At 66.2% G+C, this 56193-nt stretch carries 51 protein-coding genes, 1 tRNA gene and 1 riboswitch (1 of these 53 only partly in view); of the genes, 30 read left to right on the top strand and 22 right to left on the bottom strand.

Annotated elements, in window-relative coordinates:
* Positions 1-537 carry the 5' portion of a CoA ester lyase gene (locus QX070_RS29545; RefSeq protein ID WP_315740673.1) on the bottom strand. It extends 342 nt beyond the left edge of the window, so 537 of the gene's 879 nt are visible here — the first part of the coding sequence; its start codon is at positions 535-537; its stop codon lies beyond the left edge, outside the window.
* A gap of 101 nt (positions 538-638) precedes the next feature.
* On the opposite strand from QX070_RS29545, the gene QX070_RS29540 reads away from it, so the two are divergent.
* Positions 639-1283 carry a carbonic anhydrase gene (locus tag QX070_RS29540; RefSeq protein WP_315740672.1) on the top strand — a complete coding sequence of 215 codons (645 nt, stop codon included), beginning with the start codon at positions 639-641 and terminating at the stop codon, positions 1281-1283.
* 66 nt (positions 1284-1349) lie between these two features.
* Here the strand turns inward: QX070_RS29540 and QX070_RS29535 are convergent, their stop codons facing one another.
* Together QX070_RS29535 and QX070_RS29530 are read right to left on the bottom strand one after the other, a co-directional pair.
* Positions 1350-1892, bottom strand: coding sequence for a TIGR00645 family protein (locus QX070_RS29535; RefSeq protein ID WP_315740671.1), 543 nt, complete (start codon positions 1890-1892; stop codon positions 1350-1352).
* A 48-nt stretch (positions 1893-1940) separates the two neighbouring features.
* Positions 1941-2975 (bottom strand): aspartate-semialdehyde dehydrogenase, encoded by a 1035-nt coding sequence (locus QX070_RS29530; protein ID WP_315740740.1) that lies wholly within the window; start codon positions 2973-2975, stop codon positions 1941-1943.
* Between the two features lie 114 nt (positions 2976-3089).
* On the opposite strand from QX070_RS29530, the gene QX070_RS29525 reads away from it, so the two are divergent.
* On the top strand, positions 3090-3893 hold the full coding sequence (locus QX070_RS29525) for a hypothetical protein (protein WP_315740670.1): 804 nt from the start codon (positions 3090-3092) through the stop codon (positions 3891-3893).
* A gap of 228 nt (positions 3894-4121) precedes the next feature.
* The gene (locus tag QX070_RS29520; protein WP_315740669.1) at positions 4122-4505 is read left to right on the top strand and encodes a hypothetical protein; all 384 of its coding nucleotides are present in this window, start codon (positions 4122-4124) and stop codon (positions 4503-4505) included.
* Positions 4506-5634: 1129 nt separating this feature from the next.
* On the opposite strand, the gene QX070_RS29515 is transcribed toward QX070_RS29520, so the two are convergent.
* The 4 genes from QX070_RS29515 to leuB all read right to left on the bottom strand — a co-directional run bounded on the left by QX070_RS29515 (position 5635) and on the right by leuB (position 10977).
* Positions 5635-6576, bottom strand: coding sequence for an ABC transporter substrate-binding protein (locus tag QX070_RS29515; RefSeq protein WP_315740668.1), 942 nt, complete (start codon positions 6574-6576; stop codon positions 5635-5637).
* Between the two features lie 135 nt (positions 6577-6711).
* The gene (locus tag QX070_RS29510; protein ID WP_315740667.1) at positions 6712-7752 is read right to left on the bottom strand and encodes an ABC transporter permease; all 1041 of its coding nucleotides are present in this window, start codon (positions 7750-7752) and stop codon (positions 6712-6714) included.
* Between the two features lie 4 nt (positions 7753-7756).
* Positions 7757-9268, bottom strand: a complete 1512-nt coding sequence (locus QX070_RS29505) for a sugar ABC transporter ATP-binding protein (RefSeq protein ID WP_315740666.1) — start codon at positions 9266-9268, stop codon at positions 7757-7759.
* Between the two features lie 596 nt (positions 9269-9864).
* Positions 9865-10977, bottom strand: coding sequence for a 3-isopropylmalate dehydrogenase (leuB, locus tag QX070_RS29500; RefSeq protein ID WP_315740665.1), 1113 nt, complete (start codon positions 10975-10977; stop codon positions 9865-9867).
* A 214-nt stretch (positions 10978-11191) separates the two neighbouring features.
* On the opposite strand from leuB, the gene QX070_RS29495 reads away from it, so the two are divergent.
* Positions 11192-12424 carry a YbfB/YjiJ family MFS transporter gene (locus QX070_RS29495; protein WP_315740664.1) on the top strand — a complete coding sequence of 411 codons (1233 nt, stop codon included), beginning with the start codon at positions 11192-11194 and terminating at the stop codon, positions 12422-12424.
* Between the two features lie 76 nt (positions 12425-12500).
* Here the strand turns inward: QX070_RS29495 and QX070_RS29490 are convergent, their stop codons facing one another.
* The 3 genes from QX070_RS29490 to QX070_RS29480 form a co-directional block, all read right to left on the bottom strand.
* The gene (locus QX070_RS29490; protein ID WP_315740663.1) at positions 12501-13283 is read right to left on the bottom strand and encodes a molybdopterin-dependent oxidoreductase; all 783 of its coding nucleotides are present in this window, start codon (positions 13281-13283) and stop codon (positions 12501-12503) included.
* Positions 13284-13297: 14 nt separating this feature from the next.
* Positions 13298-13951, bottom strand: coding sequence for a cytochrome b/b6 domain-containing protein (locus QX070_RS29485; protein WP_315740662.1), 654 nt, complete (start codon positions 13949-13951; stop codon positions 13298-13300).
* Between the two features lie 220 nt (positions 13952-14171).
* Positions 14172-14726, bottom strand: a complete 555-nt coding sequence (locus tag QX070_RS29480) for a fasciclin domain-containing protein (RefSeq protein WP_315740661.1) — start codon at positions 14724-14726, stop codon at positions 14172-14174.
* A 481-nt stretch (positions 14727-15207) separates the two neighbouring features.
* Between QX070_RS29480 and QX070_RS29475 the strand changes: the two genes are divergently transcribed.
* On the top strand, positions 15208-15576 hold the full coding sequence (locus QX070_RS29475) for a hypothetical protein (RefSeq protein WP_315740660.1): 369 nt from the start codon (positions 15208-15210) through the stop codon (positions 15574-15576).
* A gap of 12 nt (positions 15577-15588) precedes the next feature.
* On the opposite strand, the gene QX070_RS29470 is transcribed toward QX070_RS29475, so the two are convergent.
* A complete protein-coding gene (locus tag QX070_RS29470) occupies positions 15589-16776 on the bottom strand; it encodes a DNA topoisomerase IB (RefSeq protein WP_315740659.1) in 1188 nt (395 codons plus the stop codon).
* A 377-nt stretch (positions 16777-17153) separates the two neighbouring features.
* Between QX070_RS29470 and acs the strand changes: the two genes are divergently transcribed.
* The gene (gene acs, locus QX070_RS29465; protein WP_315740658.1) at positions 17154-19106 is read left to right on the top strand and encodes an acetate--CoA ligase; all 1953 of its coding nucleotides are present in this window, start codon (positions 17154-17156) and stop codon (positions 19104-19106) included.
* A 216-nt stretch (positions 19107-19322) separates the two neighbouring features.
* Positions 19323-19829: a L,D-transpeptidase gene (locus QX070_RS29460; RefSeq protein ID WP_409999186.1), complete on the top strand. Its 507-nt coding sequence runs from the start codon at positions 19323-19325 to the stop codon at positions 19827-19829.
* A gap of 84 nt (positions 19830-19913) precedes the next feature.
* On the opposite strand, the gene QX070_RS29455 is transcribed toward QX070_RS29460, so the two are convergent.
* A complete protein-coding gene (locus QX070_RS29455) occupies positions 19914-20168 on the bottom strand; it encodes a DUF1674 domain-containing protein (protein ID WP_315740657.1) in 255 nt (84 codons plus the stop codon).
* A 195-nt stretch (positions 20169-20363) separates the two neighbouring features.
* On the opposite strand from QX070_RS29455, the gene QX070_RS29450 reads away from it, so the two are divergent.
* From QX070_RS29450 to purH, 3 genes are all read left to right on the top strand, one after another.
* A complete protein-coding gene (locus QX070_RS29450; RefSeq protein WP_315740656.1) occupies positions 20364-21716 on the top strand; it encodes an RsmB/NOP family class I SAM-dependent RNA methyltransferase in 1353 nt (450 codons plus the stop codon).
* Between the two features lie 244 nt (positions 21717-21960).
* Positions 21961-23676, top strand: a complete 1716-nt coding sequence (locus tag QX070_RS29445) for a heparinase II/III family protein (RefSeq protein ID WP_315740738.1) — start codon at positions 21961-21963, stop codon at positions 23674-23676.
* A gap of 170 nt (positions 23677-23846) precedes the next feature.
* A riboswitch (ZMP/ZTP riboswitch) is annotated at positions 23847-23927 on the top strand.
* 23 nt (positions 23928-23950) lie between these two features.
* The gene (gene purH, locus QX070_RS29440) at positions 23951-25543 is read left to right on the top strand and encodes a bifunctional phosphoribosylaminoimidazolecarboxamide formyltransferase/IMP cyclohydrolase (RefSeq protein WP_315740655.1); all 1593 of its coding nucleotides are present in this window, start codon (positions 23951-23953) and stop codon (positions 25541-25543) included.
* 130 nt (positions 25544-25673) lie between these two features.
* Here the strand turns inward: purH and QX070_RS29435 are convergent, their stop codons facing one another.
* Positions 25674-27074: an MFS transporter gene (locus QX070_RS29435; RefSeq protein ID WP_315740654.1), complete on the bottom strand. Its 1401-nt coding sequence runs from the start codon at positions 27072-27074 to the stop codon at positions 25674-25676.
* Between the two features lie 169 nt (positions 27075-27243).
* Here QX070_RS29435 and ggt point away from each other — a divergent pair, with 169 nt between their 5' ends.
* Positions 27244-28950 carry a gamma-glutamyltransferase gene (gene ggt / locus QX070_RS29430; protein ID WP_315740737.1) on the top strand — a complete coding sequence of 569 codons (1707 nt, stop codon included), beginning with the start codon at positions 27244-27246 and terminating at the stop codon, positions 28948-28950.
* Between the two features lie 167 nt (positions 28951-29117).
* On the top strand, positions 29118-30524 hold the full coding sequence (locus QX070_RS29425) for a serine hydrolase (RefSeq protein ID WP_315740653.1): 1407 nt from the start codon (positions 29118-29120) through the stop codon (positions 30522-30524).
* 3 nt (positions 30525-30527) lie between these two features.
* Here the strand turns inward: QX070_RS29425 and QX070_RS29420 are convergent, their stop codons facing one another.
* Complete coding sequence (locus tag QX070_RS29420) at positions 30528-31193, bottom strand: glutathione S-transferase (protein ID WP_315740652.1); 666 nt, start codon at positions 31191-31193, stop codon at positions 30528-30530.
* A gap of 164 nt (positions 31194-31357) precedes the next feature.
* On the opposite strand from QX070_RS29420, the gene QX070_RS29415 reads away from it, so the two are divergent.
* From QX070_RS29415 to panE, 5 genes are all read left to right on the top strand, one after another.
* Positions 31358-31930 (top strand): DUF2239 family protein, encoded by a 573-nt coding sequence (locus QX070_RS29415; protein ID WP_315740651.1) that lies wholly within the window; start codon positions 31358-31360, stop codon positions 31928-31930.
* A 166-nt stretch (positions 31931-32096) separates the two neighbouring features.
* Complete coding sequence (locus QX070_RS29410; protein WP_315740736.1) at positions 32097-33395, top strand: MATE family efflux transporter; 1299 nt, start codon at positions 32097-32099, stop codon at positions 33393-33395.
* Between the two features lie 104 nt (positions 33396-33499).
* Positions 33500-34108, top strand: a complete 609-nt coding sequence (locus QX070_RS29405; protein ID WP_315740650.1) for a 2-hydroxychromene-2-carboxylate isomerase — start codon at positions 33500-33502, stop codon at positions 34106-34108.
* Between the two features lie 108 nt (positions 34109-34216).
* On the top strand, positions 34217-34954 hold the full coding sequence (locus tag QX070_RS29400; RefSeq protein WP_315740649.1) for an SDR family oxidoreductase: 738 nt from the start codon (positions 34217-34219) through the stop codon (positions 34952-34954).
* Positions 34955-35070: 116 nt separating this feature from the next.
* Positions 35071-35994, top strand: coding sequence for a 2-dehydropantoate 2-reductase (gene panE / locus QX070_RS29395; protein WP_315740648.1), 924 nt, complete (start codon positions 35071-35073; stop codon positions 35992-35994).
* Positions 35995-36200: 206 nt separating this feature from the next.
* On the opposite strand, the gene QX070_RS29390 is transcribed toward panE, so the two are convergent.
* Positions 36201-36776, bottom strand: coding sequence for a c-type cytochrome (locus QX070_RS29390; RefSeq protein WP_315740647.1), 576 nt, complete (start codon positions 36774-36776; stop codon positions 36201-36203).
* A gap of 179 nt (positions 36777-36955) precedes the next feature.
* Positions 36956-38233 (bottom strand): PQQ-dependent sugar dehydrogenase, encoded by a 1278-nt coding sequence (locus QX070_RS29385; protein WP_315740646.1) that lies wholly within the window; start codon positions 38231-38233, stop codon positions 36956-36958.
* 384 nt (positions 38234-38617) lie between these two features.
* On the opposite strand from QX070_RS29385, the gene QX070_RS29380 reads away from it, so the two are divergent.
* The 3 genes from QX070_RS29380 to QX070_RS29370 all read left to right on the top strand — a co-directional run bounded on the left by QX070_RS29380 (position 38618) and on the right by QX070_RS29370 (position 42916).
* A complete protein-coding gene (locus tag QX070_RS29380; protein ID WP_315740645.1) occupies positions 38618-39964 on the top strand; it encodes an amidase in 1347 nt (448 codons plus the stop codon).
* 96 nt (positions 39965-40060) lie between these two features.
* Positions 40061-41365 carry a nicotinate phosphoribosyltransferase gene (pncB, locus tag QX070_RS29375; protein WP_315740644.1) on the top strand — a complete coding sequence of 435 codons (1305 nt, stop codon included), beginning with the start codon at positions 40061-40063 and terminating at the stop codon, positions 41363-41365.
* A gap of 117 nt (positions 41366-41482) precedes the next feature.
* Complete coding sequence (locus QX070_RS29370) at positions 41483-42916, top strand: caspase domain-containing protein (protein WP_315740643.1); 1434 nt, start codon at positions 41483-41485, stop codon at positions 42914-42916.
* Between the two features lie 37 nt (positions 42917-42953).
* Here the strand turns inward: QX070_RS29370 and QX070_RS29365 are convergent.
* Positions 42954-43028: transfer RNA gene (locus QX070_RS29365), tRNA-Gly, on the bottom strand.
* A 288-nt stretch (positions 43029-43316) separates the two neighbouring features.
* Here QX070_RS29365 and trxA point away from each other — a divergent pair.
* A complete protein-coding gene (gene trxA / locus QX070_RS29360) occupies positions 43317-44237 on the top strand; it encodes a thioredoxin (RefSeq protein ID WP_315740642.1) in 921 nt (306 codons plus the stop codon).
* Positions 44238-44285: 48 nt separating this feature from the next.
* Positions 44286-44960 carry an LON peptidase substrate-binding domain-containing protein gene (locus QX070_RS29355; protein ID WP_315715855.1) on the top strand — a complete coding sequence of 225 codons (675 nt, stop codon included), beginning with the start codon at positions 44286-44288 and terminating at the stop codon, positions 44958-44960.
* Here the strand turns inward: QX070_RS29355 and QX070_RS29350 are convergent, their stop codons facing one another.
* The 3 genes from QX070_RS29350 to QX070_RS29340 all read right to left on the bottom strand — a co-directional run bounded on the left by QX070_RS29350 (position 44961) and on the right by QX070_RS29340 (position 46796).
* On the bottom strand, positions 44961-45791 hold the full coding sequence (locus QX070_RS29350) for an FTR1 family protein (protein ID WP_315740641.1): 831 nt from the start codon (positions 45789-45791) through the stop codon (positions 44961-44963).
* A gap of 11 nt (positions 45792-45802) precedes the next feature.
* A complete protein-coding gene (locus tag QX070_RS29345; protein WP_315740640.1) occupies positions 45803-46099 on the bottom strand; it encodes a cupredoxin domain-containing protein in 297 nt (98 codons plus the stop codon).
* A 346-nt stretch (positions 46100-46445) separates the two neighbouring features.
* Positions 46446-46796: a hypothetical protein gene (locus QX070_RS29340; RefSeq protein WP_315740639.1), complete on the bottom strand. Its 351-nt coding sequence runs from the start codon at positions 46794-46796 to the stop codon at positions 46446-46448.
* 91 nt (positions 46797-46887) lie between these two features.
* On the opposite strand from QX070_RS29340, the gene QX070_RS29335 reads away from it, so the two are divergent.
* The 3 genes from QX070_RS29335 to QX070_RS29325 are packed head-to-tail and all read left to right on the top strand — an operon-like array spanning position 46888 to position 48617.
* Positions 46888-47430, top strand: coding sequence for a TetR/AcrR family transcriptional regulator (locus QX070_RS29335; RefSeq protein ID WP_315740638.1), 543 nt, complete (start codon positions 46888-46890; stop codon positions 47428-47430).
* Between the two features lie 56 nt (positions 47431-47486).
* Positions 47487-47684 carry a Trm112 family protein gene (locus QX070_RS29330; protein ID WP_006613415.1) on the top strand — a complete coding sequence of 66 codons (198 nt, stop codon included), beginning with the start codon at positions 47487-47489 and terminating at the stop codon, positions 47682-47684.
* A 3-nt stretch (positions 47685-47687) separates the two neighbouring features.
* Positions 47688-48617, top strand: coding sequence for an alpha/beta hydrolase (locus tag QX070_RS29325; protein ID WP_315740637.1), 930 nt, complete (start codon positions 47688-47690; stop codon positions 48615-48617).
* A gap of 3 nt (positions 48618-48620) precedes the next feature.
* Here QX070_RS29325 and QX070_RS29320 read toward each other — a convergent pair whose 3' ends face one another.
* On the bottom strand, positions 48621-49841 hold the full coding sequence (locus QX070_RS29320) for a ubiquinone biosynthesis hydroxylase (RefSeq protein WP_315740636.1): 1221 nt from the start codon (positions 49839-49841) through the stop codon (positions 48621-48623).
* 155 nt (positions 49842-49996) lie between these two features.
* Between QX070_RS29320 and tesB the strand changes: the two genes are divergently transcribed.
* Entirely contained in the window at positions 49997-50872 is an 876-nt protein-coding gene (tesB, locus tag QX070_RS29315; protein WP_315740635.1) for an acyl-CoA thioesterase II, read from the top strand.
* A gap of 5 nt (positions 50873-50877) precedes the next feature.
* Here the strand turns inward: tesB and QX070_RS29310 are convergent, their stop codons facing one another.
* Positions 50878-51753: a DUF4339 domain-containing protein gene (locus tag QX070_RS29310; RefSeq protein WP_315740634.1), complete on the bottom strand. Its 876-nt coding sequence runs from the start codon at positions 51751-51753 to the stop codon at positions 50878-50880.
* Between the two features lie 208 nt (positions 51754-51961).
* On the opposite strand from QX070_RS29310, the gene QX070_RS29305 reads away from it, so the two are divergent.
* From QX070_RS29305 to QX070_RS29290, 4 genes are all read left to right on the top strand, one after another.
* Positions 51962-52300, top strand: a complete 339-nt coding sequence (locus tag QX070_RS29305; RefSeq protein WP_172112996.1) for a P-II family nitrogen regulator — start codon at positions 51962-51964, stop codon at positions 52298-52300.
* Between the two features lie 90 nt (positions 52301-52390).
* The gene (locus QX070_RS29300) at positions 52391-53701 is read left to right on the top strand and encodes an ammonium transporter (protein ID WP_315740633.1); all 1311 of its coding nucleotides are present in this window, start codon (positions 52391-52393) and stop codon (positions 53699-53701) included.
* 332 nt (positions 53702-54033) lie between these two features.
* A complete protein-coding gene (locus tag QX070_RS29295) occupies positions 54034-54372 on the top strand; it encodes a P-II family nitrogen regulator (protein WP_006611147.1) in 339 nt (112 codons plus the stop codon).
* Positions 54373-54411: 39 nt separating this feature from the next.
* The gene (locus QX070_RS29290; RefSeq protein ID WP_315740632.1) at positions 54412-55914 is read left to right on the top strand and encodes an ammonium transporter; all 1503 of its coding nucleotides are present in this window, start codon (positions 54412-54414) and stop codon (positions 55912-55914) included.
* The last annotated feature ends 279 nt before the right edge of the window (positions 55915-56193 follow it).

The following is a 56193-nucleotide window of genomic DNA, read 5'->3' as shown; positions in this document are numbered from 1 at the left end:
GCAGTGGCTGATCATCGGCAGCATCGTGGAGCGGCCCGGCAGCATGCGGATGCGGGTCTCGCGCGAGATGTCATTGGGCCCGAACACGAAGCCGGCGAGCCGCGAGCCCGGCTCGTGCACCGTGGCCGCGAGCAGATCGGCATCGAGCACGGCGCGCGCCGTCTCGATCATGGCCCAGACCTTCAGCGCCGGATCTGCCCCGACCTCGGCCAGACGATCCGTGACCAGACGAAGGTCCTCGACGGTCGACACCTTGGGAACGAGGATGCCGTCGGTCGCCGCTTGTCCCGCCATGGCGACGTCGTCGCTCCACCACGCCGTATCCAGGCTGTTGATACGGATCAGCAGTTCCCGCTTGCCGTAGCCATCGGCCGCCACCGCCTTGGCGATCTGGTCGCGGGCGGCGGCCTTGGCATCCGGCGCCACCGAATCCTCGAGATCGAGGATCAGCCCGTCGGCCGGCAGGTTCCGCCCCTTCTCCAGCGCACGCGCATTGGAGCCGGGCATGAACAGGAGACTGCGGCGCGGGCGGATCATTTCGGCGTTTCCCTTGGTTTATCGACGCGGTCCGCGATACCATTTCGAGAGCCAGGCCGAAAGGCTTGTTCCCGGAAGGCGCATGTGTTTAGGCAAGGTCCATGATCTCGTTTCCGCAACGCCTGCTCGAAGGCTATCGCGCCTTCGCCACCCAACGCCTGCCGACCGAACAGAGCCGTTACCTCGAGCTCTCGGAGCGCGGCCAGTCGCCCGAAGTCATGGTGATCGGCTGCTGCGACTCGCGCGTCTCGCCCGAGGTGATCTTCGACGTCGGCCCCGGCGAATTGTTCGTGCTCCGCAACATCGCCAATCTGGTGCCGATCTATCAGCCGGACGCCAACGCGCACGGCGTGTCGGCGGCGCTGGAATATGCCGTCACCGTGCTGAAGGTGAAGCACATCGTCATCCTGGGCCACGCCCAGTGCGGCGGCATCCGCGCCTTCGTCGACAAGGCGGCGCCGCTGTCCCCGGGCGACTTCATCGGCCGCTGGATGTCGATGTTCATCAAGCCCGGCGAGGTCGTCGAGCAGCGCACGCATGAGAGTTTCCAGGACTTCGTCACCCGGATCGAGAAGGCCGCGGTGTTCCGTAGCCTCGAGAACCTGATGACGTTCCCCTTCGTCCGCAGCCGGGTCGAGGCCGGCGACCTGCAGCTCCATGGGGCCTATTTCGGCGTCGCCGAGGGCTCGCTGTTCGTGCTCGACAAGGCGGCCAAGGAATTCAAGAGCGCGCGCGCTGGCGAATAGCGAATGGGAAGTAGCGAGGAGTTCACCGGCCCTATTCGCCATTCGCTCCTCGCTATTCGTCCGTGTTCAATGATCACCCGACCAGCGGTCCGACAGCGCGAGCATCACCGTCGACACCACGAAGGTCATGTGCACGCCGACCAGCCAGGCGAGCTTGGTCGAGTCGTAGCCGGCGTCGAGATTCATGAACGCCTTCAACAGCTGGATCGCCGAGATCGCGACGATCGAGGCGAGCAGCTTCTGCTTCAGCCCGGCGAAGTCGACCTTGGTCATCCATTCCGGCCAGTCCGGATGGCCGCCGGGATCGATGCGCGAGACGAAGTTCTCGTAGCCCGAGAACACCACGATCAGCACGAGATTGCCGGTCAGGCAGACGTCGATCAGGCTGAGCACGCCGAGGATGATGTCGCTTTCCTTGGCGGTGGGCAGATGAATGACGCTCTCCCACAGCAGCAACACGAACTTGAACAAGAGCACCGCGAGGCTGATGACGAGGCCGACATAGAACGGCGCCATCAGCCAGCGGCTCTTGAACAGGAAGCCTTCGAGGCCGCGCTCGACCGGACCCGGGACGTGCTTGGCGGCTTCCGGCGTGGTCTTCTCGCTCATCGTGTCCCGCGCCCCCGCCCCGAAGACGTTGCGTGTTGACCGAGTCCGTTACGCCGCCTTCTTCTTCGCGGTGATCAGCTTGCGGTTGATCAGCACCTCGGCGATCTGGATCGCGTTCAGCGCCGCGCCCTTGCGCAGATTGTCGGACACGCACCAGAAGGCGAGACCGTTCTCGACCGTGCCGTCCTCGCGGATGCGGCTGATATAGGTCGCGTCCTCGCCGGCCGCCTCGTAGGGCGTCACGTAGCCGCCCGGCTCGTGCTTGTCGATGACGAGGCAGCCCGGCGCGTTGCGCAGGATGTTGCGGGCCTCATCCGCCGTGATCGGATTCTCGAACTCGACATTGACGGCTTCGGAGTGGCCGACGAACACCGGCACGCGCACGCAGGTCGCGGTCAGCTTGATCTTCGGATCCAAGATCTTCTTGGTCTCCATCATCATCTTCCACTCTTCCTTGGTGAAGCCGTCTTCCATGAAGACGTCGATCTGCGGAATGACGTTGAAGGCGATACGCTTGGGGAACTTCTTATTGACCAGCTCGTCATTGGTGTAGACGGCCTTGGTCTGCGAGAACAATTCGTCCATCGCATCCTTGCCGGCGCCGGACACCGACTGATAGGTCGACACCACGACGCGCGTGATCTTCGCCTTGTCGTGCAGCGGCTTCAGCGCGACGACGAGCTGCGCCGTCGAGCAGTTCGGGTTGGCGATGATGTTCTTCTTGTTGAAGCCGGCGGCGGCGTCGGCATTCACCTCCGGCACGATCAGCGGCACGTCGGGATCCATGCGCCAGGCCGACGAGTTGTCGATCACGACCGCGCCGGCGGCGCCGATCTTGGGCGACCACTCCTTCGACACCGAACCACCGGCCGACATCAGGCAGATGTCGACATCGGCAAAATCGTAGTGCTCGAGCGCTTTGACCTTCAGGGTGCGGTCGCCATAAGATACCTCGACGCCGACGCTGCGGCGTGACGCCAGCGCCACGACCTCGTCCGCCGGAAACTGGCGCTCATCGAGAATATTGAGCATTTCCCGTCCGACATTGCCGGTCGCGCCGACCACTGCGACTTTGTAACCCATCATTCACTCTCCGAAGAAATATGGCCGATCGCGCAACCAGGCGGAAACGGAAGCGGCAGCGCTTCTATGCGAGAAACGTCCCTGACACAACGTTACCACGATGTCTCGCATTCGATGCAGTCCGATTCGGCCAGAACAGCCGCAGCGCCCCGATCCGCGTCCGTCCTGCAGGGGCTCCAGAGCTTCGCGGACGAGGTCTGCGGCACATTTGCGCGCCTGTTCGCCTATGTGGGGGCTCTGGCGCTGATCGCCATGCTCGGCGTGGCCGGCTGGAACCATCTCGACGGCGGCGATGACACGTCGCCCGGCCGCGCCGGCTGGACCTTCGCCGACGCCGCAGTGCCGGCGTTCTCGCTCCGTCTCGCCGACCAGCCCGACAGGACCGCCACCTACACCGTGCTCATCCATCCCGAAGGCGGCCGCAAGGACGTGTTGCGCTGGGGCGAACCCGCCGATCGCCCCGCTGCCGAGCTCGAGGTCTACCGGTTCGGACCGGAGCGCGATGCAAGGCGTGATCCCCGGGCCGATCTCGCGGTCCGGATGGGGCGCAACTCCGCCTCCGAGCTCGAGACCGCCGGCGTGATCGACAGCCGGTTCGGCCCCGTCAGTCTGGTTCGCCGGGCTGGGGCTCCCGAGGGCGCCGGAGCCTGCCTCGGCTTTCTCAAGACCATCGCCGAGCCGAGCTTGCGGATCTCCGGCTGGTCGTGCCAGGGCGTGACGATGCCGGCGCGCCGCGCCATGGTCGGCTGCATGCTCAACCGGCTGACCCTGCTGGCGCCCGACCAGAACCGGGCCCTGAGCCAGCTTTTCATGGGGACCGATCAGCGGCGCGGCGGCTGCGACGAACCCGCCATCGCCAGCGGCAGCGGCGATTGGGTGACTTCGACCGCCAATCCGAGGCTGCGCGGCGCCTTGTGAATGTCTGCCTGCGTCCGGATGTTGCTGGGCGTGACCGCATCCTATTCGACCCGTCAAACCCACGGGCAAGTGACGGATATTGATGCAACTTTCCCGCCACAGCAGGGATTTATCTTGCCCCTCGCCGCGGGAATGACCTTGTGATGCCACAGCCGACCCAGATATTGTGCGGGCCAAATCATGCGCATGGCGAGCGCCCGCCCCTTTTGGCGCGAGGAAGAGGACGTGATGATCGAATTTCCTGCTGCGACCCGGGTCATGGCCTTGGCGGTGATCGCCGCGACGGGCCTTGCCGTCACGTCTCTTGCCGCCACCTCGGCGGATGCCGCCACCACCAAGCGCCGTGCCGTTGCCGTCACCAACAACGGCAATCCGAACTATTCCTACCAGTCCGGCCCGCGCACCCGCATCTACATCACCCGCCGCTCGTTCCTCGACGGCGGCACCGAGGTGCTTCCGGGCGACCGCAAGTTCTCGGACTATGCGTTCCCGCCGGCTGTCGGCTACCCGTCGTTCGCGCGCGAGAATCTGAACCGGCCGATCGACCGCCAGCCGCTGATGGCACCATCCGATCTCGGCGGCTATCCGACCCGGATCCCGATCCCCTACTGAGGGCGGCTGCATCGTCAGATCATCAAGGCCGGGCCCCGCCCGGCTTTTTGCTGTTTTGCCGCGCTGACGTTCCATCGCGTCGTCATCGATCATGAGCTGGTCACTGCTCGATTTCGAACGTGTGAGACGACCGTTCGGAGACATGGCTGACACATCGCTACACGCCGATGGAGGCCAGCCTGCTCCCACCCCTCAGTGTCATCCCGGCGAACGCCGGGATCCATAACCACCGGCCGGCATGACCGCCCGGTCTCATTGCTCCAGCGTGCCTCACACCCATGTCGGGGAGTCTGGGTCCCGGCGTTCGCCGGGACGACACCGGAATTTTCGGCACGACTGGTCATCCTCGCACCCGCTTTCGCGTCCGAGTCTTTGCTCGTCTGATCGCCCTCTCCTTGCAGAGGGCGCAGGGAAGGCCGGGCCTCGGCTGAGGCCCGTGGCCCCCGTGCGGGAAAATGCACGGGGCAGGAACCACAGGTACAGCCGGATCGACCCGGCCTTCCCTGCGCGATGGTTTTCACGCTTATGTGCGCTCTCCCCGGTGTCCGGCCTGTTAGCCACCGTCGCCTTCGGGATCATCGCCCGACGACTTGGCGCCAGCATCGGGGCGCCAGGACCACGCAGCTTCACGTCCGCAAGAGCCTCGTTCGTCCGCATGCCCCTAGGACATGCTGCGAGCCCTCGCGGCCACCGCATTCCCGCCTCGCGCCTCGTGACGATCGCGAAACGCCCCTCGCAAGCGAAGCGGGATGGAGGGAGAAGACCATGGATTCTGGAAAAACGAAAGTGAAATTTTTGGCGGAGGCCGACTGATCAAGCGGACGAGCTTGAAATCGCGGGCGAAATAAGTTCTTCGCCGCGAAGGGAATAGAGCCACGGAACGACCGGCAACCTCCGTCAATCGCATCGATCGCACCCGAGAGCTGATCCGATTTGCCCGACGGGCAGTCGCGACAAGCAGGCGTCCGAGTGGGCTACTCCGTCATGCCCGGGCTTGTCCCGGGCATCCACGTCCTTCCCGCCTCGCGACGTGGATGGCCGGGACGAGCCCGGCCATGACGACGCGGAGATGGACCGCCACAAACTCAGATCATCATATGCGATCATCCGGCCCGACCTCGCACCCGTCTCAATCATACAGCACCGCCGCGATCTTCGGATCGGTGATGTTGGACTTATCGTACCAGTAGAAGCCGGTGTCGGTGACCTTCGGCAGCTTCTCGCCCTTCAACGCCTTGACCGCTGACTCCACGGTGCAGCTGCCGATGCCGATCGGATTTTGCGTGATCGCGCCCGCCATCTCGCCCGAGCTGATCGCCGCCTTCTGCTGCTTGCCGGAATCGTAGCCGATCACGACGATCTTCTTCTTCATCTCCTTGACGCCGTTCAGCACGCCGATCGCGGAGCCCTCGTTGGCGCCGAAGACGCCCTTGAGGTTCGGATTGGCCTGCAGGATCGACTTGGTGATCTCGGTCGACTTCAACTGATCGCCGCCGCCATACTGCACGCTGACGATCTTGATGTTCGGATGCTTGTCCTTGATCCGCTTCAGGAAGCCGTCGCGGCGGTCGATGCCGGTGCGGCTGGTCTGGTCGTGCACGACCACGGCGACGTCGCCGGCATCGCCGATCATGTCCGCCATCTTGTCGGCGGCGAGGCCCGCCGCGGCGACGTTGTCGGTGGTGCAGGTGGTCAGCGGAATGTCGCTGTCGACACCGGAGTCGAAGGCGATCACCGGGATCTTGGCGGCTTGCGCCTTCTTCAGCAGCGGAATGGCGGCCTTGGAATCGAGCGCGGCGAAGCCGATCGCCTGCGGCTTCTTGGCGAGCGCCGCCGAGAGCATGTCGATCTGCTTGTCGACCATGGCCTCGGTCTCCGGCCCCTCGAAGGTGATCTTGACGTTAGCGGCCTTCGCGGCCTGCTCGGCGCCGAGCTTCACGGCCTGCCAGAACTGGTGCTGGAAGCCCTTGGAGACAAGGGGGATGTAGACATCGTCGGCGCGCGCGCTCGCGGACACTCCCGCGACCATGATGGCGCCGAGCGCGACGCCGAGGAGATGCTTGCTCAACATTGGTGTTTCCTCTGCTCTCTTCAGTGACCTTATCGTTACATCGATGATCGTGGTCGTGGCCGCTCGCTGTCGGCGGGCAGCGCAATCTTCAGCGCGACGTCGTAGCGGTGCTGGTAGCTGGTCCTCCTTGAAGGGTCAGGCGCGGTTTCGACGGAGCATGTCGGCGTAAACAGCGAGAATGATGATGACCCCGGTGACGACGAACTGCCATTCCTGGGCCACCGACAGGATGCGCAGGCCGTTGGTCAGCACGCTCATGATGAATGCGCCGATGATGGTGCCGAGAATGGTGCCGGTACCGCCGCTCAGCGACGTCCCGCCGATGACGACGGCGGCGATCGCATCGAGCTCATAGCCCTGGCCGAGTGCCGGCTGCGCGGAGTTGATGCGCGACGCGATCAGCAGTCCCGCGACTCCGCAGATGGCGCCGCCGACGCCGTAGATGATCATCTTCCAGCGGTCCACGTTGACGCCGGAGAGCCGCACCGCCTCCTCGTTGCTGCCGATCGCGAAGGTGTAGCGGCCGAGCGCGGTGCGGTTGAGAACGACGGAGGCCAGCACCGCCATCACGAACAGGATCAGGGCTGCATTAGGAATCGGCAGCGCCGGCACGAGCGTGCCGAGCAGCGAGTCCTGCGAGATCATCGAGAAGTTCTCGGTGTTGGTGAAATAGATCGGCTTGCTGCCGGAGACGACCAGGGCCAGCCCCTTCAGCACCAGCATCATGCCGAGCGTCGCGATGAACGGCGGCACCTTCATCTTGGTGATGACCGTGCCCGACAGCGCGCCGCTGATCGCGCCGGTCACGATCGCCGCGACGATGCCGGTCCACATCGGCAGCTCCCAATAGGTGAGGAACACGCCGGCCATCACCGCGCAGAAGGTCATCAGCGTGCCGACCGACAGATCGATGCCGGCCGTGATGATGACGAAGGTCGAGGCGATCGCCAGCACGCCATTGACCGCGGTCGCCTGCAGAATGTTGATCATGTTGTCGGTCTGCATGAACGCCGGCGACGCGAAGCTGAAATAGACCAGCAGCAGCACGAGGCTCGCGAACGCCAGCAGCTTCTGCAGCGCTGCGGGCCCGAGCAGACGGCGCCGCAGCGCCGCCATCGCGCCGCTCGGCGCGAGGCCATCCTTGACCTGATCCTTGACCAATGCGGGGTCGCTCATGCCGTCAGCCTGCCTTCATGGTTTCGCGCTGGGTGGCCAGCTGCATGATCCGCTCCTGCGTGGCCTCGTCCGGCGACAATTCGCCGGTGATGCGGCCCTCGCACATCACGACGATGCGATCGCTCATCCTGATCACCTCGGGAAGCTCCGACGAGATCATCACAATCGCCTTGCCCTGGTCGGCCAGCGAGCGGAGCAGGCGGTAGATCTCGTTCTTGGCGCCGATGTCGATGCCGCGGGTCGGCTCGTCGAAGAACAGGATGTCGCAATCACGATCGAGCCATTTGGCGATCACGATCTTCTGCTGGTTGCCGCCGGAAAGCAGGCGAACCTGCTGCGACACCGAAGGCGTGCGGATGTTCAGCATCCGGATGAAGCGGCCAGCGGTGTCGCGGATCGCGCGCTTCCTGAGCACGAACTTCATTGCAAGGTAGTTCGCGAGGTTCGACATCACGACGTTGGATTCGACGTCCATGCCGGTGGCGAGGCCGAAGCGCTTGCGGTCCTCGGAGAGATAGCCGATGCCGTGGGCGACCGCATGCGCCGGCGAGCGGATCGTCACCTTGCGATTGTCGACGAGAATATCCCCAGACGGAACGGCGTCGGCGCCGAAGATCGCGCGCGCGACCTCGGTGCGGCCGGCGCCCATCAGTCCAGCAAAGCCGAGGATTTCGCCCTTGCGCAAGGTGAAGCTGACGTCGCGGACCAGCGGCCCGCAATTCAGCCTGCGCACCTCGAGCGCGATCTCGCCGGCCGGCGCCGTGCCCGCCACGCGCGCATCGCTCAGGCTGCGCCCGACCATCATGCCGATGATGGTCTCGATCGTGGTGCTCTCGGCCGGCACCGTCGCGACATACTCGCCGTCGCGCAGCACGGTGACGCGATCGGCGATCTGCTTCAGCTCGTCCATCTTGTGGGAGATGTAGACGATGCCGACGCCGCGTGCCTTCAAGGCGCGGATCATCTTGAACAGCTCGGCGATCTCGCGATTGTTCAGCGCGGCGGTCGGCTCGTCCATGATCAGGACGCGCGAGTTGAAGGACAGCGCCTTGGCGATCTCCACCATCTGCTGCCTGGCCACCGTCAGCCCGCCGACTGTCGTGCGCGGGTCGATCGACAGATTGAGCTGGGCAAGCAGCTCGGCCGCCTGCCGGTTGAGCCTGTCCTCGTCGAGCAGCAGCCCGAACGCCTTCATCGGCTCGCGCCCGATGAAGATGTTCTGCGCCACCGTGAGGTGGTTCATCAGCTGCAGCTCCTGATGAATGATCCCGATGCCGGCGGCCTGCGCCTCGCGCGGTCCTGGAAAATCGACGCTGGCGCCGTCGTAGATGATCTCGCCGGAGTCCTTGCGGTAGACGCCGGCGAGGATCTTCATCAAGGTCGACTTGCCGGCGCCGTTCTCGCCCATCACGGCATGGACCTCGCCTGCGCGCAGCTCGAACCTGATATTGTGCAGCGCCCGGACGCCGGGGAAGCTCTTGCACAGGCCGTGAACGGAGATGAGCGGCGCGCTCATGCGTCAGCGCATGTGGTGAGGGAGGTCGCGTACAATCGCCACGGGGCGATGGTCGCGACATTGGCGGCGACACCATGCACGGCGAGCGACATATCGCATCGCAAGCGCGATCACATTCATCCTCCCCGGCCTTCGCACGCATCATGTCGAACGCGTACGAGACCGCGTCCATTCAATGGCGCGGCGTTGTGGTCAGGCTATTCATCCGGGGATGAAAGTCTATAGGTAAAATCGACAGGCCTTGCGATGCGCATGCAGGACGCGACCGCGGAATAGCGACGACGCGCCCGGTGGCGAGATCGAACACGTCGTGCGTTGGATTTGCGCGATCTCGACAACGACGGTGAGCCCCCCTCCCCCCTGCGGGGAGGGGTCGGGGGTGGGGGTCCCCGGGCGATGCTCTCTGATGAGTTCGTTTTGAGACGAGCGATAGAGGTGCTTCGGATGAAACGCCTCGAGGTCGATAATGAACAGGACGGTCTGGGCAAGGTGAGATGGTGCACACGGCCGTGTCGCTGGGTGGGGACCCCCACCCCCAACCCCTCCCCGCAAGGGGGAGGGGAGTGCACCTTCAGCGCGGGGAACCTCGGCTCCACCTACGCCGTGAGCTTCTCCAGCTCCTTGATGATCGCCTCGCCCATCTGCGCGGTCGAGGCGGGGGTCGAACCCTCGGCCTTGATGTCGGCGGTGCGCAGGCCTGACGCCAGCACGGCGGCGATGGCGGCGTCGAGCTTGTCGGCGAGCGCGCCCATGTCGAAGGAGTAGCGCAGCGCCATGCCGAACGACGTCAGCATCGCGATCGGGTTGGCGAGACCCTTGCCGGCAATGTCCGGCGCCGAGCCGTGCACCGGCTCGTACAGCGCGCGGCGCTTGTGGGTCTTGGCGTCGACCTCGCCGAGCGAAGCGGACGGCAGCATGCCGAGCGAGCCGGTCAGCATCGCCGCGATGTCCGACAGCATGTCGCCGAACAGGTTGTCGGTGACGATGACGTCGAACATCTTCGGATATTTCACCAGGTTCATGCCGCCGGAATCGGCGAGCTGATGCTCGAGCGTGACGTCCTTGTATTCGCGGTTGTGAACCGCGGTGACGACCTCGTTCCAGAGCACGCCCGACTTCATGACGTTGCGCTTCTCCATCGACGTCACCTTGTTGCGGCGCTTGCGCGCGAGGTCGAAGGCGACGCGGGCGATGCGCTCGATCTCATAGGTGTCGTAGACCTGGGTATCGATGGCGCGCTTCTGGCCGTTGCCGAGATCGGTGATGGTCTTGGGCTCGCCGAAATACACGCCGCCGGTCAGCTCGCGCACGATCATGATGTCGAGCCCCTCGACGATCTCGCGCTTCAGGCTGGAGGCATCGGCGAGCGCCGGGTAGCACACCGCGGGGCGCAGATTGGCGAACAGGCCGAGATCCTTGCGCAAGCGCAAGAGGCCCGCCTCGGGGCGGACCTCGTAGGGAACGCCATCCCATTTCGGGCCGCCGACGGCGCCGAAGATGATGGCGTCGGCCGCCTTGGCCTTGTCCATGTCGGCCTCGGAGATCGACGCGCCGTGGGCGTCATAGGCCGCGCCGCCGACCAGCCCGTCCTCGGTCTCGAACGAGGCGAGCCCCTTGGCGTTGAGCCAGCCGATCAGCCGCTTCACCTCCGCCATCACTTCGGGGCCGATGCCGTCGCCGGGCAGCAAAAGGAGCTTCTGGGTCGCCATGGTCGTTGTCCTCGCGGGGCTTGTCATGCCCAGGCGTTGCGCGGGCATCCAGCATTCTTGGCCGGATTGCCGGCCAAACCGGCAATGACGGGAACGAAAATCCGCGCGGAGTGCTAAAGCCCTCCTGCACGGTTGGCAAGCCACCATTGCCGCCGCACGTCTTCTGGACCGGCGCGCCGAGCTGCTATGTTCTCCAGGATCGCCGCTAGAGAGCATGGACTGCCGGACGATCACTGCGCCGGAGCATGTCTTGCTGAATCCCACGCCCGATCCGCCTCCGGCCCATCCGGCGCGGCTCAACCTGACGCTCTCGCTCGGCCCCATCGTCGGCCTCGGCATCGGCCGCTTTGCCTATGCGCTGGTGCTGCCGGACATGCGGGACTCGCTGCACTGGTCGTACTCGGCCGCGGGTTTCATGAACACCGTGAACGCCGCCGGCTATCTGATCGGCGCGCTGATTGCGTCGCGTCTGATCGGCCGAATCGGCGCACCGGCGACGGTGCGTGGCGGAACCCTGGCGGCGCTGGCCTCGCTCGCGGTCTGCGCCCTGACAGGCGACTTCGTCTCGCTCAGCCTGGCGCGGCTGATCACCGGCGTCGGCGCGGGCGTCGCCTTCGTCGCGGGCGGCACGCTGGCGGCGCGGATCGCGCAATCGCGGCCGGCCCAGGCGAGCTTCATCCTCAGCCTGTTCTATGCCGGACCGCCGCTCGGCATCGTCGCCTCCGGCCTGGTGGCGCCGTTCGTGCTGCAGGCGTTCGGGCCCGGCTCGTGGTGGATGGTATGGCTGGCGCTGACGGCGCTGGGCTGCGTGCTGATCCTGCCGCTGCTGCTGACATCGATCCCGGCGATGGCGGCCATGACGGGCGGCAGCGCGGGTCCGGTCTCGCTGCGGCCGATGACGATCTATCTGTTCGGCTACTTCCTCTATGGCGCCGGCTACATCGCCTATCTCACCTTCATGATCGCCTATGTCCGCGACCTCGGCGGCGGCGCCGCCGCCCAGTCCGCGTTCTGGTGCCTGATCGGGCTGGCCGGCTTCACCACGCCGTGGGTGTGGCGCCGCGTGCTGGCGCTGGATCGCGGCGGTATGCCGGCCGCGATCATCCTCACCATCAACGCCATCGGCGCCGCGCTGCCGGCTCTCAGCCATTCGCCAGCCATGCTGGCGCTGTCGGCCGCGATCTTCGGCGTCGCCTTCTCCACCGTCACCACGGCAACCACCGCGTTCGTGCGCTTCAACCTGCCGCAGGCGGCGTGGTCGCGCGCGATCGCGGCCCTGACCATCGTGTTCGGCATCGGCCAGACGTTGGGTCCATTCGTGGTCGGCGCGATCACCGATGCGATGGGCAGCCTGACCTATGCGCTGAACGTCTCGGCGGCCTTGTTGCTGTTAGGGGCGGTCATGGCGGCGATGCAGGGGAAGTTGAAAGCCGCCGATCGAGCCTGATCGACAGTGTCGTCCATGCGAACGCAGGGACGACAGCGGAGATTGCGGCCGTCATTCGGGCTCGATTGGCGGGAGATCAACTCCCGCTGAACGAATTGTACCCCTGGTCCTCCCAGTAGCCGCCCTTGTAATCGTTGGTGACTTCCATCGCGACGACGTATTTCGGGTTCTTGAAGCCGAGCTTGGTGGGGACGCGGATCTTCATCGGGTAGCCGTAGGCGCGCGGCAGGATCTGGTCGGCGAACTTGAACGTCATCTGGGTCTGCGGATGCAGCGCGGTACGCATGTCCAAAGGCGAGTTGTAGCCGTCCTTGTCGGCGCAGTTGAACCAGACATATTTCGCACGGGTGTCCGCGCCGATCAGCTTGAGGAAATCGCGCAGCGGCGTGCCGGTCCAGGAGCCGATCGCGCTCCAGCCCTCGACGCAGATGTGGCGCGTCACTTGCGTCACCTGCGGCAGCGCGTGCAGCTCGTCGAGCGTCCATGATTTCTTGTTGTCGACGAGGCCGCGCACCTCGAGCTTCCAGTCGGCGGCATCGATCTCCGGCGCCTCGTCCAGCGTGTAGTAGGCATTGAACGGGAACGGTTTTGTGATCGCGCTCTCCGGGAAGGTCGGCGCCAGCGCGTCCGGATTGAACATCCAGGCCTGCACCGCGTCGTTGAACTTCGAGACCTTCTTGAGCAGCTCCTCGGCGGTGTCGCCGTCGACGACGTCGCAGCCGGCGAGCAAGGTCAGCGCGCCGAGGCTGGCGCCGCCGGTGATGAAGCGGCGCCGCGTGAGATCGGGCATCACCTTCAGCGAGTCCTTGATCAGGAGCCGCTTGTCGACGCCGGGAATGAGGAACGGACGTTTCGCCATGGTTGTCTCTCCTCTCAGCGGCCGATGATCATCGCGCGCAGGCTCTTCGGCACCAGCAGCGCGAGCAGGATATGGATCACCAGGAAGGCGCAGATCAGCGCCATGCAGACGAAATGGATGTAGCGCGCCGCCGGATAGTCGCCGAACAGGCTCACCAGCCAATGCAGCTGAACGGGCTTCCACATCGACAGGCCCGTGAGCACGACGACGATGCCGACGCCGATGATGCCGAGATACAGCAGCTTCTGCACCGCGTTGTAGACGGTGAGGTCGTCATGGGCGAGCTTGAACGTCAGCGCGGCCTTGAGGTCGGCGATGACGGACGCCGGCGAGATCGGCAGCAGCTTGCGGCGGAACCGGCCGGTAGCGAGACCGGTGACGAGATAGGCAAGGCCGTTCAGCATCAGCAGCCACATCGCCGCGAAGTGCCACAGCAGCGCGCCGCCGAGCCAGCCGCCGAGCGTGAAGCTGCGGTCGAAGCGGAAGTCGAACAGCGGCGAGGCGTTGTAGATTTGCCAGCCCGACATGATCATCATGATCATCGCGACGGCGTTGATCCAATGCATGACGCGCACCCAGGCCGGCTGAACGACCTTGGTCGCGACTCCAGTTACAGGTCCCCCGGTCGCCGCGAGGGTCGAGGGGGCGCTGGTGGTGGCGCTCGTCATGGCGGTCGGCTCCGTCGCTTGCATTTCCGTCGCTTGCATTCGTCACGCCAAGTATACGCCGGCTCGGCGGGCTCCGTTACACCCGCGGCGCCGATCAAAACGATACGCAGAAACTATCGCGTTCACAAAAAAGCGAGCCGGGGGTGGCCCCGGCTCGTTCCTGGTCACATCCGCGAGGAGGAGGAGGAAGAAACGGATGTGTCCGGTGTCGCGCCGGGCCTCAGGACGCCGGCATCAGCACGGTGTCGACCACGTGGATGACGCCGTTCGACTGGTTGACGTTCGGGATCGTCACCATCGAGGTGCCGCCCTTGGCGTCGACGATCACGACGTTCTTGCCCTCGCGCTTGACGGTGAGCTGCTCGCCCTCGACCGTCTTCAGCATCTGGCCATCCTTCAGGTCGGACGCCTCGAGCTTGCCGGGCACGACGTGATAGGTGAGGATCTTGGTCAGCGTCGCCTTGTTCTCCGGCTTGACGAGGCTGTCGACGGTGCCGGCCGGCAGCTTGCCGAACGCGGTATTGGTCGGCGCGAACACCGTGAACGGACCCTTGCCTTCCAGCGTCGGCACGAGGCCGGCGGCCTTCACCGCGGCGACCAGCGTCGTATGATCCTTCGAGTTGACCGCGTTCTGCACGATGTTCTTCGACGGATACATCGCCGCACCTCCGACCATCACGGTCTTCTCCTCGGCGCTGGCAGGCGCGACGAAGGCCGAGGTCAGCGACAGCGCGCTGAAGGCGGCGGCAGCGAGAAAGGCAATGCGCTTGGACATGGGTAGCTCCCTAATGAAGACGGCGGCAGAGCCGCACGATGAGTTCGACTGCGACATCGACGCGTTGGAGAGCGCTGTTGCTCTCGCGTCATGTCGGGCCGAGCTACGGACGCTTTTGGAAGCTGGTTTCGGCGAATAACTTAACGTGATCCGTGAAACCTCAGGGCATCGAGATCGTCTCACCGACTCATTGAACGAGAGCCGCGCCGCAATGTCGCAGCCTGCTGCGAACTGATCACTCCACATCGGTCATTGGCCGACATCGATGCGCGATCGCCAGCGCCATTAACTACGATGCGAGCCGAGGCCGGCCGAACCTGCCGAAAACATTGCGAGTAAGACTTTCTTAAGGTTGATTGGTCGGCACGGCGCCGGCTGCGGGAAGGGGATGTCCCGCACTGTCCGGCGCGATCGGCGGGGGTTTCCTACAGTGAACAGAACGATCTGGATTGCGGGGTTCTGCCTCGTGATAATCTGCTGCTTGCTTGCAACGAAGATGGTGCTTGCCGCGGTATCGCCCGGCGTGATCGCGGGCGAAGCGACGTCGTCGCTGATCCGCGAGCCCATTCCCGGCGTTGATACGTTGAACGAGACCGATCGCAGTTTCGAAACACCGCCGCTCGATCTCAACGAAGGCGCGCGCCTGCCGCTGCTCTCGCGGGCCGTGCGCGCGGAGGGACGTGGTGCGTCGGCTGCCCGCCGCGCCAAGCCGGCCAGCAAGTCGACCGTGCTGCGGCCGGCCAAGCGCGAGGCCGCGACGGTGAAGAGCGCGGCGGTGCCGTGCCGGCAGCTCGATCCGATCGCCCGCTTCCTTGCGTCGGCCAAGATCGGGGCGCGCTGCCAGGCTTGATCGTTAGCTGTGTCAGGCCGAGACGGCCGTCACCACTTGCGCCAGCAATTGCTCGCGCCGCGTCTGCGAGCGCTGGCCCTTCATGGTGGCGGCGAAGCGTTCGAGAATGCCGTCCTCGAACGCCGTGACGATGGTGTCGTGCACATAGCTGCGGCGGCAGATCGCCGGCGTGTTGGTGAGCTCGTCGGCGGCGGCGCGGATCGCTTCCAGGATCTGCTTCTTGCGGCCGCGCGCGCTCGCCGCCGGCGTGATCCGCGACAAGGTCTCCAGCGCGACGGCGGAGGCCATCAGCGTGCGGAAATCCTTCAGCGAGATCTTGATGCCGGCGATCTCGCGCAGGAAGGCATTGACCTGCGTGGTCGAGACCGCACGCACCACGCCCTGCGCGTCGCGATACTGGAACATGCGCCGGCCGGGCACGCCGCGCAGGATGCCGACGGCCCGCACCAACTTGGCGGCGTCGCATTCCTTGCGCACGGCCTTGCCGCCCTTGGCCTTGAAGGTCAGCACCAGGCTGTCGTCCTCGAGCGCGACGTTCGACTTCAAGAGCGTGGTGGCGCCGCGGGTGCCGTTCAGCCGCGCATAGGATTCGTTGCCGGGGCGGATCGCCGTGCGCGCGATCAGCTCGATCACGGCAGCGAGCGCGAACTCGCGCGTCGGCTCGTCGCCGGCGAGATGTTTCGACACCGCGCGACGGATGCGCGGCAGCGCGCCGACGAGCTTGGCGAGGCGATGCGCCTTGCGATGCTCGCGCACCTTCTCCCAGTCGGCGTGATAGCGGTATTGCAGCCGGCCGGCGGCGTCGACGCCGACGGCCTGCAGGTGCAGGCTCGGGTCGGGGGCGTAGCGTACCTCGCGATAGGCCGGCGGCACCGCCATGGCGTGCAGGCGGCGGATCGTGCCGGCGTGGCGGATCGGGGTGCCATTGGCGCGGATGAAGGTATAGCTCTTGCCGCGCTTGATGCGGCGGATGGTCAGCTCGGCCTGGTCACCGAGCTTCAGCCCGATGCGCTTGGCGAGCTCCTCGACCGAGGTCTTGGCATTGCCCTGGGCGTCGGCGGTCCTGGCGTGGGCCAGATCCTTCAAGGTCAGCTTGCGGCGCGGCGGCTTGGACGGCCACTGGCCCAGCGCTTTCGCGAGCGCGACCTCGGCGTCGGCCGGGCCGACCCGCGGGCTCTCGAAATTCTGCTGGTCCATCATTGCTTTAGACGCCCTGCCGTCGTGTTGATCCGCTCAATGCCCCGGAGTCCGGTTTGGTTCCGGCCCAGTTATCCACAGCTTCAAGGCGATTTAGGGCGTGATGGGCCGGATAGCGAGTCCCTAATTTTGGGCAAAGCGGTTTCAAAATACCGGGCAGCGACCCGATTCTGGGTAACCTTGATGCTGCTGATTGTCGCGACCTCTGCCGCGCGGCCGGCTGCCGCAACCTCCGCGCACAATTCTTTGATCCTGCGCAGACCGGGTCCCCGCCGAAGGTTCTACTTGTCTTGCCTTGTCGCCGCCGGTTACGCGGACGCATAGTGGGAACAACGACGGCCTGCGCTGGACCACGGCGGGCCGCATGTGGAGGGTGTGAAATGTCCGAGAAGATCTACGACGTTCCGGCCGAATGGGCGAAACGCGCCTTTGTCGACGACGCGAAGTACCAGGAGATGTACGCGCGCTCGATCAAGGATCCCAACGGCTTCTGGGCCGAGCAGGCCAGGCGCGTCGACTGGGTCAAGGCGCCGACGAAGATCGAGAACGTCTCCTTCGCCCCCGGCAACATCTCGATCAAATGGTTCGAGGACGGCGTCCTCAACGCCGCCTACAACTGCGTCGACCGTCACCTCGCCACCCGCGGCGACCAGACCGCGATCATCTGGGAGGGCGACGACCCCTCGCAATCCAAGCGCATCACCTATCGCGAGCTGCACGACGAGGTGTGCCGGATGGCCAACATCCTGCGCAACCGCAACGTCAAGAAGGGCGACCGCGTCACCATCTATCTGCCGATGATCCCGGAAGCCGCCTATGCAATGCTGGCCTGCGCCCGCATCGGCGCCATCCACTCGGTGGTGTTCGCCGGGTTCTCGCCGGACTCGCTTGCCCAGCGCATCAAGGACTGCGATTCCAAGATCATCATCACCGCCGACGAGGGCCTGCGCGGCGGCCGCAAGGTGCCGCTCAAGGCCAATGTCGATGCCGCGCTGAACAAGGTTGACAACGTCGACTGGGTCGTCGTGGTCAAGCGCACCGGCGGCAAGATCGAGATGAACCCGAGCCGCGACCTCTGGTACCACGAGGCCGCGGAGATGGTGACCACCGAGTGCCCGTGCGAGCCGATGCATGCGGAGGATCCGCTGTTCATCCTCTACACCTCGGGCTCGACCGGCCAGCCCAAGGGCGTGCTGCACACCACCGGCGGCTATCTCGTCTACGCCGCGATGACGCATCAATACGTGTTCGACTATCACGACGGCGACGTCTACTGGTGCACCGCCGACGTCGGCTGGGTCACCGGCCACAGCTACATCCTCTATGGGCCGCTGGCCAATGGCGCTGTCACGCTGATGTTCGAAGGCGTGCCGAACTATCCGGACAATTCGCGGTTCTGGAACGTCATCGACAAGCACAAGGTCAACATCTTCTACACCGCGCCGACCGCGATCCGCGCCCTGATGCAGGGCGGCGACGCGCCGGTCAAGAAGACCTCGCGCGCGTCTCTGCGCCTGCTCGGCTCGGTCGGCGAGCCGATCAATCCGGAAGCCTGGGAGTGGTATCACCGCGTCGTCGGCGACGACCGCTGCCCGATCGTCGACACCTGGTGGCAGACCGAGACCGGCGGCATCCTGATCACGCCGCTGCCGGGCGCGACCAAATTGAAGCCGGGCTCGGCGACGCGGCCGTTCTTCGGCGTCGTGCCGGAGATCGTCGATGCCGACGGCAAGCCGCTGGAGGGCGCGACCGAAGGCAATCTCTGCCTCACCCGCTCGTGGCCGGGCCAGATGCGCACCGTCTATGGCGACCATGCCCGGTTCGAGATGACCTACTTCTCGACCTACAAGGGCAAGTACTTCACCGGCGACGGCTGCCGCCGCGACGCCGACGGCTACTATTGGATCACCGGCCGCGTCGACGACGTCATCAATGTCTCCGGCCACCGCATGGGCACCGCCGAGGTGGAGAGCGCGCTGGTCGCCCACGCCAAGGTCTCGGAAGCAGCCGTGGTCGGCTATCCCCACGACATCAAGGGCCAGGGCATCTACGCCTATGTCACCCTGATGGCCGGCGAGCAGCCGAGCGAGGAGTTGCGCAAGGAGCTCGTCGCCTGGGTGCGCAAGGAGATCGGCCCGATCGCCTCGCCCGACCAGATCCAGTTCGCCCCTGGCCTGCCCAAGACCCGCTCCGGCAAGATCATGCGCCGCATCCTGCGCAAGATTGCCGAGGACGAGCCGGGCGCACTGGGCGACACCTCGACCCTCGCCGATCCCGGCGTGGTCGACGACCTCGTGCAGCACCGTCAGAACCGCAAGGAGAAGCAGGCGTAGGCACGCCGTGCCCGGCGGGCGCGAGACGCGCTCGCCGCAGTCGTCAAGGCTCATCGCACTCCCGCGGCTGATTCCGCGGGAGTGTTGTTTTCAGGTCATTTACTTGCAGACGAAGTTTTTCTTTCCTCAAGCCATCCGCGTGCTCCCGGCCGGGGAGCGGGCACCTTGACGGCAGGTGAGGGGATGGCGATGCGGACTGGGGCGGGCAGGCTGACAATGAAGGCCGCGATGTTGGCCGCGTCGGTGGTCGGAGCCATGGTCACGACGGCCGACTCTGCGTCGGCCCGTCCCGAGCTGGTCGCCATCGCCGGCGACTATTCGCCGGGCATGATCGTGGTGAGGACCGGCGAGCGGAAGCTCTATCTCGTGCTCGATGGCAGCCACGCCATGCGCTACACGGTCGGCGTCGGCAAGGCCGGCCGGCAATGGGCCGGCACCACCAAGATCGACGGCAAGTACAGATATCCGGCCTGGGCGCCGCCGGCCGACGTCAAGCGCGACAAGCCCAACATCCCCGACGTGATCCCCGGCGGCTCGCCGCAGAACCCGATGGGTGTCGCCGCCATGACGCTCGCCGGCGGCGAATATGCGATCCATGGCACCAACGTGCCAAACTCGGTCGGCGGCTACGTGTCCTACGGCTGCATCCGCATGCTCAACACCGACATCACCGATCTCTATGAGCGCGTATCGATCGGCACAACTGTGGTGGTCACGCGCTGAGTCACCGCTGCGATCCGGGAGCGCGGAGAACGCGGGACCGACAAGCCCGGCGCCGAACCGCGAACGTCGCGCGCGGACATCCCGTCAGAAGTCCGAGATGATTCCCTTTTTCTCCCAGTCGCCGTAACGGGTCGGCTCCGGCCCTTTCGGCCCCTGCAACTCCGTCGGCATCGGCTTCGTCTGTTCTGCTGCCAGTCGGCGGCGTTCCTCAGCCTCGGCCAGCGCGCGCTGCGCGGCCGGCGTCAGCGGCTTGCGCGGATTGTCGTTGCTGGCGACCACCGACAATGCGGGCCTGGTCTCAGGCCCGCTCTTGGACTCACTCTTGGGCTCGTTACTCATCGTACCATTCCACCGTTGAACCGGATCGTTCCCGATATCATCAGATCGTGTGAGCGCACGCGATAAAACAGGTCTAAAAAATGCGGAGCCGATTCTTACATTTGGCATATTCCGGTGACAGAGGACCCGCAAGCTGATGGCATGCACCCGATCGTCGCGGAACTGCCTTTCTTCTTTCGCGAGTAATTCCCAGGCATGCCTCCGCCGCGTTTTGCGACCCCTTCCGAAGTCCCAGGCCTGGCGGCACGCCGCATCGCCGCCGACGTGGTTGACGGCGTGCTGCACAAGCATCGCACCCTCGACGATCAGCTCGACGGAACCGGCGCGCATCCCGGACTGAAGCATCTCGCCGACCGCGACCGCGCGCTGATGCGCCGGCTGGTCGCCACCACCCTGCGGCGGCTCGGAACGCTCGGCCACGTGCTGTCGCGGCTGTTGGATCGCGGCGTGCCGACCGACGCGCCGCGGGCGCAGAGCGCGCTCTTGATCGGCGCCGCCCAGATCCTGTGGATGGACGTCCCCGACCACGCCGCCGTCGACCTCTCCGTCCGCCTGGTCCAGGCCGACCGCCGCGCCGCGAAATATGCCGGGCTCGTCAACGCGGTGCTGCGGCGCTGCGCGCGCGAGGGCGCGGGCCTGCTCGACGACGCCACCGGCCAGCCACTCGACATCGCGCCCTGGCTGCTCAAGCGCTGGATCGATCATTACGGCGAAGCGACCGCGAAGGACATCGCCGCGGCGCTCGGCCAGGAGCCGTCGCTCGACCTGACAGTGAAGTCGGACCCGGCGCAATGGGCGTCGCGGCTGCATGGTGAGGTGCTGCCGACCGGCACCGTGCGCACCGTGCTGCATGGTTCGGTGACAGTCCTGCCGGGCTTCGCCGAGGGACAATGGTGGGTGCAGGACGCCGCCGCCGCCCTGCCTGCACGGCTGCTCGGCGACGTCGGCGGCAAGACCATCGCCGACCTCTGCGCCGCACCCGGCGGCAAGACGGCCCAGCTCGCCCACGCCGGCGCCCGCGTCACCGCGGTCGACCGGTCGCCGGCCCGGATGAACCGGCTGAAGGACAACATGACCCGGCTGCAGCTCACGGCCGAGACGGTCGTGGCCGATGCCGCCGAATGGCAGCCCGCCGAAAGCGGCGGCTTCGACGGCCTGCTGCTTGATGCCCCCTGCACCTCGACCGGCACCATTCGGCGCCATCCTGATGTGGGCTGGTTGCGCAGCGAGGCTGACATCACCGCCCTGTCCGCACTCCAGGCGCGGCTGCTGACCCGAGCGAGCGGCCTGCTCAAGCCGGGCGGAACCCTGGTCTACTGCACCTGTTCGCTGGAGCCCGAGGAGGGCGAGCAGGTGGTCGAGCGCGTGCTGGCCGAAACCACCGAGCTGCGCCGCGTCCCCGTCACCCCTGGCGAGGTGGCAGGACTGGCCGAGCTGGTCACCCCGGCCGGCGACCTACGCACTCTGCCCTGCCATTTGCCACACCAGGACCCCCGGCTTGGCGGTCTCGACGGATTTTATGCGGCGAGACTGGAGCGGCGGCCGTGAGCGTGTCATCGTGCGCGCCGTGCGCCGGCCCTGCGTCGGTCGCGGGTTGAGGGCGTCGGCGTTGCGTTAGTCCGTTAAATCCTGATTTTGCACCAGATTCTGGTCCCGCGATGGTGCTGCACCGGGGCCAAAAATGGTGTATCGGCGGCAGTTGCGATCTATGAAGGATGCGCAACCGAATCCCCCTCTGAATCCAAGGCTTGGCGTGTCCGCCGCTCAACGCAGACGCATATCGACGCTGGTGATGGGCCGCTTTGCGCGCAGCCTGATGTCCAACGTCAGCGGTGTATCGGTATCCGTGTCCGGCTTGTGGCCCGGACGGGCGGACCGACTCATCATTGCGCCGCATGACCTGCGCACTTCGGACGCGACGCGGGCCGCCGAGATCTATGCCGGCCGCTTCGTCTTCGCCGGCAAGATCGTGACCTGCCATGGCCGCTCGATCTTCGACCTGGAGCCGCCATCGGAGGATTGGGAGGTCGCCCTGCTCGGCTTCGGCTGGCTGCGACATCTGCGCGCAGCCGACACCGCGCTGACCCGCGCCAACGCCCGTGCTCTGGTCGACGACTGGATCACCAACCAGATTGGCCGCCATCCGCTGAGCCGGCGCGCCGACGTGCTGGCCCGGCGGGTGATCTCGTTGCTATCGCAGGCGCCGCTGGTGCTGGCCGATTCCGACGGCAAGTTCTACCGCCGCTATCTTCGGGGGCTGACCCGCGAGATCCGCTATCTGCGCTATTCGACCATCGACATCCCCGATGGAGCGCCGCGGCTGCAGGTGCTGATCGCACTGTGTTACGCGGCGCTGTGCCTCGCCAACCAGGCCAAGCACATCCGCAGCGCGACCCGAAAACTCTCCGACGAATTGCAGCGGCAGATCCTGCCCGATGGCGGCCACGTGTCGCGCAATCCGGGCGCGCTGATCGAGCTGCTGATCGACCTGCTGCCGCTGCGGCAGACGTTTGCGGCCCGCAACATCGCCCCGCCGCCGGCGCTGCTCAACGCCATCGACCGCATGATGCCGATGCTGCGCTTCTTCCGGCACGGCGACGGCAACATGGCGCTGTTCAATGGCATGGGCGGCACCCCGTCCGACCTGCTGGCGACCCTGCTCGCCTATGACGACACCCACGGCACGCCGATGGCGAGCATGCCGCATTCCGGTTTCCAGCGGCTCGACGCCGGACCGATGACGGTGATCGTCGACACCGGTGCGCCGCCGCCGCCGCATCTGAGCCATGAGGCCCATGCCGGCTGTCTCGCCTTCGAGATGTCCTCCGGACCGTGCCGCATCGTGATCAATTGCGGCATGCCGTCCACCGGCCGCGACAATTGGCGCGCCTTCGCGCGCAGCACGGTGGCGCATTCGACGCTGACCTATCACAACACCTCGTCCTGCACCTTCGTCGAGATGTCGGCGATGAAGCGCCTGCTGCATGGCGCGCCGATCGTGTCGGGTCCGACGCGGGTCGAGAACTTCCGCGAGGTCGTGCCGGACGGCACCGTGCTGTCGACCTCGCACAATGGCTACGCGGCGAAGTTCGGCCTCGTCCACCGCCGCGTGCTGGTGGCGGCCGAGGACGGCTCCCGGCTCGACGGCGAGGATACCGTGACGCCGGCGCAAGGCGCCCGACTTCGCGGCGGCGGCTCGGACTACGCGCTGCGCTTCCATCTGCATCCGGCCGTCAAGGCCAGCCGGCTCAGCGACGGCCGCGGCGCCATGCTGGTGCTGCCCAATCGCGAGGTCTGGACGTTCGAGACGTTCGACGATCGCGTCGATCTCGAGGACAGCGTGTTTCTCGCCGGCAATGACGGTCCGCGCCGCACCACGCAACTGGTGGTCCGGCAGGACGCGCAGCAGGCCCCGTCGATCCGCTGGAGCTTCGTGCGCTCGTCGGCGTCGCCGACCGAGACCAACGGACGCCGCAATGCTCGGAGAGAGCCGGAATTGCCGCTGTAACGCTTCTCACATCATCTCACATCACCGTCCCGAGCCGTCCGCCTTCGGCGGGCCCTCGGGACGCGGCCGATGTTCGGGCGAGACCGTGCACCCTCATGGTGAGCTGTGCGGCCAAGATGATCGTTCGATCGCCCAGCCGTTGTCGCGGGCGGCAAAAGCTGATATGAGGCCCGCTCTCGCGCGACTGGCGACTTTGGATGGAGCACCATCGGGGAGCGCGGGATTGACCGCCGTGCGCCTGGGCAAATTGAACTCCTGCACAAGGACTCTGCCCATGACCAATCAGCTTCGTCGCGTTCACCGTGCCCTGTTATCCGTTTCCGACAAGACCGGTCTGGTCGAGTTCGCGCGCGCGCTTGCCGCGCGCGGTGTCGAGCTCGTATCGACCGGCGGCACCGCCAGGGCGATTTCCGAGGCCGGCCTGAAGGTCAAGGACGTCTCCGACCTCACCGGCTTTCCGGAGATGATGGACGGCCGCGTCAAGACCCTGCACCCCAAGGTGCATGGCGGCCTGCTCGCGATCCGCGGCAATGATGAGCATGCGGCGGCGATGAAGAGCCACGACATCGCGCCGATCGATCTGCTCGTCGTCAATCTCTACCCGTTCGAGGCCACGGTCGAACGCGGCGCCCCGTTCAACGACTGCATCGAAAACATCGACATCGGCGGCCCGGCGATGATCCGCGCTGCATCGAAGAACCACGAGGACGTCGCCGTCGTGGTCGACGTCAACGACTATCACGCCGTGCTCGACGACCTGACGCGGCATGACGGCTCGACCACGCTACTGCTGCGCCGCCGACTTGCTGCCAAGGCCTATGCGCGCACTGCCGCCTATGACGCCGCGATCTCCAACTGGTTCGCCGCCACCATCCAGAACGACGCGCCCGATTACCGCGCCTTCGGCGGCAAGCTGATCCAGTCGCTGCGCTATGGCGAGAACCCGCATCAGCATGCGGCATTCTACGCGCTTCCCGGCCGCCGTCCGGGCGTCGCCACCGCACGCCAGCTCCAAGGCAAGGAGCTGTCCTACAACAACATCAACGACACCGACGCAGCCTATGAGTGCATCGCCGAGTTCGACCCGGCGCGCACCGCCGCGTGTGTCATCGTCAAGCACGCCAATCCCTGCGGCGTCGCCGAAGGTCCCGACCTCGTCACTGCCTACCAGAAGGCCCTGGCGTGCGATTCAACCTCGGCGTTCGGCGGCATCATCGCGATGAACCGCAAGCTCGACGCTGCCACCGCGCGTGCCATCACCGGCATCTTCACCGAGGTGATCATCGCGCCCGACGCGACCGAGGAGGCGATCTCCATCATCGCCGGCCGCAAGAACCTGCGGCTGCTGCTCGCCGGCGCCCTGCCCGATCCGCGCGAGGCCGGCCTGACCGCGAAGACGGTGTCCGGCGGACTTCTGGTGCAGAGCCGCGACAATGCCGTCGTCGACGACATGGATCTGAAGGTCGTCACCAAGCGCGCGCCGACCGAGGCCGAGCTGCGCGACCTGCGCTTCGCCTTCCGTGTCGCCAAGCACGTGAAGTCGAACACGATCGTCTACGCCAAGGATTCGGCGACCGTCGGCATCGGCGCGGGGCAGATGAGCCGGGTCGATTCGGCGCGCATCGCCGCCCGCAAGGCGCTGGATGCGGCGAGCGCGCTCAAGCTCGCCGAGCCGCTGACCAAGGGATCGGTGGTCGCCTCCGACGCGTTCTTCCCGTTCGCCGACGGCATGCTCGCTTGCATCGAAGCCGGCGCCACCGCGGTCATTCAGCCCGGCGGCTCGGTGAAGGACGACGAGGTCATCAAGGCGGCTGACGAGCACGGCATCGCCATGGTGCTGACCGGCGTCCGGCACTTCCGGCACTGATTGCGCCCACAATCTCCGCCGTCATTCCGGGATGCGCCGCAAGGCGCAGGCCCGGAATCCATAACCACGATCGTGAGTATGGATTCCGGGCTCGCCCTGCGGGCGCCCCGGAATGACGGCGGAGCAAGTTTCAGGCGCCCTGCCCCGCACGACCACCTCGCGCCAGCAACAGCAATCCCGTCGCAAAGAACGGCACCAGCACGGCCATGCCCGCCTTCTGGCTTGCGGTGGCCGCGGTGATGGTGCCGATCAGCAGCGGGCCGATGAACGACGTGACCTTGCCGGTGAGCGCGAACAGACCGAAATATTGCGCCACGCGCTCCTTCGGCACCATCCGGATCAGCAGCGAGCGCGAGGCCGCCTGCAGCGGCGCGCCGCAGGCGCCGATGATGCAGCCGAGCAGCAGGTAGGCGCGCTCCGGCAGCGAGGCGAACAGCGGGCCGCCGGGCACCGCCGGCGTGACCGCAATCAACAGAACCGAATCACGGCTCACCATGAGAATCGCGATGATCGCGAGCAGCAGCAAGGTCATGCTGCCGGCGATCACGCGCTTCGGCCCAAGAAAATCATCGAGCTTGCCGCCGAGCCAGCCGCCGAACGTGCCGGCAGCGGCGAGGATGATGCCGAAGGTGCCGATCTGGATCGTGTTCCAGCCGAAAGTGCCGGCGGCATAGATGCCGCCGAACGCGAACAGCGACACCAGCCCATCGGTGTAGATCATGTTGGCGAGGAGAAAGAACGCAACGTCACGTTGCTGCGGCAGGCTGCGCAATGTCTCCTTCAACTGACCGATGCCTTCGCGCACGGCCGCGCCCAACCGGTGCCGCGCCGGAAAGTCCGGTGTGAACAGGAACATCGGCAGCACGAACACGATGAACCAGAGCCCGGTGAGCGGACCGGAGATGCGGTCGCCTTCATGGCTCACCGGATCGAGCCCGAACAGCGGCTTGAATCCAAACAGCGTGCGGCCGCTATCGGGATTGGCGGCGAGAAAGCCGAGCACGATGACGAGCGAGAGGATGCCGCCGACATAGCCGGTGGCCCATCCGGTGCCGGACAGCCGGCCGATGCGTTCCGGCGGCACCAAGGTCGGCATCATCGCGTTGTTGAACACCGTGGCGAACTCGACTCCAATGGTGGCGATCACATAGGCCGCGAGCAGCGGCGGGATCAGATCGGGCGCGCCGGGACGCCCGATCCACATCAGCGAGGCGCCGATCACCAGCATCGCGCCGAACGCCGCGATCCATGGCTTGCGGCGGCCGGTGGCATCGGCGATCGCGCCGAACACCGGTGACAGCAGCGCGATGGCGATGCCGGCCGCGGCGGTCGCAAAGCCCCACAGCGCCTGGCCGCTCGCCGCGTCCGGCGCGACATGCGCCGCGAAATAGGGCGCGAAGACGAAGGTCGTGATCAGCGTGAAATAGGGCTGCGCCGCCCAATCGAAGAAGATCCAGCTGACGACGGCCGCGCGCCCGGGATAGATTCGGCCGTCGGCAGTGCCAGAGGTCTCGATCGTGGTGACGGCCATTCGAAGATCCTTTGCGATCACGGCGTCGCATCCTGCGACGATCACGGTGTCGCGTTTTACGCCGGCGACGCGGCCCTATAACATCTGACGATCCCAGGCGGATGTCAGCAACGGCGGAATTGCGATGACCACGTTCACGATTGATCGACGACGGCTCCTTGCGGGTTTCATGCTGTTGCTGGCCGGCTGCCTGCCGGCGCGGGCGCTGGATTCGCAAGCCATCGACATCCCGCAGCCACCCGGTGTCGCCGCGCCGGCGCAGCCGCCCGCGCATGGCATGGTGGTGGCACAGGAGAGGATCGCAGCCGAAGTCGGCCAGCGCATCCTCGCGCTCGGCGGCAACGCAGTCGATGCCGCCGTTGCCACCGGCTTTGCGATGGCGGTCACCTATCCCGTTGCCGGCAACATCGGCGGTGGCGGCTTCATGGTCATTCACATCGCCAGGACCAACGAGGACGTGGCGATCGACTATCGCGAGACCGGCCCCGCTGCCATCACGCGCGACATCTTCCTCGGCGCCGATGGCAAGCCCGACAATGCCAAGTCGCGCGACTCCGCGCTGTCGATCGGCGTGCCCGGATCGGTCGCAGGTCTCGCGCTGGCGCTGGAGAAATACGGCTCGGGCAAATTCACGCTGGCGCAGTTGCTGCATCCGGCGATCGTGCTGGCGCGCGACGGCATCCCGGTCACCGACGACGTTGCCGTCACCCTGCCGATGATGGCGCCGCGGCTGGCCAAATGGAAATCGTCGGCCGCGATCTTCATTCGTCCCGACGGCACGGTGCTGAGGGAAGGAGACCGGCTGATCCAGCGCGATCTGGCGGCGACGCTCACCGCCATTGCCGAGCAGGGCCCGCGCGGATTTTATGAAGGGCCGGTCGCCGACCAGCTCGCCAAGGCGATCCAGGATGCCGGCGGCATCATGACAGCGGACGATCTCAAATCCTACCAGCCGGTGCTGCGCACGCCGGTGCGCGGCACCTATCGCGGCTATGACATCGTGTCGATGCCGCTGCCGTCGTCGGGCGGCACCGTGCTGGTCGAGATGCTGAACATCCTCGAAGGCTTTCCGCTCGCTGAGCTGAAGCAGGGCTCGCCCGCGTCGCTGCATCTGCTGATCGAGGCAATGAAGCGTGCCTATGCCGATCGTGCGCGCTATCTCGGCGACCCCGCCTTCGTCGACGCGCCGGTGCGCGCGATGTTGTCGAAGGACTACGCCGCGCGCCAGCGCGCCGGGATCGATCCCGCGCACGCCACCAGCGCCGGCGACGTGCTCAACACCACGCCGCTGCGGGAGGGCAGCAACACCACGCATTTCTCGGTCGTCGACAATGACGGCAATGCCGTCAGCAACACCTACACGCTGAACTTCCCCTATGGCGTCGGCCTCGTCGCCGAGGGCACCGGCGTGCTGCTCAACAACGAGCTCGACGATTTCACCGCCGCGCCCGGCGCCTCCAACGCCTTCGGCCTGGTCGGCTTCGAAGCCAATCTGCCCGGCCCCGGCAAGCGGCCGCTGTCGTCGATGTCACCGACCATCGTGCTGAAGGACGGCAAGCCCGTGCTCGTCACGGGCTCCCCGGGCGGCAGCCGCATCATCTCGACCGTGCTGCAGGTGACCGTCAACGTGCTCGACTATCGGATGGACGTCCGACAGGCCGTCACCGCGCCTCGCCTGCATCACCAATGGATGCCCGACGAGGTCCGAATCGAGAAGGGTTTTGCCGATGACGTGCTCGCCGGTCTGCGCGCCCGAGGTCACAAGATCGAGGAGCCGATGGGACGGACCTCGGCCAACTCCATCCTGGTGACGTCCGATGGATTCGTCGGCGCGCCGGATCCGCGCAGCAAGGGCGCCACCGCAGCCGGGCGCTGAGGCGCCGGTTCCCAGGCGATGTCGGACATCGTGGCCCCGGATGACGATTTGCCGCCGCCCGGCGGGGCCCTTCACCCGCTTCCCTCCGTTGGCGTGGTGACCGAGGCGCGTTAGAAGTATACCAGGGCGCAGCGAGGCTCGCCCGCGAGACGGTGTCGGACGTTCTGGTGCATTTGCGAAGATTCGTGGTCGGTCTGCTGGTGTTTGCGGCCCTGCTGGTGGCGGGGTGGCTCACCTATCGGCCTGACCGGGCGCTGCGCGTTGCGACCAGCGCGGTCGCCGAGATGATCTGCGCCAAGACCTACGTCTCCGGCCTCGATCCGCAAACGGTGTTTGCGGAGACCATGGAACGGCCCGGTCTGCGCCGGTTGCGGGCCGTGATGCGCTACCGGGTGGAGCCCGACATGCGCCTGGTGGAGGCGTCGCTGCTCGGCCTGCACGCCACCCGCGCCTCGTTTCACGACGGCCTCGGTTGCGTGACGCTCCAGGGCCAGAAGCCGCCTTACCTGCCGCACACCGACGTCGCTGCGCTGCGTGCTGCGGGGCCTGCTCCCGCCCTGCCCGACTTCGCGGAAAACACGGCGGTGGAGCCCAGCGATCCCGCGCTGAAGGCGGCGCTCGATCATGCCTTCGAGGAGCCGGCCAACCCGCCGTTCCGCCGCACCAAGGCGGTCGTCGTCGTCAAGGATGGTCACCTGATCGCAGAGCGCTATGCGCCGAGCATCGGCGTCGATACGCCACTTGTGGGCTTCTCGATGACCAAGACGGTCACCAATGCCCTGCTGGGCATCCTCACCCGGCAGGGCAAGCTGAGCCCGTCGATCCCGGCGCCGGTCGCGGAGTGGCGCGAGGCCAGAGATCCGCGCCACGACATCACGATCGAGCAGTTGATGCGCATGACATCAGGCTTGGCGCTGGACGAGACCAATTCCGGCTTCGATCCGTCGAGCCAGATGGACATCCACCGCGACATGGCGGCGTTCGCGGTGCATGCGCCGTTGATCGCGCCGCCCGGCCAGCGCTGGGCCTATTCGAGCGCGAGCGCCCAGATCCTGGCGCGCATCATCCGCGACGCCGCCGGGGGACCGGAGCAGACCATCGAGCTGGCCTGGCGCGAGCTGTTCAACCCGCTCGGCATGCGCAGCGCGACGCTGCAATACGATGGGAGCGGGACCGTTCAGGGCTACGGCAACATGCTGGCGAGCGCGCGCGACTGGGCGAAGCTCGGACTGCTCTATCTCGGCGACGGCGTCGTCGGCGACCGGCGCATTCTCCCGGAAGGCTGGGTCGCGATGTCGGCAACTGCGACGCTGGACACCGACTACGGCGCCGGGCTGTGGACCAACCGCAGCCAGCATTTTCACGCGCAGGGACGTGCCCGCGCGGGAATTCCGCCGGACGCGTTCTTCGCCTTCGGCCTGCTCGGCCAGCGGTTGGTGATCATGCCGAGCCAGCGCATGGTCGTGGTCCGGCTCGGCGATTCCGTGGATCCGAACGGCGACATCAAGGGCGTCGCCCGGCTGGTGCGCGAGGTGATTGCGGCGACCGCGGCGCCGGCGACGGCCACAAAATAGCGCTCAGCGGCCGACCTCGTAGGGCCCGCCCTTCTCCAGCGCGATCTTGTAGGCAGGCCGCGCCTCGATGCGCGCGAGGAAATCCATCGCCCGCGGATGGCCCTGCTCCAGGCCGCCGCGCGATGCCGCCGCCTGCAGCGGGAAGCTCATCTGGATGTCGGCCGCGGTGAACGAATCGCCGGCGAACCACTCGCTTTTCTGCAGCTCGCTTTCCCAGAACGCCATGTGTTGCTTCAGCTGCGGATTGACCAGCGTGCTCAAGGCCTGGTTCGACACCTTGCGCACGATCGGACGGAGCAGCGCCGGCGCTCGCTTCGGCATGATGTTGAACAGCAGCTTCAGCAGCAGCAGCGGCATCGCCGAGCCCTCGGCGTAATGCAGCCAATAGGAATAGCGCAGCCGCTCCGGTGTCTTCGGCGGCGGGATCAGGCGGCCATTGCCGTAGGTCTCGATCAGATATTCGACGATGGCACCGGACTCCGCGACGGTGTTGCCGTTGTCGGTGATGACAGGCGACTTGCCGAGCGGGTGGATGGCGCGCAGCTCCTTCGGCGCCCGCATGTCGGGCTGGCGCTCGTAGCGGATGATCTCATAGGGCACGCCGAGCTCCTCGAGCAACCAGAGCACGCGTTGCGAGCGGGAATTGTTGAGGTGGTGAACGGTCAGCATGGGGTTTCCAGGGACGGATCGGGTGGCGGGCGCCGTTCCGTAGCAGGACAGGACGGGTTCGGCGAGGCGCGGGGATCCTCACCCCGGCATGAAATAATTACCCGGGTAATATTGACTTTAATTTCACCCGGGTCTTATTGGGGTGATCACATGGGACTGCCGATATGGACACCTTCACCGCATTTGCCGGCCAAACCCGGGTCGCCGCCGGGCCGCTGCCCAAGGTGGCACTGGTGCTGAAACACGCCGCGCCGGGCACCGAGCCGATCGTGATTTTCAGCGACCGCACCGGGCAGCCGATCGACCTCGATCTGCGCGGCAGCGACCGCGAGATCCTGGCGCGCCTGCCGGTCGAAGCCGGCGCGGCCGCGAACCAAGGGCCGAGCGAGCCGCGTGGCCGCGGCCGGCCGAAGCTCGGGGTCGTGGCCCGCGAGGTGACCTTGCTGCCGCAGCACTGGGACTGGCTGAACGCGCAGCCGGGCGGCGCCTCGGTCGCACTGCGCAAGCTGGTCCACGACGCCCGCCGCGCCAGCGGCGACACCGATCGCGCCCGCGAGGCACGCGATGCGGCCTATCATTTCATGTCCGGGATCGGCAGCAACCTGCCGCAGTTCGAGGAGGCGTCGCGGGCGCTGTTCGCCGGCGATCTCGGCCGCTTCGCCGCCTTGATCGCGGACTGGCCGGCCGACATCCGCGACCACGCCGTCGCGCTCGCGCACCGCCACCGCGCCGAGTGAGATCGGCTGATTTCAACAGTCAATGAGAGCGGCCGTTCGCGGCGGCTCTCGTTCCAATTCCTCGCAACGCGACCGTACTCCGAATGAAGAGCGGTCGACGGAGAAACATGCCGTGTCGCCGCCAACCGCCTCGCTGCGCAAGCCGTTCCTGACGTTCGTCGTTCCGATGATGCTGAGCAACATCCTGCAGTCGCTGTTCGGCACCATCAACAACGTCTATCTCGGCCAGATGATCGGCGTCGATGCGCTCGCCGCGGTCTCGGTGTTCTTCCCGGCGATGTTCTTCTTCGTCTCCTTCGTCATGGGCCTCGGCTCAGGTGCCGGCGTTCTGATCGGCCAGGCCTGGGGCGCCGGTGAGCCCGCGAAGGTGAAGCAGGTCGCCGGCACGACGCTGACCATTGCGCTGCTGCTCGGCGGCCTGATCGCGGTATTGGGCGGCGTGTTCAGCCGCCAATTGCTGACCGCGCTCGCCACGCCCGCCAACATCCTTGATGCAACCGCGGGCTATGCCCGCATCATGATGATCACGATGCCGCTGACCTTCGCCTACATCCTGCTGTCGTCGCAGATGCGCGGCGTCGGCGACACCGTGACGCCGCTGGCCTCGCTCGCCGCATCGACCACGCTCGGGCTGGTGCTCACCCCGGTCTTCATCCGCGGCTGGCTCGGCGCGCCCGTCCTCGGCGTCGCCAGCGCCGCCTGGGCCTCGGCGATCTCGACGTTGACGACGCTGGCCTGGCTCCATGTCCATCTGCGTCGTCGCAAGCACCCGCTGGCGATCGATGCGGCATTCCTGCGGGGCATGCTGCCTGATCCGAGACTGTTGCGGGCGGTGTTGCGGCTCGGCATCCCCGCCGCGATCGGCATGATCGTGATGTCGCTGGCCGAGATGGTGCTGATCGGCCTCGTCAACGGCTTCGGCTCGGACGCGACGGCGGCCTATGGCGCGGTCAACCAGGTGCTCGGCTATGTGCAGTTTCCGGCGCTGTCGATCGCGATCTCGGTCTCGATCTTCGGCGCCCAGGCGATCGGCCGCGGCCAGGCCGAGCAGATCGGCGACATCGTGCGGACGGGCATCGAGATGAACGTGGTGCTGACCGGCGGCCTGGTCGCGATCGGCTATCTGTTCTCACGGGTGCTGATGGGACTCTTCATCACCGACCCTGCCGTCATCGAGGTGGCGCAGCATTCGCTGCACATCGTGCTGTGGAGCTCCGTGCTGTTCGGCATGTCCATCACGTTCTCGTCGGCGATGCGCGCCTCCGGGACGGTGTGGATGCCGCTGGCGATCTCGGCGTTTGCAATCGCCGCGATCGAGGTGCCCGCCGCCACCTGGCTCAGCCGCAGCATCGGGCTCGACGGCGTCTGGCTCGCCTATCCCATCACGTTCGCCGCGATGATGCTGCTGCAGATGAGCTATTATCTCCTGGTGTGGCGCAAGCGGACGGTGCGCCGGATGATCTGACGCACCACCGGCGTCTTCCGGCCGCTGGAATATGATGACCGTCATAAAACCCTGGACGGAGCTGCTGCGCTGGACCACAATGTGAAAAACCGAGGAGACCGCCCATGAGCCGTCCTGCGCCAGAATTCATGTTCGACTTCGGCAGTCCCAACGCCTATCTGAGCCATGAGGCGATCCCAGCGATCGTGAAGCGGATCGGCGTCCAGTTCTACTATGTCCCGGTGCTGCTCGGCGGCATCTTCAAGGCGACCAACAACAAGTCACCGGCCGAGTCACTCGCCGGCATCAGGAACAAGCGTGAATTCCACGAGGTCGAGACCCAGCGCTTCCTCAAGCGCTACCAGGTGCAGCCCTGGGTCTGGAACCCGTACTTCCCGGTGAATACGTTGAACCTGATGCGCGCGGCGATCGCGGCCCAGCTCGAGGGCGTGTTCGAGGCCTATGTCGACGCGGCGTTCCACCACATGTGGCGCGAGCCAAAGAAGATGGACGATCCCGATGTCGCGGTGGCTGCGATCACGTCGTCGGGGCTCGACGGGGCCAAGCTGTTCGCCCGGGCGCAGGAGCCCGAGGTGAAGGCGAAGCTCGTGGAGAACACCCAGCGCGCGGTCGAGCGCGGCGCGTTCGGCTCGCCGACGTTCTTCGTCGGCAATGAGATGTTCTTCGGCAAGGAACAGCTGCGCGACGTCGAGGAATACATCCTGGGCAAGTGATTGTCGTCATCGCGAGCGCAGCGACGCGATCCCGCCGCAAAGCAAGGCTGGATTGCTTCGTCGCTTCGCTCCTCGCAATGACGCTGAAGTGAGATCGGGAGAGCAAGCATGCAACAGCGCAACGCTACCGTCGCGATCGTCGGGGCCGGCGACTACATCGGCGCCGAGATCGTCAAGAAATTCGCGTCCGAAGGCTTCACGGTGTTCGCCGGCCGGCGCAATGGCGAGAAGCTCGCGCCGCTGGTCGCGGAGGTCGAGGCCGCTGGCGGGCGGATCGTGGCGCGCTCGCTCGATGCCCGCAAGGAGGACGAGACCACCGCCTTCCTCAACGACGCCGACAGGCATGCGCCGCTCGAGGTCGTGATCTTCAATGTCGGCGCCAACGTCAATTTCCCGATCCTCGAGACGACGGACCGCGTGTTCCGCAAGGTCTGGGAGATGGCGTGCTGGGCCGGCTTCGTCACCGGGCGCGAGGCCGCCCGGCTGATGCTGCCCCGCGGCGGCGGCAAGATCTTCTTCACCGGCGCGACCGCCTCGCTGCGCGGCGGCTCCGGCTATGCCGCCTTCGCTTCGGCCAAGTTCGGCCTGCGCGCGGTGGCGCAGGCGATGGCGCGCGAACTGATGCCGCAGAACATCCATGTCGCCCACCTGATCATCGATTCCGGCGTCGATACCGCCTGGGTGCGCGAGCGCCGCGCCCAACTCTGGGGCAAGGAGGCGCTGGACAATCCCGACCTGCTGATGCCGCCGGCCTCGGTCGCGGGTGCCTATTGGCAGCTCTACCAGCAGCCGAAGAGCGCCTGGACCTTCGAGATGGAGATCCGTCCGTTTGGCGAGAAATGGTGAGAAGCGATGGCGAACAGGGAGTAGCGAGTAGGGCATGGTGGCCATCCCCATTCGCTACTCGCCATTCGCTATTCGCTCCTGCATGATGAGACCTCGCTGAGAGAGAGGACCTACCCATGCGTATTCTCGTCGTCGGCGCCGGCGCCATCGGCGGCTATTTCGGCGGCCGGCTGCTGCAGTCCGGCGCCGATGTCACCTTCCTGGTCCGCCCGCGCCGCGCGGCTGAACTCGCCAGTGCCGGCCTCGTGATCCGCAGTCCGACCGGTGACGTCACCCTCCCCAATCCGCCGACCGTACAGGCGGACACTCTGAAGCAGCACTTCGACGTCGTGCTGCTGAGCTGCAAGGCCTACGACCTCGACGATGCGATCACCTCGTTCGCGCCGGCCGTGGGTCCGAACACCGCGATCATCCCGCTGCTCAACGGCATGAAGCATCTCGACGTGCTCGACGCCAGGTTCGGGCGCGCGCGCGTGCTTGGCGGGCTCTGCGCCATCGCCGCGACCCTGAACGAGCAGCGCGAGGTCGTGCAGTTGCAGCCGATGCAATCGCTGAGCTTCGGCGAGCGCGACGGCGGATCGTCGGACCGCGTCCGCGCGATCTTCGAGATTTTCCGGCGCGGGAATTTCAATGCGTCGGCCAGCGACCACGTCATGCAGGACATGTGGGAGAAGTGGGTGTTCCTGTCCTCGCTCGCTGCATCGACCACATTGATGCGTGCGCCGGTCGGCGTGATCCTGACCGCGCCGGGCGGCAAGGATTTCCTGCTCGGCATGCTCGACGAATGCAGCGCCACCGCTGCGGCCGCAGGCTACCCCCCAGCCGGCGCGTTCTTCCAGCGCGTCTCCGGCATGCTCACCGCGGAGGGATCACCGATGACCGCCTCGATGTTCCGCGATCTCAGCGCCGGCCTTCCGGTCGAGGCCGATCACGTCATCGGCGATCTCGTCGCCCGCGCCGATGCCGCCAAGGTCCCGGTGCCGCGCCTGCGCATATCCTACACGCAGCTGAAGGTGTACGAGGCTCAGCGGGGCAAGTAGCTCTTGGTATCGCCTCGGTGTTCGCCGAACCGTTGGTCAGGCACGACGGCGCCACAGACTCCGATGTCGTCCCGGCCTTGCGCCGGGACCCATAGCCACCGTCCGTAGTGAAGCAGGCCACTCTCACCGACGTCCCTCGATAGCTTCCGCGGTATGGGTCCCGGCGCAAGGCCGGGACGACAGTTGTGATCTGGGCGACGTCCCAACTACAGATGCGCCAGATAATGCGCCAGCGCCGTGATCTCCTCGTCGCTTAGCGGATAGGCAACATCGGTCATCGCGGCCTGGCTGCCGCCGACGCGCTGGCCGGACTTGTAGTCGTGGAGCGCCTTGACGAGATATTCCTCGCGCTGGCCGGCGAGCCGCGCCACGCCCTTGGTGCCGGCATAGCTGTCGAGATGGCATGAGGCACAGCGCCGGCCGGCGGCGGCTTGCGCGCCTTTGGCCGACAGATCCGGATCGTTGTCCGGCGGCGCCTTGGCCGGCTGCAGCGAGGCGAAATAGGCGCCGAGGTTGCGGATGTCCTCGTTGGTGAGCTGATCGACGATCGGCTTCATCGCCTCGTTCTTGCGCGTGCCGGCGCGGAAGAACACGAGCTGCCACTGGATGAACTGATCCTGCTGGCCGGCGAGCGAAGGAATGTTCTCGGTCTGCGAGATGCCGTTCTCGCCGTGGCAGCCGGCGCAGAGCTCGGCCTTGGCCTTGCCCGCTTCGATATCGGCGGCGTCGGCCGGAGGCGCCGCAAGCATGAGCATCAGCGCGGCGGCCATCACCAGGTGCATTCTGGAGGTCCCTGGATTCATCGCAGGCGTTCTCGCTCCCATCATTGCTTTGGCGCGCGGACGATGCCCGAAACCCGCGACCGGGTGCGGCACGTCGTCCTTGATCAACGCGCGACATTCAAAATAGTTGGGGCTGCGGCCGCCGTAAGGCAGCGCGCAGCCCCGCTTTCACGACGAGCTCATTTCTTCTCGTAGCTGATGCGATAGATCGCGCCGGCCCAGTCGTCCGCCACCAGGATCGAGCCGTCCTTGGCGAGGATGATGTCGTCGGGGCGGCCGAGATAGCCCTGGTCGCCCTCGAGCCAGCCGGAGGCGAACACCTCCTGCTTGGCGTCCTTGCCGTCGGGGCCGACGATGACGCGCATGATCCGTGCGCCCTGGTACTTGTGCCGGTTCCAGGAGCCGTGCTCGGCGATCAGGATGTTGTTCTTGTACTCCGCCGGGAACTGGTCGCCGGTGTAGAACTTCATGCCGAGCGGCGCCACGTGCGGACCGAGGTTCAGCACTGGCGGTGTGAACTCCGAGCACTTGTGACCCATCGCGAATTTCGGATCCGGCAGGTCACCCTGGTGGCAATAGGGATAGCCGAAATGCTCGCCGATCTTCGAGATCATGTTGAGCTTGTCGCTCGGCAGATCGTCGCTGACCCAGTCGCGCGCATTCTCGGTGAACCAGTATTTGCCGGTGCGCGGGTCGACGTCGCCGCCGACGCTGTTACGGACGCCGAGCGCATAGATCTCGGCATTGCCGGTGCGCGGATCGACTCGGCGGATCTGCGCGACTGACGTCGGCGGGATGCCGATGTTGAAGGGCGGTCCAAACGGGATATAGAACCAGCCTTCCTTGTCGACCGCGATGTATTTCCAGCCATGCGCCGCATAGGACGGCATGTCGTCGTAGACGACCTTGCCCTGGCCGAGATTGTCGAGACTGGCTTCGGCATTCTCGTATTTGATCAGCTTGTCGACCGCGATCACGTAGAGATTGCCGTCCTGGAAGGCGAGGCCGGTCGGCATGTTCAGGCCCTTGAGGACCGTCTTGACCTCGCGTTTGCCGCCCTTGTCGGTGATGGCATAGACGTTGCCAAGCCCGAACGAGCCGACGAACAGCGTGCCCTTGTCGCCCCAGGCCATCTGCCGCGCGGCGAGCACGCCCGAGGCCCAGACCTCCATCTTGAAGCCGTCCGGCAGCTTCACCTGCTTGACGATCTTCGCGAGCTCGGCATCGGACGCGCCGGTCGGCGGGCCCGACGGCGGCGCCAGCCCCTTCTGCGCCTCGGTCTCGTCGCCGAGGAACCAGTCGTCCGGCGGATGCGTCCAGAACTCCTTGGTGCCGGATTCGTATTTCTTCAGGCCCTTCCCCTGATCGGATTGCTGCTGCGCGCCGGCGATGCTGGTGCCGGCGAGGAGACCTATTGTTGCAAGCGCAAGAATGCTTCGGTGAAAAGCCGATGTCATCGCTTCACTCCCATGAGGCAGCTCATGTGGCTGCGTCTACTTATCGGAACGTATCTGAAGACGTCCTTTGGCCGACCACATCAGTGGTCCTGCTCGAAAATGGTAGCACATCCTGAGCGGGTGAGAAGCGGATTGCTGCCAGGTTCGCGCGAGGCTCAAATGATGCCGCTCCACTCATGCCATGCCAGATGCGCGTGTCCGTGCGCGTGCCTGCGCCGCATCGGCGATTGTCCGCCACGCGGCACGGGCCTGCCGCCATGCGCTGTATTCATATGCGCCGATCGGCCGGACGATTGGCGTGTGCTTGAACAGCCGATAGGATCGGAACAACACGCTGCGGCCGTTCACCGCCCGGCAACGAGATCAAGTCGACAGGATCGATGAATGTCCGAGCGTTTCCCTGTGTCCACACCGAAGGCCGGTGCCGGCGTCCTCGACCTGCTGCGGCGGTTCGCAGCCGACCCCGCAGCGGCCATCACCTATGGTGAAGAATGCCTGAAGAAGACGCAGGCGATCGAACCGCAGCTGAAAGCATTCGAATATCTGCCGCGGGATGTCGTTCCAAAGACCGGCCCGCTCGGTGGAATTCCCGTCGCCATCAAGGACATCATCGCCACCTCGGACATGCCGACCACCAACGGCTCGCAAATCTATCGCGATCACGTGCCGGATGCGGACGCCTGGGTGGTCGAACGGCTGCGCAATCTCGGCGCAACCATCTTCGGCAAGACGGTCTCCACTGAATTCGCCTGGCGCCATCCAGGTCCCACCGTCAATCCATGGAACCCCGAGCACACACCGGGCGGCTCATCGTCCGGATCAGCCGCCGCGGTTGCGGCCGGCCTGGTGCCGCTGGCGCTGGGAACACAGACACTCGGCTCGGTGATCCGACCGGCGGCCTTCAACGGCGTCGTCGGCTTCAAGCCGAGCTTCGGCGCGATTCCACGCGGCGGCGTGCATCCGCTTAGCCCGTCGCTCGACCATGTCGGCTTCTTCGCCCGCCGCGTCGACGACGTGGCCTTCGCCCTCTCGTTGCTGGCAGGCACCAGCGCAGATGATCGCCACGGCCGGCCGCTGCCGGGCTTCACCGTCGGCATCGACCAGGGCCTCACGCCGCACCGCACGCCACGGCTCGCGGTGGTGCGCTTCGCCAAATGGGAGCGCGCCGAGGCGGAGCAGAAGACCGTATTCGAGTCCGTCATCGACAAGCTGCGCAGCGCCGGCGCGACGATCACCGAGATCGAACTGAGAGAGCTCGACGCGGTGAACGGGCATGCGATCACCACGATCATGCTCAGCGAGGCGACCACGATCTTCTCCGATCTGATCGCGCGCCATCCCGACCGGGTCAGCGAGGTCATGAAGGGCCACGTCGAGAGCGGGCGAAGCAAGACGGCCATGGAATATCTCGCCGCGAAGGCGGCCCAGGCCCTCAGGCAGAAGGCGCTCGCCGCTGAGCTCGACGGCTTCGACGCAGTGCTCACCTTGCCGGCGTTCGGCGAAGCGCCGCGCGGCTTGGATTGGACGGGGGACGCCGAATATTGCGCGCCCTGGACCTTCGTCGGAGCGCCGGCAGTCTCCTTGCCGGCCGGGTTCGGCAACAACGGCCTGCCGCTGGGCGTACAGATCGCCGGCCCCTATCGCAACGACCTCCATGTGCTCCGCGTCGCGAAATGGGCCGAAGCGGTGCTGGCGTTCGACCCCGGCGTGCCGCTCCTGGCGCGCAAATAGCCGCCACGAACCCCGAGCAAGGATACCGCTGCGCCACGATGGCCTCCTGCGACAAGCCCAGTGGCGGGTTTGCGGCCAGCGCTGTAAAACGATCACATGACAGTCACAGACATCGCGAGCAGAACCTATAATCACGGTTGGCGCCTCGATCCGATCGTGCGCAGCCTGCTCGACACCGATTTTTACAAGTTGTTGATGCTGCAGATGATTCGGGAGTTCTACCCGAGTCAGCAGGTGACCTTCTCGGTCATCAACCGGACCCGGCGGGTGCGGCTCGGCGACGTCATCGACGAAGGCGAATTGCGCGCCCAGCTCGATCACGCCCGCACCATCCGCTTCGCCAAGAAGGAGCTGATCTGGCTGGCCGGCAACACCTTCTACGGCAAGACCCACATGTTCTCGCCGGAGTTCATCGCCTGGCTCGCCAATTTCCGCCTGCCCGAATACGAGCTGCGCAAGTCCGACGGCCAGTACGAGCTGCATTTCCACGGACCCTGGACCCACACCACGATGTGGGAGATCCCGGCGCTCGCGATCGTCAACGAGCTGCGCTCGCGCCAGGCCATGAAGGGCCAGGGCCGGTTCGCACTCGACGTGCTGTTCGCCCGCGCCAAGGCCAAGCTGTGGGCCAAAGTGGAGCGGCTGCGCAAGCTCGAGGGGCTGCGGCTGTCGGATTTCGGCACCCGCCGCCGCCACGGCTTCCTGTGGCAGCGCTGGTGCGTCGAGGCCGTCAAGGAAGGTCTCGGCTCGTCGTTCACCGGCACCTCCAACGTGCTGCTGGCGATGGACAACGACCTCGAGGCCATCGGCACCAACGCGCATGAGCTGCCGATGGTTGCGGCGGCACTTGCCAAGGACGATGACGAGCTGCGCTTCGCGCCGTATCGCATTCTCGACCAGTGGCGGCAGACCTACGCAGGCAACCTGCTGATCGCGCTGCCCGACGCGTTCGGGACCAAGGCCTTCCTGCGCGACGCACCCGACTGGGTCGCCGACTGGACCGGCTTCCGTCCCGACAGCGCGCCGCCGATCCAGGCCGGCGAGGAGATCATCGCCTGGTGGAAATCGAAGGGGCGCGATCCCAAGCAGAAGCTGCTCGTGTTCTCCGACGCGATGGACGTCGAATCGATCGAGCAGCTCCATCATCGATTCTCCGATCAGGTGCGGCTGTCGTTCGGCTGGGGCACCAACCTGACCAACGATTTCGTCGGCTGCTCGCCGGACGGCTCGGTCGACCTCGATCCGATCTCGCTGGTCTGCAAGGTGACGTCGGCAGACGGGCATCCCGCCGTGAAGCTGTCCGACAACCCGGAGAAGGCGACCGGCGATCCCGCCGAGATCGCCCGTTATCTCCGCGTGTTCGGCGATGCCGGCCGGGTGCGCACGCCGGTCGTCGTCTAGGCCGCCGACAGCCCACGGCGATTTCTCTTTCCTGCCACGTTTCTTGTTCCTGCTTTGTTCGAAATGCGGTAAAATCGTCGTACAAGCGCACAGATCGGGTGACAGGAGATCGTTGGCATGCGTCGGGTGATCGGCCGAGTTGGACAGCTACTATCTGCAACCATTCTTGTCGTCGGCGCGATCCTGATCTCGACCGGGCCCGCTGCCGCCGACAAGCGCGTGGCGCTGGTGATCGGCAACTCCATTCACGAGCGCGCGCCGCTGCTGGACGAGCCGGCGGCGGATGCCCGGCTGATCGCCGACAGGCTGTCGCGGCTCGGCTTCACCCTGAGCGGCGGTGCCGCGCAGATCGACCTCGACAGGCGAGGCTTCGATCGCGCGCTTGCCGAGTTCAAGGGCAGGATCGCCGACGCCGACGTCGCGCTGATCTATTATGCCGGCTATGGGCTCAACCTGGGCGGCGCCGATTATCTCGTCCCGGTCGACGCGGCACCGGCGACAGCTGCGGATCTCAACACCGAGCTGCGCGACCTGACTGCGATTCTGCGCGAGCTGGGCGGATCGAACCCCCGGCAGAACGTGATCATTCTCGACGCCTTCCGCTCCAATCCGTTCGCCGGGCGCGGCATCGCCGGACTTGCCGCCGGCCTCGTCCCGGTCGACGTTTCCGCACGGACCGTGATCTCCTTTGCCGCACAGGCCGGGACGGCGGGACAGCGCGGCCCGGACGGCCACGGCGTGTTCGCCGCAGCCCTTGCAGAGGCGCTCCAGCAGCCTGGCCAACGTCTGATCGAGATCCTCAACCAGACCGACGCCGCGGTGGAGCGCGCCACCAGCGGAGCGCAGCGGCCGCTCGTGATGTTCACGTCGATAGACAGCGGCGCTCAACTGAGCGCCGCCGCCGCGAAGCCGACGCAGCCGGCCGGCCCTGACGCCGCCCGGAGCAGCGCTCCCGTTTCGAGCCCGACCGCCTCGTCCGACGCGGCAGATGCGCGGACGCCCGGACTTGCCGTGCTGTATGATGAGGATCTCTCTGACCCCAAGGGTAGGCGCTATTCCGGCTCGATCACCTGGCGGACCGAGACGGTCAAGAACGCACAATCAGGACGGCTCATGCCGGTGATCCGTGGCGAGATCGACATTCCCGAGCGCAAGCTGAAGGTCAGCCTGCAGCTGCGCCGCAACGACGATCCCAGCCTGCCGGCCAGCCATGTCGCCGAGCTCACATTCAGGCCCGCTGCCGACTTCGTCGGTGGCGGCATCAGCAGCGTCCCGGGAATGCTGATGAAGACGGATGAGAAGTCGCGCGGGACGCCGCTTGCCGGGCTTTCCGTCAAGATCACCGAAGGTTCATTCCTGGTGGGCTTGTCCAACGTCGAGGCCGATCGCGCGCGCAACGAGGAACTCCTCGCACGGCGCGAATGGTTCGACATCCCGGTCGTCTATGCGAACCAGCGCCGGGGCATCCTCGCCATCGGCAAAGGTCCCAGTGGAGATCGGGTATTCGCCGACGCACTCGCGGCCTGGGACAAATCCCCGCCGACGAAATGATGAGGCATAAGGCGAGAGGGGAACGGAGCGGAATTTTTGGAGCGGGCGAAGGGGTTCGAACCCTCGACCCCGACCTTGGCAAGGTCGTGCTCTACCACTGAGCTACACCCGCATCCGTGACGCCTTGGCGGCGTGGCCGCCAGCGACGGGCAGACCTATGCCAAATGCCGCGGACGAATGCAACAGGTCTGCGACAGGTTTCGTACGCCGACGACGTTCAAATTTTTGCGGTCGGGGCCGGCCGAACCGGGCCCAAACCTGCCCATCACCGGGCCGCGATGGGCGCTGATTGAAATTTCCAGCTGGACCGCCACTTAAAGTGAGAGAAAACGTGTATTGAGGCGCGGCGGCGGCCGGTTCCCGGTCGCCGTCCATCGGAATTTTTCGGACGAGGGACCCCGTGACCATTGTTGAGCAGGGCGGCGGAGCGGCGCCGCAGGTGCCGGATCTGATCAAGGACACCACGACGCAGAGCTTCGTGAAGGACGTCATCGAGGAATCGAAGCGGCAGCCGGTCCTCATCGACTTCTGGGCGCCGTGGTGCGGACCGTGCAAGCAGCTGACGCCCATCCTGGAAAAGGCCGTCAAGGCCGCCAACGGCAAGGTCAAGCTGGTCAAGATGAACATCGACGAGCATCCGGCCATTCCCGGCCAGATGGGGATCCAGTCGATTCCGGCCGTGATCGCGTTCGTCGGCGGACGGCCCGCCGATGGCTTCATGGGTGCCGTGCCCGAGAGCCAGGTCGCCGCCTTCATCGAAAAGATCACCAAGGGCGTTCCGGGCGTCGGCGAGCCCGACATCGCCGAAATCCTCAAGGAAGCCGAAGCCGCACTCGCCGAGGGCGATGCGGCTGGCGCGGCCGAGATCTATGCCGAGGTGCTCGCGGTCGATGCCGCCAACATCCCGGCGATCGCCGGGCTTGCGAAGTGCCAGGTCGAGCTCGGCGCGATCGACGAGGCCAAGCAGACGCTTGCGATGGTCCCGGACGCCAAGCGTAGCGATTCGGCGGTCTCCGCCGTGCAGGCCGCGATCGATCTGGCCGAGCAAGCCCAGTCGCTCGGGCCGGTCGGCGAGCTCGAACAGAAGGTCGCCGCCAATCCGCTCGACCACCAGGCGCGTTTTGACCTGGCGACGGCGCTGAACGCCGCGGGCAAGCGGAAGGAAGCCACCGACCAGCTGCTCGAGATCGTGAAGCGCGACCGCAAATGGAACGACGACGGCGCGCGCAAGCAGCTCGTGCAGTTCTTCGAAGCCTGGGGCGGCGCAGACGAGGCCACCATCGAGGGCCGCAAGCGGCTGTCGACGATCCTGTTTTCGTAACCCGGCTGGACGGGACGCGCGCTCGTTCCAGCGGACACGAGGTATCGCATGCCGATCAATGCCGAATATCGCGGTCCCGCCGAGCTGCCGGAGATCGTTCCGGTGTTTCCATTGGCGGGAGCCTTGCTGCTGCCGCGCGGCCAAATGCCGCTCAACATTTTCGAGCCGCGCTATCTCGCGATGGTCGACGATGCGCTTCGCGACGGCCATCGGCTCATTGGCATGATCCAGCCCGACGTCACGCATTCCTCCAGCGAGGAGCGGCCGGTGCTGTTCAAGGTCGGCTGCGTCGGCCGGATCACGCAGCTCGCCGAGTCCGGCGATGGCCGCTACATCCTCGAGCTCACGGGCGTGTCCCGCTTCAAGGTGGTCGAGGAAATGACGGTGCTCACGCCCTATCGGCAGTGCAAGGTCGATTATTTCCCGTTCGTCGATGATTTCACGGCGCGCAAGGGTGAGGACGCGGTCGACCGCGAGGCGCTGCTCGCGGTGCTCACCGACTTCCTCAAAGCGAACAATCTCAAGGTCGACTGGGCCGGCATCGAAGCGGCGCCGAACGAAGCGCTCGTGAACGCGCTGGCGATGATGTCGCCCTACGGCCCGGCGGAGAAGCAGGCGATGCTCGAGGCGCCGGACCTCAAGACCCGCGCCGAAATCCTCATCGCCGTGACCGAGATGGATCTCGCCAAGAAGCGGACCTCGGGCGATCCGCCGCTGCAATGATCATTCGGCGGCGGCCGCACGCGGCGCTGGCGGCGCCGCCGTGAGACGCATCAGCGCGATGGTGGCGAGGATCACCCCGATGTAAACCGCGAGCTGCATCGCGGTGGGCTGATCCGTATAGCCGATCAGGGCCTTGAGGGTCCGTCCGGCGACGCCACGCTCGGGCAGAACCGCGCTCGAATCCCACACCACCTGGTCGAACGTTGTCAGCCAGTTGGCGCGGGCGAGAAAGAACACCGCCTGCGCGGCCATTCCCGCCGACAGCAGGGTGATCAGCACGGTGGTGGTCTTGAACAGGGCGCGCGGCGGGATGCGCATCAGGCCGAGATAGGTCGCGAGACAGACGGCAACGCCGAGCAGCAGGCCGAGGACGCCGCCACCGAGCAGCGCCCGCCCGCCGCCGTCACCGGAGGCCGCCACGCCATAGAGAAACAGCGCGACCTCGCTGCCCTCGCGCAACACGGCGATGGCGATCACGGTCGCCAGCGCGACCAGCGGCTTGGCGCCTTCGGCCACCGCTTGGCCCATCGTCCGCAACTCGTTGCTCATCTCGCGGCCGTGCCGGGCCATCCAGACATTGTGCCAGGTCAGCATGATCACGGCAGCCGACAGGACCCCTGCATTGAACAATTCCTGTCCCATGCCTTCGAATAGCTGAGTCAGCGTGCCCGCGAACGCCGCGACGATGCATGCGCCGACCAGGCCGGCAAACAGCCCCGCGCCGATCCAGCGCAGGCGATGCGGGACCGCGCTGGTGACGGCGAGCACGATGCCGACGATCAGGCCGGCTTCGAACACTTCGCGGAAGACGATGATCAGGGCGGCGAGCATGGGATCTGGACCTATTGGACGTTGACGAAGCCGCGGGCCTTTTCGTTGAAGTCGTTATAGAACTCGTACCGCCCGGACTTCATGGCGCGGACGTTGAGCACCGCCTCGCTGTTGGCCGCGATCACCTTCTCGACCTTCAGGGTCTCGCTCTCGAACTCGATGGCCTTGCTCTCCATGTTCTTGACGCGGATCGTCAGCGGCGCGTCGGCAGGAACGGTCGGCTCCTTGGGCTCGAATTGACCATTGGCATAGGTGAGGCAGATCTCGTTCGATTCCCCAGCGTGCGCCTGCGCTGCCATCAGCAGCATGCCGACGCTTCCACCTACGACGACCAACTTCCGCACCACGTCGACCAACATCGATCCGTCCCCTCTCCTATCCCGACAAGCAAATCGGAGAACGGTTGCGCGCCCGGATCGATGTCGACGCCGGGCACCCGTTCGCGACGACGAACAACTAAGCGGCTCGTCGCCGTGTCTGCAAAGAGACTCCTTCTAAGTTAGAACCATTCTTGGCGAATGTGTCGTGGCAGTGGCCTCGCGGTGAACGGAGTGCGGCCGAACGGCAGTTAAGGCGATGCAGCGGTTGCAAAGCGTCGCAATGCCGTCATCTCGCCGAGTTTGTGCCGCGGCTATGTCGACCGGATGCGCAGCGTCAGTAGCCGGCGATGGCGAGGAGGACCACGCCGGCGAGCATGATCCAGCCGAAATGCCGCGCGCGCGTCGCCAGCGCATTGGCGCCTGCAGCGAAGGTGAACACGACGATGACGGTGACCACCGTCCAATGCCGCGCCGACTCCGACGCCATTCGCGGGGCGGCCGTGAGCAGCACGCCACAGCCGATCCACGCCACCGTGCCCGTTTGCCAGACCAGCCGCAGCAGGGTTCGCAACCGCTCCGGCGAGATGGTGGCACGCGCGAACACCATCGTCTCGCCGAGCACGCCATGGATCACGGCGACGGTGATCGCCATCAGCCCCGCGGTTACGAGCAGCGCATCGCGCATGGCACGCCTTCCATACAGTTATGTATGGAAGATGCACGAAGCCCTGGCGGCCGTCAATACAGTTATGTATGGTCGCCCTGATGGTGACGACATGACCGATCAGCTCTCCGCCGACGATTGGCTGACACAGGGATTGAAGGTGCTGGCCACCCGGGGCTTCACCGCGCTGAAGGCGGAGCCGCTGGCGAAAGCCATGGGCGTGTCGCGCGGCAGCTTCTACTGGCATTTCGCCGATGTGGCCGCGTTTCACGCCGCCCTCCTCAAAAAGTGGCGGGAGATTGCGGCCGAGCAGATCATCACCGGGGTGGAGGCGAGCGCCGGCGACCAGCCGGCGATTGCCGTGCTCCTCCGGCGCGCGTTCACCGTCAGACTCACCCTGGAGCGCGCCGTGCGCAGCTGGGCCGGATCCGACCCCGCCGCGCGCCAGGCCGTCCAGGCCATCGACAGACGCCGGCTGGGCTATGTCGAGAGCCTGCTTTCAGCCGAAGGACTGATGCCGGCGATCGCGCACGCACGCGCCCAGGTGCTGTACTGGGCCTTCCTCGGCCACGCGCTGTCGGATCGGCCGTTGCCGGCCCAGCAACTGGACACGGTCATCGACGAGCTGATCCGGATCGCCCTGCACAAGCCTTGAAGGACGACAACCAGGCGGACGATATGCTACAGAGGCGCCCGCCGGAGACCCTTGCCATGAACGCCCCGCTCGAACGCCCCGCCAATTCCGTCGATCCCAAGCTGCTCGAGATCCTGGTCTGCCCGATGACCAAGGGCCCGCTGGAATACGACGCGGCGAAGCAGGAGCTGGTCTCGCGGTCGGCGAAGCTCGCCTACCCGATCCGCGACGGCATCCCGATCATGCTGCCGGAGGAAGCGCGGAAGATCGACTGACCGATGCGGCCCGTCGTGATCCGCTGCGCACTCGCCGTGGCGCTGATGGCCCTCACCTCGGTGGTCTCGGCCGAGGAGAGCGCCGTCCGCATTGGCGCACTCGACGCCGTCTTGACCACGCCAGCGGGCGTCGAGCGCCCTCCGGTGGCGCTGCTGATCGCCGGCTCCGGGTCGACGGACCGGGACGGCAATGGGCCGCAGCTCAAGCCGGCGACCTTGAAGAAGCTCGCCGAGCGGCTCGCCGCCCAGGGCATCGCCAGCCTGCGCTACGACAAGCGCGGCGCGCGCGGCTGGAAGGCGGAGTTCGGCCGCCCGGAAGACTTCCGCTTCAAGGACTATGTCGGCGACGCCGCCGCGCTGGTCGACTTCCTGCGCGGCAAGTTCGCCCGGATCGTCCTGGTCGGCCACAGCGAGGGCGGCCTGGTCGCCATCCTCACCGCCCGTCGCACCCCGGTCGACCGTCTCGTCCTGCTCGCGTCGTCGGCGCGGCGGCAGGGCGATCTGCTCAAGGCGCAGCTCGAGAAGAAGCTGCCGGCCGCGAAGATGGAGCCGGTCGCCAAGGCGATCGATGCCATCATGGCCGGGCAGATCGTGGACCCGCCACCGCCCGAACTGCCGATCGCCCCGAGCATGCAGCCGAGCATCGGCTCCGCCTTCGCCGAGGATCCGATTGATCCGCTCAAGCAACTCACGATCCCGATCCTGATCGTCGGCGGCGCCCGCGACCACCAGATCGCACGCCTCGACATGGTCGCGCTCGCCGCCGCCGCACCGGCCGCCAAGTCGCTGTGGCTGCTGGAGATGAACCACGTTCTGGTCGACGTCGCCAACGAGGACGAGAACCTCGCCTCCTACAACGATCCAGACCGCCCGCTCGACCCCGACATGATCGACGCCGTCGCCGGTTTCATCGCCGCCGCAGGCCCGCGCTGAACCTCAAAGCGCCTCGCCCTTCAGCAGCCGCGGCATCTCGCCGGTGAGCCCCGCGGCCTGCTTGATGAACAGCTCCTTCAACGGCGGCGCGCGATCGACGATCCCAAGGCCGATGTCGCGCACGGCCCGCAACAGCGTCGATTTATTGGAGAACAGGAAGTTCAGCGAGTTGGTGGCGACGCCCATCGCCATCGTGTCGAAGCGGCGCCAGCGCTGATAGCGCTCGAGGACATCGACCTGCCCCGGGTCGATTCCCATTCTTGCCGCATCGACCACGACCTCGGCCAGTGCGGCGACGTCCTTCAGCCCCATGTTGAGCCCCTGCCCCGCGATGGGGTGGATCACATGGGCGGCGTCGCCAACCAGCGCCAGCCGCGGCGCGATGAACGAGCGGGCGACGAAGTAGGACAGCGGAAACGCGCGCGGCTGGTCGAGCACCTTCAACTCGCCGAGATGCAGGCCGGCGCGCTTCTCCAGCTCGGCCTGGAATTCATCCGCGCTGAGCGCGACGAGGCGCTTCGCCTCGGCGCGCCGCTCGGTCCACACCAGCGAGGAGCGCTTGCCGGTCAGCGGCAGAATCGCGAATGGTCCGGGCGGAAGGAAATGCTCCTCGGCGCGGCCGCCATGGTCGCGCTCGTGACCGATGGTCACGACGATGCCGGACTGGTCATAGTCCCAGCCATGGGTCTGGATGCCCGCGCGCTCGCGCAGCTTCGAGCGCGCGCCGTCAGCGGCAACCAGCAGGCTCGCCTCGAGCTGGCTGCCGTCGCCCAGAGTCACCGCAATGCCGTCGGCCCGCGTCGCAAAGCCGGTCACCGGCATCGCCTTGAGCTCGACGCCTGCGGCCTCCGCATGCCGGACCAGCGCGTCGATCAAGAGCCGGTTCTCGACCATGTGCGCGAACGGCTCGCCGGCCTCGACCTGGCCCGCAAAGGTCAGGAACGCCGGGCGGATCGCATCCTCGGGCTTGGAGTCGGTGATGACCATGTCGAGGATCGGCTGCGCCTCGGGCGCGACATCGGCCCAGACCCCGATCGCGTCAAACAGCTTGCGGCAGGCCGCGACGATGGCGCTGGCGCGCGGATCACGGCTCGGCCGGTTCGCCAGCGCCGGATCGGCCACGATCACCGGCACCTCGGGCCCAAGCCCCTGACGGAGCGCCAACGCCAGCGCCAGGCCGGCAAACGCCCCGCCACAAATGACAATGCTTCGCTGTGTCGTCATGCCGCCCTGCTCACGGTTACTCTTGCGAGTGGAGTATAGCTGGGCGAAACAGGAGCGTGAAACAAGGTCTGCCCTCCGAGACCGTCATTTCCGGATGCCTGATCCCGCTAGAACGGGGCCGGAGCTGACGGCCGAGCCAGCGAAAGCACCACGCCATGTCCAAGGGACTGATCGACCTGATCTCGATCCTCGATCTCGAGCCGATCGAGGTGAACCTGTTCCGCGGCAACAGCCCGAAGACGAGCTGGCAGCGCGTGTTCGGCGGCCAAGTGATCGGCCAGGCGATGATGGCGGCGTGCCGCACTGTCGAGGGCCGGCTGCCGCATTCGCTGCACTGCTATTTCATCCTGCCCGGCGACCCGCAGGTGCCGATCATCTACCAGGTCGAGCGCCTGCGCGACGGCAAGAGCTATGCGACCCGGCGCGTCACCGCGATCCAGCACGGCAATGCGATCTTCTCGATCATGGTGTCCTTCCACAGCGACGAGGACAGCGCATTCAACCACCAGGACAAGATGCCGGACGTGCCGCCGCCGGAGAAGCTGACGGCGGAGGAGATCTCCAAGCAGCCGATGTTTCAGGAAGTCTTCCAAAGGATGCCGGACTTCATCCGCCGCTACTACGAATCCGACCGGCCGATCGAGCTGCGCCCCGTCGAACTGAACCGGTACTTCGGCCATAAGATCGAGGATGGCCGCATCAACGTCTGGATCAAGACGGCGGCGAAGCTGCCCGATGATCCGGCGCTGCACATGTGCGCGCTGGCCTATGCGTCGGACTTCTCGCTGCTCGACGCGGTCATGGCGCGCTATGGCCGCACCTTGTTCGACAAGCGCATGATGCCGGCCTCGCTGGATCATGCGATGTGGTTTCACCGGCCGTTCCGCGCCGACGAATGGCTGCTTTATGCGCAGGATTCGCCGAGCGCGCAGGGCGGCCGCGGGCTCACCCGCGGCTCGATCTTCAAGCCCGACGGCACGCTGGTCGCCTCCGTCGCGCAGGAGGGCTCGATCCGCGAGCGCCGGACGTAGCAGCCTCACACTGGCTGCGCCGTCCGCGGCACGACCGCGAATTGCGACACGTACCAGGCGCTGTACCAGCGCAGCAGCCACGGGATCGGAATGATCACCGAGCAGCCGAGCACGAACGCGAAGGTGCGCCACAGCACCTGCAGGCCCGAGCCGGTGAACACGACCTCGCGCCGCGTCCCCTGGATGTTGCGGCAGACCCAGCGCATCCAGGCGGTCAGCACCCAGGCCCAGCCGATGATGGTGATGCCCGACACGATCATCAGCAGGTACCAGCCGGCATAGACGACGGGGCTGCCTTCGAAATGGATCGGCAACCGCTCGCCATTCGAGGCGAGGTTGCTCAGAAGCCAGCGCAGCACCATCCAGCCCAGGAACGCCGGAGCGACCAGCGAGATCAGGTTGAGGATCGGCCGATCACTGAGGCCGACATAGGCCAGGACGCCCATGGCGATGAAGACGTACCAGATGTCGAGCGGCTGGCCGGTGAAGGTCAGGTTCGGCCGGCCGGGCACCCTCATCCGCTCGATCACGTAGCGGTAGAGGTAGACGGCGGTCCACGGCGTGATGACGATCAGGAACTGGCCGACGACATACAGCAAGGTCCAGCCGAGATAGGACCAGGTCTCGAGCGTGACCGAGAGCGCGCCGGCCGAGGCGGCGCCGCCGGAATCGAACGCGGGCGGCGTGGCCGGCGACATGCTCGGCACGCCCGACATCAGGCCGGGAATGTGCCCGGCCTTCTCCCAGCCGGCCATCCCGTCGCTCCACAGCAGCGTCTCGGCCGTGACGACACCCCGGGCGATCAGGTCGCGCAGTTCGTCTTCCGAAATGGGGCCCTGTTGCTGGCCTTGCGCCGCGTAATACCAGGAACGATTCGACATGGGATGTCCTTGAGTGGAGGATGGCAGGAAAACGTCTTCAGTCTGTCGGGCGATGTCGCGTTCCGTTCAGTGATATCCGTCACTCCTTGACGTTTTCGCTTAACGCTGCGCTGATTTTGTGCCATTTGCCTAGGAACAGGCCAAAACGGCCGTCCCAAGCCTGCCTCCGAAACAGGCGGCTTCGACCCGAGGAAACCAAGGCCCGCCCATGAAGCTCGTCGTCGCGATCATCAAACCCTTCAAGCTCGACGAGGTGCGCCAGGCCCTCACCGCGATCGGCGTCCACGGCATGACCGTCACCGAGGTGAAGGGCTACGGCCGCCAGAAGGGCCATACCGAGATCTACCGCGGCGCCGAGTATATCGTGAACTTCCTGCCCAAGCTGCGCATCGAGATCGCGGTCAACTCCGACATCGCCGAGAAGGCGGTCGAGGTAATCACGACGCACGCGCGCACCGGCCAGATCGGCGACGGCAAGATCTTCGTGACGCCAATCGATCATGCCCGCCGCATCCGCACCGGCGAGACCGACACCGACGCACTCTAAGCCCGTCAAGCAGCCGCAACGGCTGCACGCCCGCCGCAACGGCGCGGCGAACTGCAAGATCCTAACATCTGACATGCCGGGGGGACTGTCATGGAGACCTGCGCGTCTCGTTGCCTGCGCGCGTCTGCAGCATTGGCTGCAGCGGGCGCGATTGCCTTCACCACGCCAGCAGCAGCGGCAGCGCCGTCCACGATCGAACCGGCCGACACCGCCTGGATGATCGTCGCCACCGCTTTGGTGCTGATGATGACCATTCCGGGTCTGGCGCTGTTCTACTCGGGCATGGTGCGCAAGAAGAACGTGCTGGCGACGATGGCGCAGAGCCTCGCAGCCGTGATGCTGATCTCGATCCTGTGGGTCGCATTCGGCTACTCGCTGGCCTTCGTCGGCGACGGCACCTGGATCGGCTCGCTCGACCGCGCCTTCCTCGCCGGCATGGGCATGGACAGCGTCCATCCCGGCGCCAGGACGATCCCCGAGTCGCTGTTCATGCTGTACCAGATGACGTTCGCGATCATCACGGTGGCGCTGGTGGCGGGCTCGGTCGCCGACCGCATGCGCTTCTCGGCCTACCTCCTGTTCAGCATCGCATGGTTCATCTTCGTCTATGTGCCGCTGGCGCATTGGATCTGGGGCGGCGGCTTTCTCGCGCAGGCCGGCGTGGTCGACTTCGCCGGCGGTCTCGTCGTGCATCTCTCCGCGGGCACCGCGGGATTGGTCGCGGCGCTGGTGATGGGACGCCGCCAGGGCTATGGCAGCGAGAACCTCTCGCCGTTCGATCTGTCGCTCGCGGTGGTCGGCACCGGCCTGCTCTGGGTCGGCTGGTTCGGCTTCAATGGCGGCTCGGCGCTCGGGGCGAATGCGCATGCGGTGATGGCGATCCTGACGACGCATCTGGCCGCTTGCGCCGGCGCCGTCACCTGGGGCGCGCTGGAATGGTCGACGCGGCGCAAGCCGTCGGTGCTCGGCATGATCTCCGGCGCGGTGGCCGGCCTCGGCACCATCACGCCCGCGTCCGGCTTCGTCGCCCCCTGGCATGGCCTGGTGATCGGCGCGCTCGCCGGTATCATCTGCTACTGGGCCTGCACCTCGCTGAAGCACCGCTTCAACTATGACGATTCGCTCGACGTGTTCGGCGTCCACGGCGTCGGCGGCCTCACCGGCACGCTGCTGGCCGGCGTGTTCGCGACCGCCGCGATCGGCGGCACAGCCGGGCTGATCGAGGGCAACCCGAAGCAGCTTGCGGCCCAGCTCTACGGCGTCGCCGTCACCCTGGTGTGGTCGGGCGGCGTCACCTGGGGGCTCCTGAAGTTGGTCAGCGCCTTCGTGCCGCTGCGGGTGTCGCGCGAGCACGAGCTGGAAGGACTCGACATCTCCCAGCATGGCGAGGCGCTGCAATAGCTGCAGCAATTGGCGCCAATTGACCTGTTCGGCGTCGCGGGATTCTGCCCGCGCGGTGAGCAGCATTGTGTCTTGAGCCTGACATGCGTAACTTTTGCGCATGCCTGCCCATTCCTTGAGCGCGACGGAATAGCGCAGCCTTTGATGCCCCCGGTGAGGGGTGAAAAGGTCAGGATTCACCGCTCGTTAGCCCTGACCAGCCGTCTGGCACGGCATTTGATTCTATCGCTCCCGGCTGTGCCCGCGTCGTGAAGCTCTCTCCGCGTGGTGAACCTCAGTCGACAGGAAGCGCTCGGTAACGTCCGTGCCGGGCCCAAGCGGGGATAGGACCCATGAAAATTGTTATGGCGATCATTAAGCCATTCAAGCTCGAAGAAGTCCGGGACGCCCTGACCGCCATCGGCGTTCATGGTCTCACGGTGACGGAAGTGAAGGGGTACGGCCGTCAGAAAGGTCATACGGAAATCTACCGCGGCGCCGAATATGCGGTGAGCTTCCTGCCCAAGATCAAGATCGAGGTCGCGATCCCCTCCGACCAGGTCGACAAGACCATCGATGCGATCAGCTCGGCCGCCAAGACCGGTCAGATCGGCGACGGCAAGATCTTCGTCATCAGCCTCGACCACGCCGTGCGCATCCGCACCGGCGAAGCGGACGCTGCGGCCCTTTGATTTCGCGCTCAAACCAGAACACTTACGGAGTACAATAAAATGACGTTCAAGCGTCCAACCAGCGCGGGATGGGTTACGCTCGCAATTGCAGGGCTCTGCGTCGCAGGCCTCGTCGATGTGGCGTTCGCCGAGGACGCGCCTGCCGCCGCTGCCGCAGCCGCCCCCGTTCCCAACAAGGGCGACGTCGCCTGGATGCTCGTGTCCAGCGCCCTCGTCCTGATGATGTCCATCCCCGGCCTCGCGCTGTTCTATGGCGGCCTCGTCCGCACCAAGAACATGGCCTCGGTCCTCACGCAGGTGTTCGCCATCGTTGCGATGGTCGGCGTGATCTGGACGCTCTACGGCTACTCGCTCGCCTTCACCGACGGCGGCAGCATGACCTCGTGGGTCGGCGGCTTCTCCAAGGCCTTCCTGCACGGCGTCGACGCCAACTCGACCGTTCCGACCTTCTCGAACGGCGTGGTGATCCCGGAGCTGGCCTACTTCGTGTTCCAGATGACCTTCGCGATGATCACCCCGGCCCTGATCGTCGGCGCCTTCGCCGAACGCATCAAGTTCTCGGCGGTGATGCTGTTCATCCTGCTCTGGGTGACCTTCATCTACTTCCCGATCGCGCACTGGGTCTGGTTCATCGCAGCTCCCGATGACATCGCTGCTGCTGCCAAGGCTCTCGCTGCCGCTGGCGACGCTGCCGCCAAGACCGCTGCCCAGGCCAAGCTCGACGAAGTCACCGGCGCTGTCGGCTGGCTCGCCGGCGCTGGCGCCCTCGACTTCGCAGGCGGCACCGTCGTTCACATCAACGCCGGCATTGCCGGTCTGGTGGGCGCGGTTCTGATCGGCAAGCGCACCGGCTACGGCAAGGAGCTGATGGCTCCGCACTCGCTGACCATGACCATGATCGGCGCCGCGCTGCTGTGGGTCGGCTGGTTCGGCTTCAATGCCGGCTCGAACCTGGAGTCGAACGGCGTCACCGCGCTGGCCTTCGTCAACACCATGGTCGCCACCGCCGGTGCGGCGCTGTCCTGGCTGCTCTGCGAATGGGCGGTCAAGGGCAAGCCCTCGCTGCTCGGCATCTGCTCGGGTGCGGTCGCAGGCCTCGTCGCCGTCACCCCGGCCTCCGGCTATGCCGGCCCGATCGGCGCGCTGGTGCTCGGCCTGATCGTCTCGCCGGTCTGCCTGTTCTTCGTCTCCACCGTGAAGAACGCGCTCGGCTATGACGACGCGCTCGACGTGTTCGGCGTGCACTGCATCGGCGGCATCATCGGCGCTCTGGCCACCGGCATCCTGGTCAACCCGGCGCTGGGCGGCGTCGGCATCACCGACTACACCAACATCACCGGCAACAACGCCGGCACCTACGACTTCGCCACGCAGATGCTGGCGCAGCTCAAGGCTGTCGTCGCCACGCTGGTGTGGTCGGGTGTCGGCTCGGCGATCCTCTACAAGGTCGTCGACGTGGTCATCGGCCTGCGCCCGACCGTGGAGCAGGAGCGCGAGGGTCTCGACATCACCGACCACGGCGAGCGCGCCTACAACTACTGAGTTCTCCCGGGACTTGGTCGTACGCGACCGGGTCCGCAACTTCGGTTCGGGCAAATACCCGGCAATGCCCTGACCGTTGAGGGGCTCCAGCGCAAGCTGGGGCCCCTTTCTTTTTGTTTGGATCGTGAGGGCCGAGCGCGCGCCAAATAACCGGTGTCGTCCCTGCGAACGCAGGGACCCATACCGCGCGATGTTTGTAAGAGGCAGGCTGCGAGTCCCGTGCAAGACAACTGAACCCTGTGGTTATGGATCCCGGGTCGGCGCGCTTCGCGCTTGCCC

Origin of the sequence: Bradyrhizobium sp. SZCCHNR1093 (assembly GCF_032381175.1) — a bacterium.
Classification (GTDB): Bacteria; Pseudomonadota; Alphaproteobacteria; order Rhizobiales; family Xanthobacteraceae; genus Bradyrhizobium.
The sequence above is the reverse complement of the archived record's forward strand: the minus strand, read 5'-3'. Positions and strand labels throughout refer to the sequence as shown.

Excerpts from the sequence above, each read along its gene's own strand:
- QX070_RS29345 (WP_315740640.1), bottom strand. The coding sequence starts at position 46,099 with ATGCTGCTGATGGCAGCGCAGGCGCACGCTGGGGAATCGAACGAGATC.
- QX070_RS29510 (WP_315740667.1), bottom strand. The coding sequence starts at position 7,752 with ATGAGCGACCCCGCATTGGTCAAGGATCAGGTCAAGGATGGCCTCGCG.
- QX070_RS29420 (WP_315740652.1), bottom strand. The coding sequence starts at position 31,193 with ATGCTGACCGTTCACCACCTCAACAATTCCCGCTCGCAACGCGTGCTC.
- QX070_RS29515 (WP_315740668.1), bottom strand. The coding sequence starts at position 6,576 with ATGTTGAGCAAGCATCTCCTCGGCGTCGCGCTCGGCGCCATCATGGTC.
- purH (WP_315740655.1), top strand. The coding sequence starts at position 23,951 with ATGACCAATCAGCTTCGTCGCGTTCACCGTGCCCTGTTATCCGTTTCC.
- acs (WP_315740658.1), top strand. The coding sequence starts at position 17,154 with ATGTCCGAGAAGATCTACGACGTTCCGGCCGAATGGGCGAAACGCGCC.
- QX070_RS29295 (WP_006611147.1), top strand. The coding sequence starts at position 54,034 with ATGAAAATTGTTATGGCGATCATTAAGCCATTCAAGCTCGAAGAAGTC.
- QX070_RS29305 (WP_172112996.1), top strand. The coding sequence starts at position 51,962 with ATGAAGCTCGTCGTCGCGATCATCAAACCCTTCAAGCTCGACGAGGTG.
- QX070_RS29460 (WP_409999186.1), top strand. The coding sequence starts at position 19,323 with ATGAAGGCCGCGATGTTGGCCGCGTCGGTGGTCGGAGCCATGGTCACG.
- QX070_RS29470 (WP_315740659.1), bottom strand. The coding sequence starts at position 16,776 with ATGATGGACCAGCAGAATTTCGAGAGCCCGCGGGTCGGCCCGGCCGAC.
- QX070_RS29320 (WP_315740636.1), bottom strand. The coding sequence starts at position 49,841 with ATGACGACACAGCGAAGCATTGTCATTTGTGGCGGGGCGTTTGCCGGC.
- QX070_RS29535 (WP_315740671.1), bottom strand. The coding sequence starts at position 1,892 with ATGAGCGAGAAGACCACGCCGGAAGCCGCCAAGCACGTCCCGGGTCCG.
- QX070_RS29300 (WP_315740633.1), top strand. The coding sequence starts at position 52,391 with ATGGAGACCTGCGCGTCTCGTTGCCTGCGCGCGTCTGCAGCATTGGCT.
- QX070_RS29325 (WP_315740637.1), top strand. The coding sequence starts at position 47,688 with ATGCGGCCCGTCGTGATCCGCTGCGCACTCGCCGTGGCGCTGATGGCC.
- QX070_RS29490 (WP_315740663.1), bottom strand. The coding sequence starts at position 13,283 with ATGGCGAAACGTCCGTTCCTCATTCCCGGCGTCGACAAGCGGCTCCTG.
- QX070_RS29415 (WP_315740651.1), top strand. The coding sequence starts at position 31,358 with ATGGACACCTTCACCGCATTTGCCGGCCAAACCCGGGTCGCCGCCGGG.
- QX070_RS29530 (WP_315740740.1), bottom strand. The coding sequence starts at position 2,975 with ATGGGTTACAAAGTCGCAGTGGTCGGCGCGACCGGCAATGTCGGACGG.
- leuB (WP_315740665.1), bottom strand. The coding sequence starts at position 10,977 with ATGGCGACCCAGAAGCTCCTTTTGCTGCCCGGCGACGGCATCGGCCCC.
- QX070_RS29330 (WP_006613415.1), top strand. The coding sequence starts at position 47,487 with ATGAACGCCCCGCTCGAACGCCCCGCCAATTCCGTCGATCCCAAGCTG.
- QX070_RS29455 (WP_315740657.1), bottom strand. The coding sequence starts at position 20,168 with ATGAGTAACGAGCCCAAGAGTGAGTCCAAGAGCGGGCCTGAGACCAGG.
- QX070_RS29380 (WP_315740645.1), top strand. The coding sequence starts at position 38,618 with ATGTCCGAGCGTTTCCCTGTGTCCACACCGAAGGCCGGTGCCGGCGTC.
- QX070_RS29335 (WP_315740638.1), top strand. The coding sequence starts at position 46,888 with ATGACCGATCAGCTCTCCGCCGACGATTGGCTGACACAGGGATTGAAG.
- QX070_RS29485 (WP_315740662.1), bottom strand. The coding sequence starts at position 13,951 with ATGACGAGCGCCACCACCAGCGCCCCCTCGACCCTCGCGGCGACCGGG.
- QX070_RS29290 (WP_315740632.1), top strand. The coding sequence starts at position 54,412 with ATGACGTTCAAGCGTCCAACCAGCGCGGGATGGGTTACGCTCGCAATT.
- QX070_RS29405 (WP_315740650.1), top strand. The coding sequence starts at position 33,500 with ATGAGCCGTCCTGCGCCAGAATTCATGTTCGACTTCGGCAGTCCCAAC.
- QX070_RS29400 (WP_315740649.1), top strand. The coding sequence starts at position 34,217 with ATGCAACAGCGCAACGCTACCGTCGCGATCGTCGGGGCCGGCGACTAC.
- QX070_RS29505 (WP_315740666.1), bottom strand. The coding sequence starts at position 9,268 with ATGAGCGCGCCGCTCATCTCCGTTCACGGCCTGTGCAAGAGCTTCCCC.
- QX070_RS29525 (WP_315740670.1), top strand. The coding sequence starts at position 3,090 with ATGCAGTCCGATTCGGCCAGAACAGCCGCAGCGCCCCGATCCGCGTCC.
- pncB (WP_315740644.1), top strand. The coding sequence starts at position 40,061 with ATGACAGTCACAGACATCGCGAGCAGAACCTATAATCACGGTTGGCGC.
- tesB (WP_315740635.1), top strand. The coding sequence starts at position 49,997 with ATGTCCAAGGGACTGATCGACCTGATCTCGATCCTCGATCTCGAGCCG.
- QX070_RS29340 (WP_315740639.1), bottom strand. The coding sequence starts at position 46,796 with ATGCGCGATGCGCTGCTCGTAACCGCGGGGCTGATGGCGATCACCGTC.
- QX070_RS29445 (WP_315740738.1), top strand. The coding sequence starts at position 21,961 with ATGGGCCGCTTTGCGCGCAGCCTGATGTCCAACGTCAGCGGTGTATCG.
- QX070_RS29450 (WP_315740656.1), top strand. The coding sequence starts at position 20,364 with ATGCCTCCGCCGCGTTTTGCGACCCCTTCCGAAGTCCCAGGCCTGGCG.
- QX070_RS29385 (WP_315740646.1), bottom strand. The coding sequence starts at position 38,233 with ATGACATCGGCTTTTCACCGAAGCATTCTTGCGCTTGCAACAATAGGT.
- QX070_RS29520 (WP_315740669.1), top strand. The coding sequence starts at position 4,122 with ATGATCGAATTTCCTGCTGCGACCCGGGTCATGGCCTTGGCGGTGATC.
- QX070_RS29355 (WP_315715855.1), top strand. The coding sequence starts at position 44,286 with ATGCCGATCAATGCCGAATATCGCGGTCCCGCCGAGCTGCCGGAGATC.
- QX070_RS29435 (WP_315740654.1), bottom strand. The coding sequence starts at position 27,074 with ATGGCCGTCACCACGATCGAGACCTCTGGCACTGCCGACGGCCGAATC.
- QX070_RS29390 (WP_315740647.1), bottom strand. The coding sequence starts at position 36,776 with ATGCACCTGGTGATGGCCGCCGCGCTGATGCTCATGCTTGCGGCGCCT.
- panE (WP_315740648.1), top strand. The coding sequence starts at position 35,071 with ATGCGTATTCTCGTCGTCGGCGCCGGCGCCATCGGCGGCTATTTCGGC.
- QX070_RS29495 (WP_315740664.1), top strand. The coding sequence starts at position 11,192 with ATGGACTGCCGGACGATCACTGCGCCGGAGCATGTCTTGCTGAATCCC.
- QX070_RS29370 (WP_315740643.1), top strand. The coding sequence starts at position 41,483 with ATGCGTCGGGTGATCGGCCGAGTTGGACAGCTACTATCTGCAACCATT.
- QX070_RS29410 (WP_315740736.1), top strand. The coding sequence starts at position 32,097 with ATGATGCTGAGCAACATCCTGCAGTCGCTGTTCGGCACCATCAACAAC.
- ggt (WP_315740737.1), top strand. The coding sequence starts at position 27,244 with ATGCTGTTGCTGGCCGGCTGCCTGCCGGCGCGGGCGCTGGATTCGCAA.
- QX070_RS29480 (WP_315740661.1), bottom strand. The coding sequence starts at position 14,726 with ATGTCCAAGCGCATTGCCTTTCTCGCTGCCGCCGCCTTCAGCGCGCTG.
- QX070_RS29310 (WP_315740634.1), bottom strand. The coding sequence starts at position 51,753 with ATGTCGAATCGTTCCTGGTATTACGCGGCGCAAGGCCAGCAACAGGGC.
- QX070_RS29540 (WP_315740672.1), top strand. The coding sequence starts at position 639 with ATGATCTCGTTTCCGCAACGCCTGCTCGAAGGCTATCGCGCCTTCGCC.
- QX070_RS29350 (WP_315740641.1), bottom strand. The coding sequence starts at position 45,791 with ATGCTCGCCGCCCTGATCATCGTCTTCCGCGAAGTGTTCGAAGCCGGC.